Source organism: Xanthomonas bonasiae, from assembly GCF_017163705.1.
GTDB classification, from domain to species: domain Bacteria; phylum Pseudomonadota; class Gammaproteobacteria; order Xanthomonadales; family Xanthomonadaceae; genus Xanthomonas_A; species Xanthomonas_A bonasiae.
In genome coordinates this window covers 57672-107446 of record NZ_JAFIWB010000018.1, presented here as the reverse complement: position 1 = coordinate 107446, position 49775 = coordinate 57672, and the positions used below count along the sequence as shown (strand labels likewise).

The window sequence follows — 49775 nt, the reverse complement described above, 5'->3', positions numbered from 1 at the left end:
CGCGGCTGAAGCCGCTCCTACAGGAGAGGCTTGCGGCGAGCCGGCCGGGTGCACTGTGGGGGGACTTCAGTCCCGGCTGCTTCCGAGATCGGATAGCCAGCCCGCTCCGTTCGTCGCGGCTGAAGCCGCTCCTACAGGAGAGGCTTGCGGCGAGCCGGCCGGGTGCACTGTGGGGGGACTTCAGTCCCGGCCGCTTCCGAGATCGGATAGCCAGCCCACTCCGTTTGTCGCGGCTGAAGCCGCTCCTACAGGAGAGGCTTGCGGCGCGCCGGCCGGGTGCACTGTGGGGGGACTTCAGTCCTGGCCGCTTCCGAGATCGGATAGCCGGCCCACGCCGTTTGTCGCGGCTGAAGCCGCTCCTACAGGAGAGGCTTGCGGCGCGCCGGCCGGATGCACTGTGGGAGGGACTTCAGTCTCGACTGCTTCCGAGCGCGGATAGCCGGCCCACGCCGCTTGTCGCGGCTGAAGCCGCTCCTACAACGGCACGCAGCCGGGAAAGCGCCACCGCTACGGCGCGCACGCCGCCAGTTTCTGGTCGGCATACCACAGCGCGCGCCGCGCCAGGTCGTAGGCGCTGTCGGCGGCGCGCGGCAGGGTCTGCTGCGCCAGGATCGGGTCGGCGCCGTGGGCCATGGCCTTTTCCACGCGCTGCAGTTCGTCCAGATTGTCCAGCACCGGCTGCAGCAGGCGGCTGCGCTGCGCCGCCGGGCAGGCCGCGCGGCGCTGCTCCAGTTCGCCGATCGCCTTGCGGATGCGGCGGCTGGCTTCGCCGTCCAGGCCCGGCGCCTTTTCCAACGCGATCGGCGCGGCCTTGTAGGCATCGCCGGTGGCCTCGCTGCCGAGGTCGCCCGGGCGCTCGTGCAGCGCCGGGTTGAAGCGCACGTCCGGCGGCGGCCGCGCCACCGCCGACTGGTGGGTGCTCTTGGGCAGCATCTTCTTCATCGCATCGCCGATGCCCTGCATCGCCACGTCGCCCAGGGTGCCGCTGGTGGCCCAATCCTTGTCGAAGCGGGTGGGCCGGTAGTCGATCGGGTTCGGACGCTCGAGCAGGCGCTTGGCCTTGGCCAGGTCGCGCGGATTGGTGGTGCCCGGCGGGGTGCCTTGCGCCTCGGCGAACGGATCCACCGCCACGCCGTCCGGCAACCGCGCGCTGCCGTCGCGGGTGTACAGCGTGGCGCTCATCGGCGCGGCCTGCGTGGCCACAGGGGCGGCCGTGCGGGTCGGGGGCGGCAGCGGCGCTTGCGCCGCGCGCGCGGCGGCCGGCGCGCGCCGTGCCGCGGCATGCGGCGCGGACTGGGCGGCCTGCGGTGACGGCGGCGGCGCGGCGACCGGTTCCGGGCGCGGCACGAACACCAGCCGCATCGCGTCGTGGACGCGCGGCGGCGGCGCCGCCGGCGCGATCAACAGCAGGCGGCCGAGCAACAGCAGGATCAGCAAGGTGGTGGCGGCCGCGCCCAGGTGCAGCAGCCGGTCTTCCGCAGGCGCAGACGTCACGACGATCGAGATTCCATAGCGAGGTATGCGTCCACCGGAGGATTGTCTCCGGACTCCGCTATGGTGCCGTGAGTTCCTGTGCCGCAACGTGTCAATCGGCGTCCAACGCCGTCATGCGCTGCCACCCGCCGCCGGACTGCGGGTGCAAAACCCCCGCCACGCTTGACGCTGCGCCGTGTCGCGAGGAAACCGGCTAAGGTGGCCGGCGCCGCTGCAGCGACAGCCGGCGTACAGCCAACACGCGTCGCCCCCCTGGTTTGGAGAACGCCCCGTCGTGAAAACCCGTCTGCCATGAAGCACGCAACGATCCGATGGCTGGGCGCCTGCCTGCTGAGCGCCGCCGCGGCGCTCCCGGCCACTGCCGCGCCGTCGCACCTGGACAGCATCGCGCAGCGCGGCACGCTGCGCGTGTGCACCACCGGCGACTACCTGCCCTACAGCCTGCTGCGTGCGGACGGCGGCTACGAAGGCATCGACATCGCCCTGGCGCAATCGCTCGCGGCCAGCCTGGAGGTGCCGGTGACCTGGGTCCCCACGCGCTGGGCGACGCTGCTGCCGGACCTGCTCGCCGATCGCTGCGACATCGCCGTCGGCGGCATCTCGGTGTCGCTGCAGCGGCAGCGCCACGCCTGGTTCAGCGCCGTGCTCGACGTGGACGGCAAGATCCCGCTGGTGCGCTGCGCCGACCAGCAGCGCTATCGCGACATCGCGCAGATCGATCGCGCCGAGGTGCGGGTGATCGAACCGCGCGGCGGCACCAATGAAGCCTTCGCCCGCCGCGAACTGCCGCAGGCGCGGCTGACCCTGTCCGACGACAACACCGCGATCTTCCGCGAGCTGCTCGAAGGCCGCGCCGACGTGATGATCACCGATGCTTCCGAAGCGCGCTTTCAGCAGCGCCGCATGCCCGGCCTGTGCGCGGTGAATCCGCAACAGCCGCTGCAGTACAGCGAAAAGGCGTTCCTGCTGCCGCGCGACGACATGGCCTGGAAGGCCTACGTGGACCAGTGGCTGCACCTGAGCAAGGCCAGCGGCGAGTACCGCAAGGCACAGGCGCCGTGGTTGGGAGATGCGGCGGACTAGCGCCCGCATCGCAGGCAGCCAGTCGCCAGTCGCCGCAGTGCATGGCGCCGGCGGTGCATGCGGAGAGCGCCCGGCGGCCCTTCGCGATCCCGCCGGCAAGGCGCTATGCTGCCGACGCCGGCGGCGATCGCTCCGGCAGAAAGGGACATCGACAAGGGGACACTCATGAAGAACGGATGGAGCGCGCTCGCGCTGGCGAGCGTGATGCTGGTGGCCGGGTGCTCGACCAATAGCGTGGTGCGCCAGAGCTACAAGGCCGCGGCGCCGGAAACCTACTGGTACCAGGTCAAAGGCAACGAAGACACCGATGCCGAAAGCCTGGGCATGTTCCAGCGCCAGCTCGACGAAAAACTGGACGCGGCGCATCTGCGCGGTGCCGAGGGCAGTGCCGACGCGCGCAAGATGACGATCACCATCGACCATTACTACATGCGCAGCAACGGTGCGCGTTTCTGGGCCGGCATCATGGCCGGGCGCGACAAGATCAAGAGCAAGGTCGAGGTCGCGGGCGCAGATGGCAAGACCGCTGCGCGTTTCGATGTCGAGTCGACCAATACCAGCGCCTGGGGCACGTCCGAAGGCCTGGTCGGCCGCCACGCCGAAGAAATCGTCGAACGGCTCAAGCAGCTGCAGTAGGCAGGTGCGCTGGCGATCGCCGTTGTGCGGAGGACGCAACTGGCGTTCTCCGCGCGCGATGACTGTGCCAGAACACGCCCCACACGGGTATTCGAAGGTGACGCAGCGTTGTGGGAGCGACTTCAGTCGCGACGGGCTTTATCGGTAACGCCCGTCGCGACGGAAGTCGCTCCCACAAAAAGGGCGCATGCCTGCAGATCGACAAGAGCATCGGCTCCGGAACGCGCCTCTGCAGATGGCTCAACGTGTCGCGCGCGCATCTCGCCGCGGTGCCCTGCGCCTACTCCAGCGTCACCCGCAGGTCGCGATTCGCAATGGCCTGGTTGCCGCTGTAGTCGCTTGCGGTGATGCGGATCAGATAGTCGCCCGCGGGCAGTGCGCTCGGCTGCCATCGCCCTTCGGCAATGCGGCCGTCGCGCACGGTGTTGGTCACCACGTAGCGGAAGCGGGTCGTGGCGCTGCCGTGCACGGTGATGCCGCTGTCGGCCGCGTACGCCACCTTCACCGCATCGGCATCGGCGGGCATGCGGTCGAACCGGATGCCCGGCTGCGCCGGCGCGGCACCGGGCAGCGGCCGGCCTTGCGCATCCAGCACCTCGTAGCCCAGCGCATACAGGCCAAGGCGCCGGCGCGGCAGGTTGCGATCCACCTGGTCCCAGGCCTCCACCACGATCTGCACGCCGCCGTTGCCGCGCGCCACCCGTACCCGTCCTTGCGTCGCCGGCAGCGCCTGGCCGTTGCCGTCGAACAGCTCGATGCGCTGGATCTGCGGCGGGTAGTGATCGGCGTAGTCGCGGAAACCGAGCAGCACCGCATTGCGTTCGAAGCCGCTGGCGCCCACGCTCAGATGCACATGCGCCATCGCGTTGATCGTGCCCAGCGCGTCGCCGGCGGCGAAGCGGGTGCCGCGCAGCACGCGCACCCGTTCCGGCGCGCCGCTGTCGTCGGCGAGCAGATGGAAGCGCTGCGGATCCAGCAACGCGCCCTGCGCGGTGCGGCCGACGCGCATGTGGATGTAGCCGAGCTGGTCCAGCGCCATGCCTTCGCCGAGCTTGCCCAGCGCCCAGGTCGCGCTGGCGCTGGCGACCTTGGCATCGGCGATGGCGTAGACCGTCTGCCCGACGTCGCCACGGATATCCAGGCCCGCATGCAGATGGTCGCGACTCTCGCCCTGGTAGTTGCCGCGCACCTCGCCGAGCGTGCCGACCACCTCGTGCCAGCCGTCCTGCGGACGCAACGGCCAGCGGCCGTGGGTGATTGGCAGCGGCTGTGCGGCGGCGGGTCCGATCACCACGGGCGCGGCGGCGGCAGCGGCCTGCGGCGTGGTCGGCAGCAACCGGTGCACCCGCGCGCTGCCCGCATCGGTGACATAGACCGCGCCGTCCGCGGCCACGGTCACGCCGGCCGGACGCGCCAGGCGGGTGTCGCTGCGCTCGCCGGACAGCACCAGCACGTGTCCGGTCGAGGTGACCTGCAACACGCGGCCGTCGTCGCTGCCGACGTAGCCGTGGCCATCGAAGGTCAGCCCCAGGCTCAGCGGCCGAGATAGCGGCGACGCCTCGCTGGCGCCGGCCAGGGTGACCACCCGCCCGTCCGGCAGCAGCTGGCGGATCGCGTCGTTGCGCAGGTCGGCGATCCACAGCACGCCGGCGCGATCCACTTTCAGATCGGTCGGCGTATCGAAGCGCGCTTCGGCGCCCATGCCATCGGCATAGCCGGGGCGATCACCGCCGGCGAGCGTGCGCACCTGGCCGTCGCGCTCGATCACGCGGATGCGATCGTTGTAGGTGTCGGCGACGTAGACGCGTCCCTGCGCATCCACCGCCACGCCCATCGGGCCGTTGAAGCGCGCCTGCGCGGCCGGACCGTCGCGGAAGCCGGCCGTGCCGTCGCCGGCCAGCGTCGTCACCACGCCCTGCGCGCTGAGCTTGCGGATCGCATGGTTGCCGGTATCGGCGATGTACAGCGTGCCCGCCGCATCCACGGCGATGCCCGATGGCGTGGCGAAGCGCGCCGCACTGGCGATGCCGTCGGCGAAGCCTTCGGCGCCGCCGGCAACGGTGGCGACCGTGCCGTCGCGGGCGATGCGGCGAATGCGGTTGTTGTCGCCGGCATCGGCCACGTACAGCACGCCGTGCGCATCGACCACGATGCCGTAGGGATCGGCGAAGCGTGCGCGTCCCGCGGCGCCATCGGCCAGGCCGCGCACGCCGTCGCCGGCCACCCACTGCAGCTGCGCCAGCCAACCCAACAACGTCGGCGCCGGTGCGCTGGTGCGCGCCGCGCTGTGCGGACGTTCGCTTCGCCACCAAGCGAACAACGCGAGCGATACCAGCGCCAGCAACAGCAGCCACACCCCGGTCTTTCTCATATCCTGCCCGCGCGACGAATGGTCAGGCACCTTAGACAAAGCGCGCGGCGCAGGGAAGCGCGCGTGCTGGCGGCCTCCCTAAGCGAGCGCGCCTGCGAAATCGATGAACGCCACCGGCACCTGCGCGGTCAGCCAGACGCCGTTGTCGGCGCGATGGAACGCATGCCCGGCCTCGGCCATGGCCTGCGCGCGCACCGTCAGCAACACCGCCCGTCCATAGCGCTGCCCGACCTGCAACGCCGTGTCCGCCGACACCGACAGGTGCACGTGCTGGCGCTGGCCCGGCAGCAGCCCATCGCGGCGGATCGCGTCCAAAAAGCGGGTCGCCGTGCCGTGGTACAGCTGCGGCGGCGGCTCCACGGATGCAAGACCCAGGTCCACCGGCAGCGAATGCCCCTGGTTGGCGCGGATGCGCAGGCCATCGGCGCTGATCGCGAAACGCTGCTTGTCGCTGTCCGCCACCACCCGCTGCAGTTGCGCGGGGGTCAACGGATGCGTGGGCTGCGCCAGCCGCAGCAGTGCGTCGATCGATGCCCAGCCCTGCGCATCGAGCTGCAGTCCGATCGCCTGCGGCTGGTGCCGCAGCACCCAGCTCAGGAACTTGCTCGCGGTCTCGTCGGAACCTTCCATCGCAGCGGCCTCGGCCTGCACTCGGGCCGGGCACGATAGACCACGTCGGCGCGATCAGCCACTCAGGCCGAGCTGTTCGGCCAGGTCATTGCGCGGCGAACGGCCGTACAGGCGGCTGTATTCGCGGCTGAACTGCGACGGGCTCTGGTAGCCGACGCGATAGCCGGCCGAACCCACGTCCATCCGCTCCACCACCATCAGCCGCCGCGCCTCGCGCAGGCGCAGCTGCTTCTGGTATTGCAGCGGGGTCATCGAGGTCACCGCGTTGAAATGGTGATGCAGCGAAGACGCGCTCATGTTCACCTGCCGCGCCAGGTCTTCGATCCGTATCGGTTCGGCGTAGTGCTGGCGCAACCACGCGATCGCCTTGGCGATACGGTTGCTGGGGCTGTCCTCCTGCGCGATGCGCAGCAGGTTCGGGCCGCACGGTCCGGTCAGCAGGCGATACAGGATTTCCTGCTCGATCAGCGGCGCCATCGCGGCGATGTCGTCGGGCTGTTCCAGCAACCGGAGCATGCGCAGCGTCGCATCCAGCAACGCCGCGCTGGCGGTGTTGACCGACACACCGCGCACGCAATCGGCGCTGGCCTGCGCCGGCAGCGGAATGCGTTCGAGCAGGTCGCGCAGCCGGTCCGGGCGGATCGCCATGGCCAAGCCCAGCAATGGCTGCTCCGGGCTGGCCTGGGTGATGCGCGATACCACCGGCAGGTCCAGCGCCACCAGCAGATAGGTGCCGGCCGCGTAGCGGTATTCCTCCGTGCCCAGGCTCAGGCACTTCTCGCCCTGCACCACCAGGGCGAAGCAGGGCCATTGCGCGGTGTGTGCCTTTGGCGAGGGCGCGGTGCGGTAGGAACAGAACAAGCCGTCGATGGCAGTCTCGCCGTCGCCGTCGGGGACGGCCAATCGGGCAATGAGTGCGGCGATTTCTTGATAGCGGTCGGCGAGCGCGGTCATCGGCGTCGGGCGCGGTGGCGGGCAATCCAGGGACATACAGCTTGCCTGATGCTGCGACGGCGCGTTCGCCGCCGCGGCACGGTTTGCAGGATCGGACAAGAATTCCGCGGGATCGCGATAACGCGGCACGGCGCCGCGCTCGCATTCTGTTCAGGCCGGATCCCCCGTCGCGTCTACCGGAGTGCTCCCATGCCCATCCTGCTCCCCTCCTCCCCCACCTGTGCGCCGATCGCCGCCGCCGTGCCGTGCCGCCCGCTTTCCCCACACTGCGCCGCGCCGCGCAAAGCGCAGGGCTGAGCCGATGCAAGCGCATAGCGAAGCCCTGGAAATCACCACCTTCCGCCTGCAGGACTGCACCTGGCGCACCTTCCTGCGCGCCAACGCCGAGGTCGATGCCTGGCTGCAACGCCAGCCCGGCTTCCGCTCGCGGCGCATCGCGCGGCGCCGCGACGGCACCGTGGTCGACATGCTGCTGTGGGACAGCGTGGCGCACGGCACCGCCTCGGCGCGGCGGCTGATGCGCGACCTGCAAGGCGCCGCGATCCATGCACTGATCGATCCGGACACGGTGTCCTGGGACATCGCGCCGGTGCAGCACGTCAGCGGCGAGGAGCGCGACGACAGCGAGGCGGAAACCGAGGCGGACAGCCTCGCCGCCTAGCAATCGCGAGCGCCTGCACCCGCCGCCGCGCTCACACCCAGCCGCGGCGGCGGAACCACGCCAGCGGCAGCACCACGCTCAGCGCGATCACGCCCAGCGCCCAGTAATAGGCGTCGTGCCACTTGAGTTCGGGCATGTGCGCGAAGTTCATGCCCCAGATGCCGACCAGCACCGTCGGCGGAATGCCCACCACCGACGCCACCGCCATCACCTTCATCACGTTGTTCTGGTCCATGTTGATCATGCCCAGCACGCTGTCGAGCAGGAACTCGACGCGGTCGTCCAGATGCTGCTCGAACTCGCCCAGGGTGACCAGGTCCTTGTGCAGCAGGCCGATCCGCTTGGCCGCATCGGCGCCGAACCAGTCCGGCGCGGCGCCGTCCAGGTAGGTGGCCAGGCGCAACAGGCCCTGCCCGGCGTTGTGCATGCCGCCGAGCCGCCGGCCCATGCCGCCGACCTGGCGCAGCATCCGCTCCATGTCGCGCGATTTGTAGGGTTCGTCGAAGACAGCGCGCGTGGTCTCGGTGATCTCCGCCTCCAACGCTTCCAGCCGGTCAGCCAGGCGGCCGACCACCTGACCGAGCAGGCGCAGCAGCAGATCGTCGCTGGTCCGGCACGGGTTCTTTTCCAGTTGCGCAGCCACCGCTTCCAGCGAGTCCATGCGCTGCTCGCGCTGGGTCACCAGCATCCGCGGCGACAGCGCGAAGCCCAGCGGCGCGGTCGGGCCGTCGTCGTCCTGGAAGCGCGGCACGTTGAGGAACAGCACATCGCCCTCGATGCGCACCCGGCTGCTGAACTCGATCTCGCCGATCGCCGCCCGCGTGGGCAAGGCGAACCCCACCTGCCGGTCGGCTTCGGCGAGTTCCTCGCGGCTGGGCTGGCACAGATCCACCCAGCAGAACGGTTGCGCGGAGGTTCCGGCAATGCGGTGGATCGTGATCATCGGGATCGGCTTGATGGCGGGAGGGCGCGAGCATCCTCCGCCGCGGCTGAAGCGAACGTCAACGGCGCAGGCACGCGGCGCGGCGACCAACGCCGCGCCATCGCGCCGAACAGCGCCATCGCCGCGCTACGGCCGGCCCTCGCCACGCTGCCGCCGCTCAGGCACGCGCGCCACCGCGGCGCTTCAACGCATAGCCGATGCCCAGCAGCAGGAACCAGGCCGGGCTGGCCAGCAACGCCTGCCGGGTGTCGTCCTGCAGCGTCAGCAACGCCAGCACGAAGGCGAAGAACGCCAGGCACACGTAGCACATGACCACGCCGCCGGGCATCTTGAACGCCGAGGCCGCATGCAGCTGCGGGCGCTTGCGCCGGTAGGCGATGTACGCGCACAGGATCAGCGACCAGACGAACATGAACAGCACCGCGGCCAGCGTGGTGACCAGGGTGAAGGCGGTGACCAGGTTCGGGATCAGGTACACCAGCAGCGTGCCGCCGAGCAGGCACGCGCAGGAGAACAGCAGGCCGCGCGCCGGCACCGCCGCGCGCGACAGCCGGGCGAAACCGCGCGGCGCATGCCGCTCCTCGGCCAGGCCGTAGAGCATGCGGCTGGTGGAGAAGATGCCGCTGTTGGCCGACGAAGTGGCGGAGGTCAGCACCACGAAGTTGATCAGGCTGGCCGCGGCCGGCACCCCGGCCAGCACGAACAGCTCCACGAACGGGCTCTTGCCCGGCACCACCTCGCGCCACGGCGTCACCGCCATGATCGCGATCAGCGCCAGCACGTAGAACACCAGGATCCGCACCGGGATCGAATTGATCGCCTTGGGCAGGTTGCGCTGCGGGTCGGCGGTCTCGGCGGCGGTGGTGCCGACCAGCTCGATGCCGACGAAGGCGAACACCGCGATCTGAAAACCGGCGAAGAAGCCGCCGACGCCCATCGGGAACATGCCGCCGTCGTTCCACAGATTGGCCAGCGCCGCCACATGCCCCGACGGCGACTGGAAGCCCCAGGCCACCAGCCCGGCGCCGGTGAGAATCAACGCGCAGATGGCCACGATCTTGATCAGCGCGAACCAGAATTCCATTTCGCCGAACAGCTTCACCGTCACCAGGTTCAGGCTCAGCAGCAACAGCACGCACAGCATCGCCGGAATCCACGGCGCCAGGCCGGGGAACCAGAACTGGGCATAGGCGGCGATCGCGATCACGTCGGCGATGGCGGTGATGATCCAGCAGAACCAGTAGGTCCAGCCGCAGAAGAACCCGGCCCAGGGGCCGAGCAGGTCGGTGGAGAAGTCGATGAACGACTTGTACTCCAGGTTCGACAGCAGCAGTTCGCCCATCGCGCGCATCACGAAGAACAGCATCGCGCCGATGATCAGGTACACGAACAGGATCGACGGCCCGGCCAGGCTGATGGTCTTGCCCGAGCCCATGAACAGGCCGGTGCCGATGGCGCCGCCGATCGCGATCAGCTGCAGGTGGCGGTTGGACAGACTGCGCTTGAGATGGTCGGGCTGGGCGGACGGGTCGGACATGGGCGCGGCCATCGGCGGGGACGATCCGACAACATAGAAGATGCGACGCGCACGCGCCAGAGCGCTGCGCACGCGTTGCGCGCGGAAATCGGCACAAGGCGCGCCACACCCGGGCGCCGGCGCGTCAGACGATCTTGGTGCGGCGCCACCACTGCGTGACTTTTTCCTCGCGCACCAGGGTGAACAGCCCTGCGCCCAGGATCAGCGCGATGCCGACCAGCATCGGCCAGTCCAGGTGGTCGTGGAACAGCCAGTAGCCGAAGCCGATCGCCCACAGCATCTGGCTGTACTGGGTCGGCGCGACCGCGCTGACCGGGGCCAGCCGCGACGCGTACATCAGGAAGATCGCCGCCAGCCCCGCGAGCAGGCCATAGCCGGCGAGCAGCACCCATTGCTGCCAGGTCGGCCACACGAAGGTCGGCAGCATCAGCAGCGCCCCCATCAGCAGCGGGCCGAGCACGCCGGCGCCGTACAGGGTCAGGCGCTTCTCGCCCGGCCCGGCCATGCGCAGGCTGATCACCGAGATCGCCCCGACCAGGCCGCAGACGATGGCCGCGACATGGCCCTCGCCCAGGTGCCGGAAGCCGGGCCGCAACACGATCAGCACGCCGATGAAGCCGACGATCACCGCCAGCCAGCGCCGCCAGCGCACCTCCTCCTTGAGCAGCAGCACCGACAGCACGGTGACGAAGATCGGCATCAGGAAGATCAGCGCGAACGCCTCGGCCATCGGCAACAGCGTGAACGCAGTGACCGCCGACAGATTGCCGACCGCGCCGGTGAACGCGCGCAGCAGCCAGATGCTGGGGCGCTGCGCCACCACCACCTCGCGCCAGCGGTCGCCGCGCTTCTTCAGGAAGGGCAGCGCGGCGAGCATCAGCAACGCGCCGAAGAACACCACCTCGTACGCCGGCAGCGTGCCCTCCAGGCCCTTCACGAACGCATCGCTGATCGAATAGGCGGCATAGCAGGCGAAACCGAGCAGCACACCTTTGAGCATCGCGGATCCTGGGCGCTGGCGCCGCGAGCGGCGTCGGCCATTGAGGGGAGAGGACGGCGTCATTATGCGTCGCCATCGCCACGGCCACCATGACGGTTCGCCGCAACCAGCACACGCGAGCCGCGTGCCGCTGTGCGGACTGCTCCGCCGTCGCCGACGATTGCCGTGCGACGCATGCCGACGACCGCAGGCCTGGCACGCCGCGGCCGCGCCAGCGCAGGACTTCGCACCGGGCCTCGGTTACGATGCCCTCCCCCATCTCGACGACCCGGCCTCGCGCAGCGCGCGCTGGCGCATCGCCTCCCTCCACGTGACCCAGTCCTCCGGCCCCCTGCTGACCCGCCCGCTCGCCGACGCGCTGCTTGCCGCACGCGATGGCGGCGCCGCCACCTGGACCGGGTCGCTGGACCTGCAGCGCAGCGAGGGCCAGGCCCTGCTCGCCGCGGACAGCTGGCAGTGGCGCGGGCAGGCGTACCCGTATCCGTCCAGGCTCAAGGACCGCACGATCTACCACTGGGACGGCGAAGACTTCGCGCCGGTGTCGCGCTTCGGCGGCGCGCTGATCAAGCTGGTGCCGACCGAATGGGGCGCGCCGACCTTCGAGATCGACGGCATCAAGATGCTGCCCAGCGCGCAGCTGTCCCCGTTCGAGGACGCGCGGCGCAAGGTCGCGCTGATCGAACCGCGCGGCAAGCGGGTGCTCGACACCTGCGGCGGGCTGGGCTATTTCGCCGCCTGCGCGCTGGAGGCCGGCGTGGCGCAGCTGCACTCGTTCGAGAAGAACGCCGACGTGCTGTGGCTGCGCACGCTCAATCCGTGGTCGCCGGATCCGGCCGCCAGCGAGGGGCGCCTGCAGCTGGCGCACGCCGACGTCGGCCAGGCCATCGGCGCCATCGCCAGCGATTCGATGGATGCGCTGCTGCACGACCCGCCGCGCTTCGGCATCGCCGGCGAGCTGTACTCGCAGGCGTTCTACGACCAGCTCGCGCGGGTGCTGCGTCGCGGCGGGCGGCTGTTCCACTACACCGGCAGCCCGAACAAACTGACCAGCGGCCGCGACGTGCCGCGCGAGGTGGCCAAGCGCTTGGAGAAGGCCGGCTTCCGCGCAGACCTGGCGCTGGACGGGGTATTGGCGACGCGTCGTTAGGCTGTCTCGACTCGATCGTAGTCCTTGCAGGAGCCGCGCCGGGTCGCCTCGGGCCACCGGCAACGGTGGGCCTGACGACATCGGGAAAAAAGCGTCGGGGCTGAAGCCCCTCCTACAGTGGATTCAACCAGCTTGCCATGCCCTTGCTGGCTTGCCGCACGCCCTTGTAGGAGCGGCTTCAGCCGCGACAGACAGCCCATCGCGACCGCTGACCCAACGCTATCCGCAGCCGCTTCCGCACCATGTAAAACACTGGAAAAGGCTGTAGCGCTGCCTTCACACCGAAGCGGCAATCTGCTCGCGCAACCAGCGATGCGCCGGATCGCGATGCACGCGCTCGTGCCAGAGCATGGCCATCTCGTAACCGTCTACGGGCACCGGCGGCGCGCAGACCTTCAGCCCGGGATGCGCGCGCACCAACCGCTCCGGCAGCATCGCCACCAGATCGGTCCGCAGCAACGCGTCGATGACGAACAGGAAATGCGGCACCGACAGCACCACCCGGCGCTGCAGCCCGCGCGCGTGCAGCGCCGCGTCGGTGACGCCGCTGAACCCGCCGCCGTCCGGCGACACGATCACGTGTTCGAGCTTGCAGAACTGCGCCAGCGTCGGGCGCCGCTGCAGCCGCGGATGCCCGGCGCGGCCGGCCAGCACATAGCGCTCGGCGAACAGCGTGCGCTGGCGCAGGTTCGGCGGCGCGCCGTCGCGGGTGTGCAGGGCCAGGTCGATCTCGCCCTGCTCGGCCTGGCGCGCGATCTGCAACGGCGCCATTTCCAGCACCGCCAGCCGCGTGCCCGGCGCCGCGCTGCGCAGCGCCGCCAGCGCCGGTCGCAGGATGGTCGATTCGCCGTAGTCGGTCGCGGCCACGCGCCAACTATTGCCCGCCTGCGCGGGATCGAACGACGCATCCGCCGCCACCGCACGCTGCAGCGCCTCCAGCGCCTGCCGCAGCGGCGCGCGCAAGGCCTCGGCACGCGCGGTCGGGCGCATGCCGCGCGGCCCGGGCAGCAGCAGCGGATCGTCCAGCGCCTCGCGCAATTTCGCCAGGTGCACGCTGACCGAGGGCTGCGACAGGTGCAGGCGCGCGGCGGCGCGGGTCACGTTGTGCTCGGCGAGCAGCGCGTCCAGGGTCAGCAGCAGGTTCAGGTCCAGGCGTCCGAAATTAATCATGGCTATAGCTGGAATTCCCGTAATTCATTTCCACTATAGCGGGCCGCGACCTACCTTGGCGCATCCCAATCGCCGAGATCGCCCATGAACGTCCTGCTGGTCTACGCCCATCCCGAACCCACATCGCTCAACGGCGCGCTCAAGGACGTCGCCGTGCAACGCCTGCAGGCCGCCGGACACCAGGTGCAGGTGTCGGATCTGTATGCGATGCGGTGGAAGCCGACGCTCGATGCGCAGGACAGCCTGGACGGCGCGGCCGGCGATCGCTTCGATCCGTCGCTGGACTCCAAACGCGCGTTCGCCAACGGCCGCCAGAGCGCGGACATCGCCGCCGAGCAGGCCAAGCTGCGCTGGGCCGACGCCGTGCTGCTGCAGTTCCCGCTGTGGTGGTTCTCGATGCCGGCGATCCTGAAGGGCTGGGTGGACCGCGTCTATGCCTACGGCTTCGCCTACGGCGTCGGCGAACATTCCGACGCGCGCTGGGGCGACCGCTATGGCGAGGGCACGCTGGCCGGCAAGCGCGCGATGCTGATCGTCACCACCGGCGGCTGGGAATCGCACTACGCGCCGCGCGGCATCAACGGCCCGATCGACGACGTGCTGTTCCCGATCCAGCACGGCATCCTGCACTACCCCGGCTTCGACGTGCTGCCGCCGTTCGTGGTCTATCGCAGCAGCCGCATGGACGCGGATCGGTTCGCACAGATCCGCGACACGCTCGGCCAGCGCCTGGACACCCTGTGGAGCGCCGCGCCGATCGCGTTCCGCAAGCAGAACGGCGGCGACTACGCCATCCCGGAGCTGACGCTGCGGCCGCAGGTCGCCCAGGACCAGGTCGGGTTCGCCGCGCATGTGATGGGGTGCGAGGAAGCGCGCGCCGCAGCGGCATCGCCCGCGCACGACCAGCCGATCCCTCAGACATGAAGCGCCGCGCTGGACGGTAGGATGGCGCGTGCGGCGACTGCGCCGCGCCTGCCATCGGAGTCCAGCCGCACGTGATCGCCCCCACATTCGCCCGCCTGTTCGTCCTGTGCGCCACCCTGCTGCTCGGCGCCTGCGCCACACAGGCACCGCGCGCGCCCGAGCGCACGCCGACCGAGATCAAGGCCGACATCGCACGGCGCATCCCGGCCGCGATCCCCGACCGCAGCGGCTGGGCCAACGACGTGTACGTGGCGCTGTCCTCGCAGGAACTGGCTACCAGCGCCGACAACATCTGCGCGGTGCTGGCGGTGATCGAACAGGAATCCACCTACCAGGCCAATCCGCCAGTACCCGGCCTGGGCAGGATCTCGCGCGCCGAACTCGGCCGCCGCGCGGCCGCGCTGCATGTTCCCGCGTTCATGCTCGACGCGGCGCTGGCAGTGAATTCGCCCAATGGCCGCAGCTACGGCGAGCGCATCGCCAGCGCGCGCACCGAGCAGGAACTGAGCGCCATCTTCGAGGACTTCGCCGACAGCGTGCCGCTGGGCCAGCGCCTGTTCGGCGGACTGAACCCGGTGCATACCGGCGGGCCGATGCAGGTGAGCATCGCCTTCGCCGAAGCGCATACCGATGGATATCCGTATGCGCAGCAGGACACGGTGCGCCACGAAGTGTTCAGCCGCCGCGGCGGCGTGTGGTTCGGCACCCGCCACCTGCTCGGCTACCCGAGTGACTACGACGCCCTGCTGTACCGCTTCGCCGACTTCAACGCCGGCTGGTACGCCAGCCGCAATGCGGCGTTCCAGGCCGCACTGGCGAAGGCCAGCGGCACCACCCTGGCGCTGGACGGCGATCTGCTGATCCCCGGCAGCGACATCGACCAGCCCGGCGCCACCGAGCGCGCCGCGCGCGGTCTGGGTTCGCGCCTGGCGCTGGACGACAAGGAGATCCGCCGCGCCCTGCAGCGCGGCAACGCCGCCGATTTCGGCGACACCGCGCTCTACCGCAAGGTGTTCGCATTGGCCGAACGCAGCGCCGGCAAGCCGCTGCCGCGCGCGATCCTGCCCGGCATCACCCTGGAAAGTCCGAAGATCACCCGCACCCTCACCACCGCCTGGTTCGCGCAGCGCGTCGCCGACCGCTGGCGCCGCTGCATGAGCAGGTGATCGCAGCGGCATGTCCCGCCGACAGCGCGCTACTTCGGCTTGTCCAACACCAGAAACACCCACGCGATGGCCACCGCCAGCAGCAGCAACAGCAGGGTGACAACCCCGTCCCATGCCATCCAGAACCAATAGCGCCCCGGATCGGCGTCCAGCAGATACACCTGAGGCGAGCCGAAGCGCGATCCGCTCGTGTACACGCCGCTCAGCACTGCCTTCACCAGCCCGTAGAGCTTCAAAAAGGCGCTCGCCGCCGCCAGCGCGACGACCAGCAGCGATACCGGCCAACGCAACCTGCCGGCCAGGCGGCGGCCGAATCCGCGCGTAGCTGCGTTCTCATGCTGCCGTCGTTGACGCTTTCCCATCGCCTGCACTGCCTGCGTTTATGGCCTGCATTCTAAAGCCGCCGCAGCGGCGGGCGCGCGCGGCCACCGCGCCGGCGCAGCGTTGCCGCTATACTTGCCGCGCATCGCCTGCGCAGAACGCGTTACCGGCCCGGACTGCCGCCATTGCACCCATCAAGGATGATCGCGCCAGCCGCGCCCCGGCATGCCGCATGCGTCGATTTCCTTGCCTTTCGCTCCCGCGCCGGTCGCCCGGCGGATAGCGCGTTCCCACCAAGGAAACTCCTCTTGAAACATCTCCTCACCCTCGTCCTGCTGGCCCTGTGCGCGACCGCGCTGTCCGCCTGCGACCCCACCACCGGCAAAAAGAACATGTCGCCGGAGGACTACCTGACCTACAACGTCTCGGCCTGGAACGGCGTCACCTCGGTGACCGCGCCGTGGATCGGCGGCGAGCGCGGCGAGCAGCTGCTGGCCGATGCGAGCGAACTGAAGTCGATGCAGCCGCACCGCAACGCGCTGAACAATCCGCGCAAGCAGATCGCCAGCGCCAACCGGGGCTACGAAGGTTTCGGCATTCCCGAAGACGCGCAGGACATGGACGCCAAGCTGAAGTCGTACTACAAGAACACCGACACGGTGCTGGCGACGCTGCAGGAAATCACCGCGCTGCCCGACGGCTACACCCAGGCGCAGGTGCAGCCGCTGCTGGAACGGCTGAACACCGAATCGGACGCCCTCGACAAGGACGCGACGGCGCTCGACGCCGCGCAGAATGCCTACGCCAAGAAGCACCGCATCCACCTGGTGACCAGCGGCTGAGCGGCGGCGGCAATGGACAAGAAAAAGCGGCCCAGGGGCCGCTTTTTTTATGCCTTACGCCGAGCAGAAAAGCCGAGCGGCGCGTGATTGGCCCTACTGCCCCTATCGCCGCACGCCCTGCCGCGGCAAGCCGAGCAGCCCGATGCGGCGGAACCACATTTCCAGCGGCACCGTGACCAGCGGCGGCAACGCCGCCAGCAGACTCAACAGCCACGCCCACCACGGCCAGCGCAGGCGCACCGCAGCGATCACGCTCGCGACCAGGTAGACCAGGAACGCCACGCCGTGCAGGCGGCCGAACAGCCACACACCCAGTTCGGTGGTCTGGGTACCGTATTTGAGCAGCATGCCGAGCAGCAGGCCGGCCCAGGTCAGGCCCTCGAAGAAGGCGGCGGCGGCGAACAGCCGCCCGACAGGCGACATCGGATGGGAAGGCACAGGCAACTCCAGTGGGAAGAAAGACGCCGCGACGCGATGGCGGCGGCGACGCCCGCTGGCACCATCATTCTACAGACACGGCGCCGGCCGTCGGCACCTGGTCGCGGCCAACACGGCGTCAATCGCCGCCGAGCAACGTATCGAGCATGCGCTGCGGTTGCTCCAGGAACGCGCGCGTCAACCGGTAGTGCTCGGTGTCGCGGTACGCCACGCGCTGCAAGCCATCCTCGCCGATCTGCAGGATGTCCGCATGCGGGTACGCCATCAGGATCGGCGAATGCGTGGCGATCACGAACTGCGAGCGCTGCTGCACCAGCTGATGCAGCCGGGTCAGCATCGCCATCTGCCGCGACGGCGACAATGCCGCCTCCGGCTCGTCCAGCACGTAGAAGCCGTTGCCGCCGAAGCGGTGCAGCATCAGCGCGAAGAACGCCTCGCCGTGCGACTGCGCGTGCAGCGACACGCCGCCGTAGCTGTCGATGACGGGAGCGCTGAACGATGGCGCCCGATCCAGACGCTCGATCTCGCTGGCCACATTGTAGAAACTCTCCGCGCGCAGGAAAAACCCATCGCGCGCACGGCGGCCACTGCGACCCAGGCGCAAGGCCTCGTGCAGATTGGAATGCGACGCTAGCGTGCTGAAGTTGAAATTCCGGGTCCCGCCCTCGGCATTGAAACCCCAGGCCACCGCGATCGCTTCCAGCAGGGTCGACTTGCCGCTGCCGTTCTCGCCGACGATGAAGGTCACCTTGGGATGGAAGCGCAGCACGCCCAGGTTGCGCACCGCCGGCAGCGAATACGGCCAGGCCTGCATCGAGGCCACGCGGTCCTGCTTCAGCGTGACATCCATCAGATAGTGCTCGGCATCGATCGCGCGCACGGGTTCCCTCCCGGCCGGCGGGACGCCGGCGCCACGACGTCAAGTGTCGCGGCGATGCGCACTGCGCGCAATGCGCGCGCAGTGCGGGGCATGCGCCATGGCCGTTCCTGCGCCGATCCGCGCATGCCGCGGGTACGGATTGGCCGCACGGCGTCAGCCGCGCATCGCGATCGCGCTCAGCGACGGTCGTCCAGCACCGCCACGTCCTCCGGCGCCAGCTGCACCATGTCGCTGGCGGCGCCCGTCCCCAGCAGCGAGCGCATCGGCGTCGGTAGACGCACCTGCTGCGCATCGCTGCCATGGTTGATCAGCACCAGCACGCGGCGACGGCCGTCGCTGCGCACGCCGACCTCCACGTCCGCCGGCACGTCCGCCAGCGGCGCGCGCACCTGCGCAGCGCGCAGCCAGTCGCCGGTGAGGCGATCCAGGGTGGCGTCGTCGAGCCAGGCGCCGACGTAGCTGATGCGGCCCTTGCCGACCCGCCGGGTCAGTACCGCCGGCTCGCCGTCCAGCCAGCCGTTGGCCTGGCCGTAGCGCAACGGCACCTCGGTCTGCGCCGCATGCGCCTGCAGTTGCTCGGCCCAGATCTTCGCGCTGCCCTCGCCGGCCGCACCGGCGACCGGGACCGGCTTGTCCAGCGCATAGAACTGCTGCACGCGGCCACCCAGCAACGCGCCCAGCGGACCGGGCTGGCGCTGCGGCTGCAGGCCGTTGTCGGCGTTCTTCATCGCGCTGCGCGGGCCCAGCACCAGATGCCCGCCGCGTTCGACATAGGCCTTCAGCCGCTGCGCCTGCGCTTCGCTGAGCACGTTGAGCGACGGCGCGACCACCAGCTTGTAGCCATCCAGCGGCGCCAGCGCCGAAACCACGTCGACCACCTGCGCCTGCTGCCGCAGCGGGCGGTAGAACGACTTCATCTGCACCACCGGATCGAAGTCGGCCGAGTGCTTCTGGAAACCCAGCGCCCAGCGGCTGTCGAAATCGTTGATCAGCGCCACGTCCGCGTGCGGCGTGGTCCCCGCCAGCGCCGCGCCGGCCTTGGCGAACTCCGCGCCGACCTGCTGGATCTCCGCATACACCGGCACCGGCTCGCCATCGGCGCCGACCAGCGTGCCGTGGTATTCCTCCTGCCCGTTCGGCGCCGCGCGCCACTGCCAGTACGCGACCGCATCGGCGCCGTGCGCAACGGCCTGCCAGGCCATCGCCCGCACCTGGCCCTTGCGCAGCGCCACGTTGGTCGCACGCCAGTTGACGAAGCCCGGCTGCGTTTCCATCACCCAGTAGTTGCGCTGCTTATAGCCGCGAGTGAGATCGTGGCGCGCCGCGTTGTCCACCCAGTCGTAGCGCTCGCCGGCGACATAGTCGTCCCACGCGGCGATGTCGAGCACCTCGTGCACCTTGTAGGCGTCGAAACCGGCGAACCAGCCCATGGTGTTGGTGGTGATGAACTGGCGCGGATCGGCATGTGGGCGGATCGCGTCGATCTGGTTGCGCGAATAGTCGGTCCAGGTGTCGCTGACGAAGCGTTTCCACTCCAGCAGCAGGGCCGGATTCTGCCCGTCCTCGTGCACCGGGATCTGCGCGAAGTCGTTGTAGGTCTGGCTCCAGTACGCGGTCGCCCAGCGCCGGTTCAATTCCTCGATGCTGCCGTACTTGCGTTGCAGCCAGGCATGGAACTGCGCCTTGGCCTCCGGATCGAACGAGGCCTGCGCGTACTCGTTGTCCAGTTGCCAGCCGACCACGTGCGGATTGCGGCCATAGCGCTGCGCCATCTGCTCGGCGATGGCATGGGCGAAACGGCGATAGCGCGCGCTGGCGAAGGAGAACTGCTGGCGGTTGCCGTGTTCGTCGCGCACGCCGTCCTCGCCGACGCGCAGCGTGTCCGGATACGCCTGGGTCAACCACGCCGGCGGCGCCGCGGTCGGCGTGCCGAGCACCACCACCATCTGGTGCCGCGCCGCCGCGGCGATGGCGCGGTCCATCCACCCGAAGTCGTACTGGCCCTCGCGCGGCTCCATGCGGCTCCAGGCGAACTCGCCGATCCGCACCACGCGCACGTGCGCCGCCTCCATCAGCGCCAGGTCGTGTTCCCACTGCGCCTCCGGCCATTGCTCCGGATACCAGGCCACGCCCAGCAGCAACGGCGCGGCATCGGCATAGCGCGTGGCCTGCGCACGGGCATCGGGCGATGCCGCCGCCATTGCGAACAGCGTGCCGAACAACAGCGCGATCGCGCGCTGCGGGAACCAGGAAGGCGATGGCATAGGCGAACTCGTCGATAGTGGGAAAGGCGGCGAGCAACCCCGAGCCGTCGCCACCGCCCATTGTGCGCGCACGCGGGGGACGCCACTTGTGCAACTTGTCGAACTTGGGTGCGCAACTGTGCACAAAACGGGCAATCGCACCGTTGCCTGCGCAGGGTCGCCTGCTGCAGTACTGGGCGGCGTGCGCTGTCCTGGCAGCGTGCGCCGACGCCCGCACGACCCGCCTGGACGGGCATGCAAGACGCTGACGAAAGCAGTACGCAGCGCATCCGCCTGCGCCGGGCGCGTGTCCCAAGACAGCCTCGCGACTGTCCCATGCGCCTGCAACGCGCTTCGCGGAAACGATCCCTGGCTGCCTGCGCGCTGCATCTCAGTTGCCGCAGTTGGCGCATGCACCGATTGTCTATGTCATGTCGACGGCGTAGCGTCACGCCCTGCCACAAACCCCTGTTCCATTCCCCCGGAGCCACCCATGAGAACACCACGGATCCTCGCCACCCTGCTGGCGATGGCCACGGCCGCGTTTTCCGCCGCGCCCGCCCTGGCGCAGAACGTCACCGTCACGCCCAGCGAAACCTACCAGACCATCCAGGGATTCGGCGGCATGAGCGGCGCCGGCTGGATCGCCGACCTCACGCCGGCGCAGGTCGATCTGGCCTTCGGCAGCGACAACGGCCAGATCGGCCTGTCGATCATGCGCATGCGCATCGACCCCTCCAGCTCGGGCTGGAGCCTGCAGGTTCCGGCCGCGGTGCGTGCGCGCTCGCATGGCGCGGTGTTGCTGGCCACGCCGTGGTCGCCGCCGGCGTACATGAAGTCCAACAACAGCCTCAACAACGGCGGCAAGCTGCTGCCGCAGTACTACGGCGCCTACGCCAAGCACCTGCTGGACTTCTCCACCTACATGTCCGGCAAGGGCGCGCCGCTGTACGCGCTGTCCGTGCAGAACGAGCCGGACTGGCACCCGGACTACGAGTCGGCGGAATGGAACGCCAGCGACTTCACCAACTTCCTCAGCGCCCAGGGCGCCAGCTTCGGCAACCTGAAAGTGCTCGCTGCCGAGTCGTTGAACTTCAATCCCAACCTGACCGATGCGTTGCTCAACAGCAGTGCCAGCCAGCACGTGGACATCATCGGCGGCCATCTGTACGGGGTGCAGCCAAAGGACTATCCGCTGGCGCGCAACAAGGGCAAGCAGCTGTGGATGACCGAGCACTACACCGACAACACCGACGGTAACGCCTGGCCGTCCGCGCTCGGCGTGGCCAGCGAGCTGCACAAGAGCATGGCCGCCAACTACAGCGCCTACATCTGGTGGTACATCCGCCGCAGCTACGGCCTGATCACCGAAGGCGGCGCGGTCAGCAAGCGCGGCTACGCGATGGCCCAGTACGCGCGCTTCGTGCGTCCCGGCGCCAAGCGGATCGGCGCGACCGCCGCGCCGTACAGCGATGTCGCGGTCACCGCCTACAAGCGCGCCGACAACAAGATCGTGCTGGTCGCGGTCAACACCGGCACCCAGTACCGCGAACTGAAGGTCAGCCTGCCCAGCGGCAGCGCCGCCAGCTTCACCAAGTACAGCACCTCGGCCAGCGTCAACGTCGGCTACGGCGGCGCGTACCAGGTCAGCAACGGCCAGACCGCGTTCTATGTCGACCCGCAGAGCGTGGCGACGTTCATCAGCAACTAGCGCAGCCGCGACGCATCGCCAGCGGCGATGCATCCACTGCCACTCGGCCGGCGGACGCTCAGTCGAGCCCGGCCAGGAACGCCAACAACGCGGCGTTGAACGCGTCGGCATGGCTGACATTGCAGCCATGCGGCGCATCCGGCAACACCACCAGCGTGCTGCCGGCGATGGCGCGATGGGTACGCTGCCCGGAGCCTTCGAACGGCACCGTCGCATCGGCGTCGCCATGCAGCACCAGGGTCGGCACATCGACCGCGCCCAGGTCGCGGCGGAAGTCGGTGGTGCCGAACGCCTGCATGCAGCCGAGCGCGGCGGTCTGGTCGCTCTGCTGGCACAGCGCGATCGCCTCCTGCCGCTGCGCCTCGCTGACCTTCAGCGCGCCGTTGGCGCTGAAGAACTGGCGGGTGAACTGGTCGAAGAACGTCTCGCGCGACGCGCTCAGTCCCTGTTTCATTTCCTCTGCCTTGTCCTTGCTCAGCGGGCCGTCCGGGTTGTCGTCGGTCTTGAGCATGTAGGGCGGTACCGCGGAAGCGAACACCACCCCGCCCAGGCGCGCACTGCCTTGCCTGGCCACATAGCGCGCGACCTCGCCACCGCCCATCGAGAAGCCCACCAGCACGGCGTCGTGCAGGTCCTTGTCCTCGATCACGCCTGCCAGGTCGTCGGCCAGCGTGTCGTAGTCGTAGCCGTCGGCTGGCTTGTCCGAGCGGCCGAAGCCGCGGCGATCGTAGGCCACCACGCGGTAACCGGCGTCCTGCAACGGTCCAACCTGCGCCTGCCATGCCGCGACCGACAACGGCCAACCGTGGATCAGCACCACGGGCCGACCGCTCCCGCCGGTGTCTTCAACGTGCAGGCGGACGCGCGATTGTGCTGCAGTCATGGTCGTGGCTCACGAACGGAAGGAACCGCAAGCTTCCATGCCGGCCTGTCCGGCGTACGTGAGCGCAATGTTGCCAAGGCGTCAATGGCGCCGCGTCACATCGATGTCAGCCGCTGCGCTGCATCGCTCGCGCGAGTTGCGCCAATGCGCTCGCCGCCAGACTGCGCAAGTCTGCAGAAATGGCTGCGGCCTGCACGACACGCTCCCAGAACTCCAGCGCCATCGTCGCGCGGCGCGCCAGTCGTCGCGGTATTCCGGTGTGGGCAAGGCCAGCGTGTAGTCGCGCTCGACCACTTCGCCGCTCGCCGCAGGACGCAACGCCATCGGCAGCATGTCGTAGGAAGGGGCCAGCGCCAGCGGGCGCGTATCGGCAAGCAAGGCGCCCGCATTGCCTAGGGGCATGTCGTTGTTGCCGATCAGCGCGCCGAACCTGCCGTACACGCCAAACCGCCGTACATCGTCGCGGTCGAGGCTCCCTGGCTGAGCGGCAGCGCGGTCGAGTCGCGGAGGCGGGAGTCACTCATGGGAGTGACTGAATAGAACATTGAATGGATAGCCAAGCCATGCCCGCTACCGATCCACTTATACATCAGTCACTTCCTTTCGTTGCGCAAACGCAAACAGGGGAAAATTTGAATAAATAAAGACTGGATGCATGACGGATCGCTGGTGCCAGGGTGGTGTTCGCCGCAGCGAAACCCACCCTGGCGCCGACCAAAAAGCAGCGCCCACCGGCCGACACTGCAGTGCGGATATGCGACAGCCACGTCTTAGGGAAGGAGCACGACTATCCCCGAGCGGAACTCGCAGGCGCCATGGCCGTGCAAGGCCCGCTCGGCAGCCTCATCGATGGGCCTGCCGAGCGGGAATGCCAAGATCCCTAGGTCCAGTTGTCGTCGCCCCCCAGGCTGCCATCGTCCGAAAAGTCCTGGTCGGCGTCCTGCAGCGGCGCATCGTCGTAGTAGTTGTTGGTGACGTTCTCGACCACGGTGGGCTGCGACGACCCACCGCCCAGGAAACCGCCATGGTGACTGCCAAGCAGGCTCTCCACGCCCTCGAACAGCAACATGCCGCCGGCCACGCCTGCGGCCGTGGTGGCGGCGGTGCCGAGAAAACTGGGACCGCGCGCGGCCGGCGCCGCGACCGGCGCCTGGTCCGGCACGCTGGCGCCGCCGCCGAACAAGCGCTCGCGCCAGCCCGGTGCGGCCTGCGGTGCGGGCGCGGGCGGCAACGGCGGCGGCCCCGCATTGAAGCCCTGGCCCAGGAAACTCGCAGCCGGCGGCGGTGGCGGCGCGGCCTGCTGCAGCTGCGCGATCTGCGCCTTGGCGTTCTCCAGCGCGTGTTCGAGCAGCAATGCCCGCTGCACCAGCAGATAGGCGGCATCGGGCTGGCCGGCCAGGCGCTCGCGGATCAACGCGTCCGCCTGCGGATCCATCGCCACGCCGCTGGCGCTGCGCACGCGGGCCAGGAAATCTTCGAGTAGCTGTTGTTCTTGCGGAGTCATACCAATACCTGGAAGAGGTGACCGGCTCGATGCCGGCAGGCACAGCATGGGCACGGACGCGCCGGCGCCAAGGGCGGCTGCGCGGCCTGGTGCGGCGACATTCATCAAAGCCCCGAGGCTGGCGCGCTCGCACCAGGATGCAATCGACGACATCCGCGTCGATTCCGGCATGACTTCCGGCATTTCCGACCCGATCGCCAGTGACTACACTTGTAGTCAAATACGACTACGCAGGGTGAACGGCGATGCAGTGGCGAAGAATGCAGTGGATACCCGCGCTGGCATTGATCGCCTCCGCGCCGGCATGGGGCGGCGAACAATGGATCGTGGCCACGGATCTGTGGGGCAACCGCAGCTATCAGACGCTCGAGCTGGACGCGGCCGGCACGCAGCTGCAGGGCCGGCTCGACAACGCTCCGGTTCGCGGCACCCGCCATGGCGATGCGCTCGCCTTCGTGGCCACCTCCGCCGATGGCAGCGTCTACCGCTTCGACGGCCGCGTGGAGGGCGAACGCATGCGCGGTCGCAGCGACCAGCCCGATCCCAATGCCGCCGACGTGCGCGCCTTCCATGCGTTCGACGCCTGGCGCGTGCCGGCCCGCGACACCGCCGCACCGCGCACGCACGACTTCGTGCCCAGCGACTACGCCAATACCTTCAGTGCCGATCGCCCGCCGGTGCTGGTGCTCTGGCCGGGCGACACGCTGCGCACGCAGACGCTGGATTCCGGCGGCGTGGATGCAGGCGGCGTCACCCGCGCGTTGTTCGGCAATCCGCAGGTCGGGCCGTTCTTCGTCGTCGGCGCCGAGGCGGGCGATACGCTCGCCATCCACGTGGTCTCGCTGCGGCTTAACCGTGACTCCGCCGACAGCCTCGACGGCCTGGTCGGGCGCCTGCAGACCCCGCGGGTGGCCGCGCAGGCCGCCGCACTCGGCAAGCACGTGCGCTGGCGCCTGGACCGCGATGCGGCACTTGCGCGCCCCGTCGACGGCGAAGGGCCGATGCAGCACTTCGCGATCCCGCTGCGACCGATGCTCGGCGGCCTGGCGCTGGCGCCCGGCTTCGGCAGCGCCGCCCTGTCCACCGGCGATACCGGCGCCAGCGGCGGCAACATGGATTTCAATGCCGTGATCCAAGGCAATACCGTGTATCTGCCGGTGCAACAGCCCGGCGCGTTGCTCTATCTCGGCGACGGCCACGCACTGCAGGGCGATGGTGAGACCACGCAGTGGGCGCTGGAAACGTCGCTGGACGTGGAACTGCGGGTAGAACTGATCAAACACCGCGCGATCGCGATGCCGCGGGTCGAATCGCCCGAGCAGATCATGACCCTGGGCCAGGCCGGCTCCAGCGACGACGCGCTGCGCGTGGCCACCTCCGGCATGCTGCAGTGGCTGCAGCAGGACTACGGCCTGTCGCTGGCGCAGGCCACCCAGGTGCTGGGCGTGGCGGTGCAGTACCGGGTGGCCAATCTCGCCGGGCGCAGCATCGGCGTAGCCGCCAGCATCGACAAGACGGTGTTGCGCACGCTGGAGGCGCCGGCGCACTGAAGCGCGTTCGCCTACGCAGCTACCGCCAGCACCATCGTGGTGGGAGCGACTTCAGTCGCGACGCGCGTTACCGGCAATGCCTGTCGCGCGCGATGGCCCAGGAGCGAACGGCACTGCCACGAAGTCCCACACCGCGCCTCGCCCCACACCCTGCAACCGCATGCCCAGCTCGACGCCTATTCCTCCACGGCATCGTCCACAACAGCCTCATCTGCCGCGATTTCGCCGCGCGGCAGACGCACCGCCCACATGTTGTCGATCAGGTTCGGATACGGACGGCCGTTCTCCTCCGCGCGCTGCTGCGCCGCGGCCTTCTGCGCAGGCGACAGCGGTTGCGAACGCTGGCCGCGCGGCTTGGGTTTCTTCCAGGGCGGTGTTTTGGAGGTGGGCATGGGCATTGGCGGGAAGCGCGAAGTGGGCAGCGTGAAGCACGGCGGCTCGCGGGAAAGTGAACGCTGCACGCGCGCCCAGGCAGACCCGACCCGACTGCCCTATTCCGAATCGATCCCGGCCAGCGCGAACACCCAACCCGGCACCGCCGGCTCGCCGGCATAGAAGTCCTTGGGCTTGTGCTCGGCCATGGCCCAACGGTGCAACCAGCTGATGCCACCGCCGCCGGTATAGCCCTCCGCGTGCCGGTAGGCCGGGTCGCGCAGCGCTTCGTCCAGGGTAACGAACGCATAGCCGCGGCGGCGCGTGGCGGCGATCAGCTCCGGGAACGCGACCGCGTTCAACTCGTTGGCATGCATCAGCCATACCTGCGCGATGCGGTGGCCGAACAAGCGCTGCGATTGCGCCTCGAAATAATCCAGCTTGTTGAGCATGTACGGCACGTAGCCCTTGCGCAGCCGCAGCAGCGTGGCCTCGCGCGCCGCACCATCCGGCTCGGTCTCCAGCACCCGCGCATAGGCGAAGGCCCACACCCAATCGCCGTTGTCCACGGTGACCGGCGCGATGCGGTAGCCGCGCGCGGCGACGAAGGCGACCACCGCCTCGCGATCGGCATCGCTGCGGCCGGTCGCCAGGTAAGGATGGCGGAACCAGCGCAGCGGCTGCCCGTACTCGGCCAGCAGCGGTCGCAGCGTGCGCTCGCCGCGTACGATCGCGTCCTCGTAGGCCGGCAACCCCACCTCGTGCAGATTCACGTGGCCGTAGGTGTGATTGCCCAGTTCGTAGCCCGCATCCAGCCAATCGCGCAGCATCGCCACCCGCTGCGGTTGCAGCTGGCCGTCCTGTTCGAGCTTGTCCTCGTTGACGAAGCCGACGATCGGCACGTTCGCCTGCTTCAACGACGCCATCAGCTGCGCGTGAAACGCCGGCACCTGCGCGGCCGGCGTCTTGCCCATGCGCTGCCACGGCAGATCGTCGATGGTCACTGCGATACGGCGATCGTCTTGCGCCTGCGCGACGCCGAATACGGCCAGCAAGGCCAGCAACACGAAGCGGTAGCGGTTCATCGGCCTCACCAGATCCCGGAGAACGCAAGTCTAGCGGCTGCGGCCGCTTCCATGCCCACAACGCGCGCGCACCAGCGCCGATCGCTGACACAGCTTCCGCGTCGTCGGCGGCTTGCCTAGCTCCTTGATCAAAAACAACGGAGCAGCGTTGCGGCATGGCATGATCCGGCCCTGTCCATGCGTTGGACCAATCGAGCCAATGCGGCCAGGAGATCGAGATTGAGCAAATCGTTGTCGGTGGGATTGCTTGCAGTGCTTCTGGTCGCCTGTACCGATACGTCGCAGGCACCGGCGCCGACGTCCGCGCAACACGCGGCGAAACAAACGCCGGCCGCGCGCACCATGGCGTCGGTCGCCGGCGCGCAACGCGGCGAAGGAAAGCCTTACGAAATCGCGGACAGCCAGGTCTGGAACGTGCCCGATCCAATTTCAGGCCGCGACTATCAAGTATTCGTCGCGCTGCCGCGCTCCTATTCCGACGACCCCAGCCGCCGCTATCCGGTGCTCTACGTTACCGACGCCGACTACTCCTTTCCTCTGGTCCGGCAGATCGCACGGCGCTTGAACGGCGAAGGGCCGGCCATCGACGATTTCATTCTGGTCGGCCTTTCCTACGCGATCGGCGACGAGCCCATGCCCAGCCGACGACGCGACTACACGCCCACGCCGGAAGGCGGAGCGAACGCAGCGCCGAACGCAACGCATGGCAAGGCGGACGCCTACATCGCCTATCTGCGCGACCAGGCGTTGCCGTTCGTGGCGCAGCGCTATCGCACCGACGAACACCGGCGCCTGTTCCTCGGCCACTCCTACGGCGGCCTGCTCGGCGCGCAGATCCTGCTGACCGCGCCGGAGATGTTCTCCGGCTACATCCTCGGCAGCCCGTCCTACTGGTACGGCGAGCACGCCATGCAGGCCCAGGAAAAGGCCTTCGCCGCCAGCCACAAGGACTTGCCGGCGCAGGTCTACATGTACGTCGGCGAATACGAGCAGCGGCGTTATGGACAGAACTACGACATGGTGTCGGATGCGCAGGAGATGACGCGGACGCTGCGAGCGCGGGGCTATCCGTCGTTGCAGCTGCAGTTGGACGTGCTCAACGACGAAGACCACCTGAGCGTGGCGCCGCGCGGGCTCACCCATGGATTGAAATACCTGCTGGGCACCAAGGAACCCCGATGACACGACCCCCACGCCGATCGGCGAACCGGTACGCACGCGCAGCGTTGGTTGCCCTGGCCGCCGCATCGGCTGCCGCGGGCGCGGCGGAGCCGCCAATGGCGCCGGCGCCGGGGACGGGTTTCGAGGTCGAACGCTACGCGGTGACCCTGCATCCCGATCTGGTCACCACCGCCGTCGCCGGGACACAGAGCATCACCCTGCGCGGCACGCAGCGGGTGTCGCAGCTGGTGTTCTCGCCCAACGCGTTGCAGCTGCACGCAGCGACGCTGAACGGGCGCGCGGTGACGGTGGTCAGGCGCGCCGACGGCATTGTCTTCGACCTGCCCGTGCCGCTACAGAAGGGCGCGACCGCCACGCTCCGCTTCGCGCTGGAAGGCGTGCCGGCGCGCGGCCTGATCCGCGCCGGCGATGGCATCTACAGCAGCTATTTCGCCTGCGACTGGATGGTCTGCCTGCAGGACGCGCCCGGCGACAAGGCCGAATTCGCGCTCGACCTGCTGCTGCCGGCAGGCGCGTCCTCGCTGGGCGTCGGCAAGGCGTTACCGCTGCGTGCACGCCGCGACGACTTGGTCCTGCATCGCTGGCGCTCCACACGGCCCTACTCGGCCTACCTGTTCGGCTTCGCCGCGGGAACCTTCGCCAAGGCCACGGTCAAGACCGACGTGGGCGAGCTGGTGTACATGGACGCCACCGGGCAAGGGACCGACCTGGCGGCGGCGTTCGCACAGGCGCCGGGCATCGCACGCTTCCTGGCCGACAAGGCCGGCATCGCACTGCCCGACCGGCGCTACACCCAATTGCGAGTGCCGGGACAGGAAGCACAGGAAGCCGCGACGTTTTCACTGATCGGCCAGGAGGCACTGGAGGAGGACAACCAGGCACCGTCAGAGGCGTGGATCGTGGCCCACGAGATGGCCCACCAGTGGTGGGGAAATCTGGTCACCTGCGCGTCGTGGCAGGACTTCTGGTTGAACGAAGGGATCACCACCTTCATGACCGCAGCCTGGAAGGAACAGGCGGTCGGAGCTGACGCCTACCGGCAGGAGCTGGAACAGGCGCAGCGTCGGCTCGAGCGCGCCCGCGCCGCGGGATTCGACAAGCCGCTCGCCTGGTCGGGCAGCTATCCCTCCCTCGGCATGCGCCGCGCGGTCCAATACAGCAAGGGTGCGCTGTTCCTCGCACATTTGCGCGAGCGCCTGGGCGAACAGGCCTTCTGGAACGGCATCCGTGGATTCACCCGCGGCCATGCGGGAAAGACCGTCACCAGCCGCGATTTCCAGGCCGCGATGGAGCGCGCCAGCGGCCAGGACCTGTCGGCCATCTTCGCCGAATGGGTCTACGGCGCCACGGAGCCGGCGCCAGCCGCGATGCCGCCCGCGACGGCAACTGCTGCGCCGACCCGATGAGCGAAGCGTGGCAGATCGACGACCTGCCACGCCCTGCGCTCACATCGCCTTCTTGATTGCTTCCGCTTTCGCCAGATGCTGCTCGACGTGGGTCTTGGTCTCGGTCAGGTGCGCCTTGACCGGCTCCGTCGAGGCTGCCGCCATCATCTGTGTGTCGATCAACTGCAAAGCCTCCTTGTGCCCGGCGATCATCGCGTCGATGTAGGCCGCGGCGTAGTCCTTGCCGGACTTCTGGCCCAGCGTCGTCAGCTCCTGCTCGCCCTTGGTCTCGAGTTGCTTGACGTCGGGCGTCTCGGCCAGCGTGCCGAGCGCCTTGGTCTTCTCCAGGTTCTCGGAGTGCTCTTTCTCCATCATCTTCGCGTACTCGAGCACCGCGCCTGTCACCTTCTTTTCCTGCGCCTGCTTCGCCGCGGCGATTTCGTTCTTGTCGACCGCTCCCAGCAAACCCAAGGCGATGTCATCGCCGGAACTCGCGCGCGCAGCGCCCTCCGGCGCCGGACTCGCCTCGCCGACCGGCGGCGTGGTGGGGGTGGCAGCGCCGCCCACCGGCGTCGGCTCGGTGCTTGCGGCGGCCGGCGTGTCGGCCGTCGGTGCCGGCGCGTCGTTGTCCTTGTTCGGCTTGCAGCCCGCGATGGCCAGCGCAGCCGCGACGGACAGGACCAACAGTGAATGTTTCATGTGCGATTCCCTCTTGGATGGGAGCATCAGCATCGCGCCATGCAGGTGAAGAAGGCTCATGCAATTTTCCTGAATTCTTCAGTTAGCCACTTCACGGAATGCGCACTCGGCGGATTGCACGTCGGCGTATCGCCACCTCCGGATGGACGGCGGCGAGCGGCGATATCGCGCTCCCGACACCGCAGCTCTTCGTGATGCGCTGCACGTCGATCGTCAGGATCGATCGCATGCCTGCGCGTGCATCACTCAGTACTTGAGCGCATCCGCCGCAGGCGCAAGCGGCGCGAACCGCGCGCCGGTGAAATCGTGCAACAAACGGAAAACCGCTTCGCCTTCTTGTGCATAGCGCCGGAAATCGCTTTTGACGAGGCGGTACAGGCAACCGTTGCGGGCGAACACCAGATCGCCGCCATCCCAATCGGCCCAGTCGGTGCCGGGCAGGTCCAGCAGCACGGCGCCCTCGCGGTCCAGCACACGATGATCCAAGCTGTACCACGCTTCGTTTTCGCGGCCGATCGCATGCAGCAGCGATTGCAGCCGGCGTCCGCTGGCGCCAGCCTTCTCCCATACACGCGGCCAGTTGAAGCGATAGAGCGTGGTGGAACTCATGCCGCCGGTTTCGCCCGCACCCGCATCGATCGCCTGCCAGCCATCGCGCTGCCGCAGCACGCCATCGATCGGCTGGTCTTCGCCGCCGCCCGAGCCACGGCCGAACGGCCGGACCTGCATGTCGTGCGGCACCTGGAAGCCGGTCGGCAGCGGAAAGGGATCTCGGCCTTGCTGCGGGCGATGGTTCAACAGCAGCGTGCGCTCGTCCTCGAACATGCCGCCGCCGCCCCAGCAGTCGCCCTTCGGCCACAATGCCAGCGCGGTGAAGAACGGCGGACGCGACAGCGCCGTCCACGTGACGAAATCGCCATGCTGCTTGGACGCGAAATACACCAGCAACCGGCCCGACGGCGACAGATCGCAACGCCGCTCGTAGATGCGGCCCTTGAACCACTGCCCGTGTTCGAAGCTGTCGTCGCGCAGGTCCCAGCGGATCAGCTGCACCTGCTTGCTGGGCCCGCGGCGGAAGATCACCCCGCTGCGCGCATCGCGCGCAAGCAATGCGTAGAGCCGCGTGGCGGGTGCACGGTGTCCGTCGTCGTGCCGAGTCGGTTGCAAGCGATCGTCTCCATGAAACCACAGGCTGCCCGAACCCGCTGCGTACGTCCGGATGGACCGACACTCGGTTCTGCGCAGTTGCCAATCCTACCCGCATGCGCCGCGACAAGCAGGCCACCCAACTGCACGAAGCGGTGAGTTTCCTGGCAATGCCTCGGCTGCAGCACACGCAGCGACACCCTTCGAAGACGCCACCGCCGAGACGCATGGAACGATCGCCGGGACCATGCGCCATCCTGCATTCGCATGCGTCTGCGCATGCATGACACGCGTAAAAAAGGCGCGGTAAGCTGCGGGCACTCCGCCATGTCCCCATGCCCTCTCATGCGCCATGTCCAGACCGATGCCCTCTCCATCGACCTGCCCGATCGCTTCAGCACCGTGCGGCAGATCGGCCAGTGCATCAAGGCCGCCTATCCCGTCGCCGACGACGAGGTCTCGCTCGGCATCGTGATCGCGCGCCACAAGACGGCGCACGACACAGCCGCCGATCCGTGGGCGCACTTCCGCGCCGAGTGCCGCACACGGCGCGGCGACGTGGAGCTGCTGTCGGAGCAGGCGCTGGACATCGACGGCCATGCCGCGCTACGGATCGCTTCGCAGGGCAACGGCTATGCCTACCTGTTCGTCATGGTCCAATTGGACGACGCGTTGTACCTGGACATCGCGGGCGATTGCCCGGCGGGGACCGAGGCCGAGCACTTTCCGGTACTGGACGCCGCCCTGCGCAGCCTGCGCGTGACCGGCGATCCCGCCGCCGCCCTCGCGGCGCACGAAACCTGGATGCAGGACATGTTCGGCGGCGATGAGGACGAAGAAGACGCCGACGATGCGCATCCCGCGCCGGTGGCCGCGCCGGCGGAACCGTTCCGCATTCCCGAGGACGGCGTGGAGGTGTTCCAGATCGACGACCTGGCATTCGACGTCCCGCGCGAGACCGCGCCCAGCATCGGCACCGCGAGCAGCACCGGCGGCGAGCTGAGCATCGACCTGCAGGCCCGCGCGCGCAAGGCGGACGCCGCCGCGCGGCCGCACCTGGTGGACGAGGCCAAGGTCTATTTCCGCTTCTCGGTGAAGGGCATCCACCACGCCGGGATTCCGACTGGTCGGATCCGCTTCGAGGACGATCGCGCGCCGGACCAGCAGGCCTATCTCTGGTCTGGCGGACTGCGTTACGACCTCAAGCTCTGGGGCGAACTGGTGCTGGAACAGGGCTGGGTCGGCTTCAGCGGCTATCTGCAGGCCGATGGCGCGGGCCCTCGCTATCCGGTGCGCATCGCGCGCAAGCTGGCGATGCATGCGCTGGATTGGTCGCACTACCGTTTCACCTCGATGGACGAGCTGGCGAGCGCGCCGCCCGGCGTGCCGCGCCACGTGCACCTGACCAACCTGGCCGGGCCGACGCTGCCGCACGCGCTGTACGCCTATCCGGCGCTGCGCTCGCTCAGCCTCTACTACGACGACGACGCCATCGCCGCCAATGGCGTGTGGGAATTGCCGGACGCAGTGGCCGGCCTATCCAATCTGGAAGACCTGACGATCGTGAGGGCCAGCGCGCTCGAACAGCTGCCCGCCGCACTCGGGGCGCTACGCGGATTGCAGCGCCTGCATATCACCGGCACCGGCATCCGCACGCTGCCGCCGCAACTGCTGTCGTTGCCGCTGGTGTATTGCGTGCTGGACAACAACGCCCTCGCGCAGCTGCCCGAGGCACCGTTCCCCGCCACGCTCAAGACCCTCTCGCTCGCACGCAACCAACTGCAGACCGTGCCCGCCAGCGTGGCCGCGTTGCCGGCGCTGCAACGGCTGGATCTCACCCACAACCCGTTGACCGCGCTGCCGGCCGGCCTGGAACGCATCGAGCGATTGGAACTGGAACTGCCAAAGAAGCACGCGCTGTTGGACTACCGCTACAAGGGCGCCGACGGTCAAGGCACCATCGCCTTCGACGACGCCGCCTTTTTCGCGCGCAACGACGCGACACTGGCCGGACAGTTGGAGGAGGCGCTGGCCAGCGATGCGCAGTGGACGCCGTACCGCTCCGGGATGCAGGCGCTGGCCTGGCATGCGGTGGCACTGGCCACGGACGCGCCGGACGACTACCGCGCACGCGGCAATACCCGCTTCGGCGGACTGCCCGACCTGCCGCCGGACATGCCCTACCCGCGCCACACCGACGCCGACGGCAGCACCAGGCCCATGCAGTTCATCGCCCAACTGGACTGCGCGCAGCTGGCGCCGCTGCAGCGCTACCTGCCGCGGACCGGCGTGCTGTACTTCTTCATCTCCGACCAGGAAGACCTCGCGCCACGGGTCTTCCATTACGACGGCCCGGACGACGCCCTGCAGACGGCGGCGGACCTGACGCGCGATGCCGCGCAGATCGATGGCATGGAGGACGACTCCCTCCCTTACCGCGCAAGCGCCGCCGCTTGGATCAGCGTGCCGCACTTCTATTCCGACGAAGCGTATTACCAGGGAGCGGCCGAGGGCCTGGACGGCCTGGAGGACGCGTACGAACTGGTCGAAGCGCTGCGCGACCGCCTGGCGGCGCAATCCACCGTCCAGCCGGTGCACGGCGTGAACAGCCATGTGTTCAAGCAGCACGACACCCCGCTCAGCGAAGCCGCCAACCGCCTGCGCGGGCGCGCCGAGGACTTCATGGTGCTGCTGCGCGTCGCCTCGGACCCGCACCCCGGCTTCTGCTTCTGGGACGCGGGCGAACTGTATTTCGTGATCCACAAGAGCGACCTCGCCAAGCGCGATTTCTCCAACGTGTATTGCGGACTGGAGAGCAGCTAGGCGCGCGCATCTTTGCGCGTTGGCGCCGGGATGCGGTGACATCCTGAGTGCCGAACCGACACCGCGGCATCGGCGGCAAGGAACGCAGCCAGCGCCGCACCGAATCGGCAAGCGCTCGGCATCCGCCGCGACATGCCGGCGGCGGCAACCGCGCCCCACGCAAACTCGATAAGATCGCCGCCGGACTTCAGCGCAATCGGACCGGGGGCAACGTGGCATCGAACCAGCGGACTTGGCTGCGCGACGCGGGCCTGTGCATCGGATTCGTCTTCGGCATGGCGGCGTCCAGCGGCGTGCAGGCCCACTCGGTGTCGGTCTCCAGTCCCGATCGCAGGATCGTGGCGGTGCTCAGCGACGACGACGGCGCGCTGCGCTACACGATCGAGGCCGACGGTCAGGCGCTGCTCGCGCCTTCGCCGCTGGGGATCCGCGTGGACGGCCTGGAACTCGGCGCGCACAGCACGATCGGCAACGTACGCCGCGGTGCCACCGATGCACGCTATCGGCTCAACGGCGGCAAGGCCGTGGCGCGCGACCGTGCCACGACCGCGACGGTGTCGCTGACCGCGCACGGCCGCGCCTTCGAAGCGGACCTGCATGTCGCCGACGACGGCGTCGCGGTACGTTTGCGTCTGCCCGCGCGCAAGGACAGCAACGTCGAGGCCGACCGCTCCGGATGGACCTTGGCCGAGGACGATCCGCCGGTCTGGGCCACCGCGCTCCTGCCCGATTACGAGAACAGCTACACCGGCCTGTCGCTGCGCAGCCTGGGGGCGGGACGCTACGGCCTGCCGCTCACCGCGCACAGCAAGGGATTCTGGATCACCCTGAGCGAAGCGGCGGTGGTCGACTACGGCGACCTGGCCATCGAGCGCGCGGCGGACGGCAGCCTGGCCGGCGTGCTCTATGCCGATCCGCAGGGCTGGCGAACGGACGCCGCCATCGTGCAACCGTGGCGCGTGACCATCATCGCCCGCACGCTGACCGACCTGGTCAACTCCACCCTGGTGCAGAACCTCAACCCGCCGCCCGCGCCCGCCCTGGCCGACGCGAACTGGATCAAGCCGGGGCGCTCGGCATGGCAATGGCTGGCAGTCGGCGAGCCACGCGAGGACGAGCAGCGGCAATGGGTCGACTGGACCCACCAGCTGGGCTTCGAGTACTACCTGGTGGACGACGGCTGGAGCACATGGAAACAGCCGTGGGAGACGCTGGCCGATACGGCGCGCTATGCACGCGCACAAGGCGTCGGCCTGTGGCTGTGGGTGCACAGCCGCGAGGTGCAGCATGCGTCCGAGCGCAAGGCGCTGCTGCGCAAGATCGCCGCCACCGGCATCGTCGGGGTCAAGGTCGATTTCCCGGCGCCGGCCAGCCGCGACTGGTCCAACTGGTATACGGACGTGGCGCGCGACGCGGCGGCCGAACACCTGATGGTGGATTTCCACGGCGCCATGAAACCCACCGGCACCGAGCGCACCTGGCCCAACGTCCTCACCCGCGAGGGCGTGCGCGGGCACGAATGGCACATCACCCGCTACAAGCGCGTACTGGCCGCCGACCACGACACCATCCTGCCCTTCACCCGCTACGTCGTCGGCCCCGGCGACTACACGCCCACCGTGTTCGAACCGAAGGAACTGATGGGCAACAGCTGGGCGCACGAACTGGCGCAGATGGTCCTGTTCACCTCGCCGTTCCTGGCGATGGGCGGCCATCCGCAGACCTATCTCGCCAATCCCGCCCTGGACGTGCTCAAAGCGGTGCCCGCCACATGGGACGAAACCCTCGTGCTGCCCGGCAGCGAGCCGGGCAAGGTGGCGGCTATGGCCCGCCGCCATGGCAGCGACTGGTTCATCGCGGTGATCAACGGCGGTGCTGCCACGCGCATGACGCTGAAGCTGGATTTCCTGAAGAAGGGCAACTGGAAACTCACCGAATTGCGCGATGCACACGCGCGGCCGGATGCGTGGGAGCGCAAGGAACGAGACGTGACGCGGGATGAAGCGATCGCGTTGGAGTTGGCGCCGCGTGGCGGATTCGTCGGTTATCTGAAAGCGCAGTAGGCACTGCACCTCGACAACGCTTTCCGACGGCGCATGGCCGCGATCGTACCGGGCCCTGCGACTACCACAGGCCCGGATGTCACGTGCAAACGAACAGCTTGGCAGCGAGGCCAGGCAAGCTACTTGGCGATGACCGAGGTTCCGGACGGCACCATGTAGCACGCCTGCGCCTTGGCGCAGGCCTCGGCGTTGATCTCGGCGATCTGGCTGGCCAGGTACTGCTCCGGGGTCAGCCCCATGCGATTGCGGTAGGCGTTGTCGGCGTCGGCCTTGGCCACCTGTTCCTGCTCGCGCTGGCGCTCGGCGGTGGTGGCCTCGACCAGGGTCTTGACCCGCTGCTGCTGCGCGGCGGTGAGGTTCATCTGCTGCAGCACATCCGCATTGGGCCGCGCACGGCCTAGGGTGATGTTCTGGATCTGGATCGGCAGGCCCTGCTCCTTGACCAACGCGCGCACGCTCTCGGTGACCGCATCGTCGATCTTCCGCGCGGTGTCCGGGTCGCTCATCATCCGCGTCATGTCGTAGCGCTTCACCTGGTCGCGCACGATCGCCGCGTACTGGCTGGCCACGTTGTTCTTGAACCAGTCCTGCCCGAAACCCGACAGCAGCAACGCCGGCGCGGTGATCCGGTATTGGATCTGAGTGGAGAAGTCCAACAGGATGTTGTCGCTGGACGAGAAATCGTCGAACGCCACCTGCACCGTCTGCGGCGTGACATCCACGTACACCGCCGACGTGGTCCACCAGGCATAGGTCCGGCCGGGCTCGCGCACGTCGTCCAGGCGGATGCCGCCCTTGCTCCAGAAAATGGGTTTGTCGACCAGCACGGCCTGCTGCCCCGGATCAGGCGAGACCACGGTACACGCGCAGAGCAGGCTCGCCATCGCGGCGGCCAACGGAAGGTGTTTCATCGATGCCCCCTGATCGGCCGGCGCGGCCCGCGGCCCGTTGTGCCATAAATGCTAGCCGATCACCGCGAACCTGCACCAGAGGTTGCCGGCCCCAGCACCGGACATGGTGCGCGCGAGGCGTTCGGATCGATCTCAGCGTCCGAGCCTCCACGCCCGCAACCCCGACACCGCCTGTTCGAGCCCCCGTCCCTAACGCACATCGGCAATGCTGCCGTTGCTCACCAGGTCCGGCATGCCCCCGGAGCCGACGACGTCGCTCTCTGCCCACGCTCGACTTCCAGCGTTCATGCCGTCCCAGCGGACGCCCGGCTAAGCTCCGATCGACGCCAAGGACTCCAGGGAGGACACGCACGATGTCACAGCACGCCATCGAGGATCTGGTCGAGAACACGATCCACCTGGTGGACCGCAGCACGCTGGACGGCGCGCGCCAGGCCGAGATGATCCACGGGCTGCTCGATCTGCAGGCGCGCTACGACACCAGCCTGACCTGGTTCCGACTGCCCGACGTACTGCTGCGGCGCGGCGTGCTGGTACGGACGCCGGCGCAGGCGCTGACCGATACCGCACTGCGTGCCCAGGCGTTGGCAGCCGATGCGCCGGGCTGGCTCGGGCACGAGGACGACGCGGCCTACCTCGAATGGGAGGGCCAGGCGCGCGTGCTCTACCGGCAGGCCAAGGCCGGCACCTCGCTGCCAGTGTCGAAGCTCTTCCGTGACGTGCTTGCGCTCGCCGACGAGGCCGACGACACCGACCTGTTCACCGACTGGTACGCGCTGTTGGCGAATGGCTGGCTGGACGACACCTTCACCGCCGAGGACGGCATCGCCGCCACGCTCGATGGCCTGCTCGCTTCGGACGATCTTCAGGCGATCCGCGCGCTCGCGGCGCGTCGTGGACTCAAGCGCCGGCGTGGCGTGCCCGAGGCGCTTGCGCTGCCGCGGCCGAACGACAGCATCGAGCAAGGCGACGTCGAACGCAGCGCCGGCCTGCGCTTCTTCCTGGAACCCAAGCGCAAGCCGGCCGCCTTGCTGACCGCGCGCGACAAGGCGCGGGCCCAGCAAGCCCGCGTGCGCGAAGTGATTCCCGCGTTGATCGAGCAGCATTTGGGCAGCGCGCTGCACGCCGCCGGCTGGTCGCCTGTGCCCACCGATACCGCCTTCCAATGGCGATGGACCCGGGAGCGCGACGATAGCCGCCAGTTCCTCTGGGCGACCCACGACGCCACGTTGGGCGTGCTGATGGTCCAGGCGGGCCTGCAGCATGCGCAACTGCTCGCGTGGCAGCAGCGTGCCGCCACCACCCAGCTGCACGACCTGCATTTCCAGGACATTGCCGCGGGATTCCTTGGGCAGCACATTCTCCACAGCAAGGACATCGGCGCGTTCGGCGGCTGGGTGCTGAATCCGGCCGACAGCGATGCGCAGCTGCGCGCCACCCTCGATCGCCTGGCGGCCGCACTTCCCGCGCTGGACACCAACTACTTCGATTTCATCACCCGGCAGTTCTCAGAATCGCTGTTCGCACGCGACGTCGACACCCTGCTGCATCTGCTGGAAGAGGGCGACGACGACGGCGCGGTTCCGCCCTACGTGCTGTTCGACAGCCCCGACAGCCTGCTGCTGGCCTTCGTCTTCCACCATCTCCAGCGAGGCGACGAGGCCGCGGCGATGGCGATCGTCGAGCGCCTGCAGGCACGCCAGGCGGCGCGCGGGCGCCTCAGCCCCTGGCACCGCGACCATCTGGCGCCGTTCCTGCAGCAGTGGGACGAAGGCCGGCGCGATCTGCCGATGCCGCCGGTGCTGCATGCGCTGCTGGTCAGTCATTTGCGTGCGCAGGAAACGGGGTGAGCGCCGTCCTCAGATTCCACCTCGCTGGTGGCGTACCGCTTCGTGCCCGTCATTCGCGGCGGGCGGTGACGCACGCGGTGGGGGCATGACAGCGTGGGCAGCTCATGGCGCTGCGCATCGCGATACAGCGCACGCCTGTCCATCCATCGCTGGCGTTTCCGCCAGCACTAGCCGCACAAGGAAACGGCCCGCTTCGCATCAGCGGATGTGCGCACCCGCACCAGATTGACCGCCCTGCGCGTGCAGGGCTGGCCGACCGGGACCTATTGTCCAGCAGGTGCTCGATCGGCAGCCGACCGGCTTGGTCTGGACATCGAGCCCAGCTTCATCGGCCTGCTTCCGGCAATCCCCAACGTCGCCACCGCTTGTTCGAGCACCGAGTCCCTCCCCTCGCGCACATCGGCGATGGTGCGGCTGGCCACGACGTCGGGGAAGACACCGACGCCGACGAAATCGCTGCCATCCGGATAGCTATCGCGCTTCACGCAAATCCGCGCCGAACCGCCGCCCGGCAAGTCCAGCGTGAGCGGCTGCCCCGTGCTGCCGCCGGTCGCCTGTCCCACCAAGGGGCCGCGCCGCATCAGATGAAACACCGCCGCCGTGTCTTCGCCGGCCGAGAAGGTCGCAGCATCCACCAGCATCGCCACCGGTCCCTTGTAGGTACGCGGCTCCGGCATCAACACGTCATCGCGTACCGGCAGCCATTCGATCAAGCGGCCACTGCGCGCTTGTTGCAGCGACGATCCGTTATCGCGCATGACGGATCGCACCTGCGGCAAGGAACCTTCAGCCACGAAGCGCAGGATCGACAATCCGAACCGGGTGTTCCCACCGCCATTGCCGCGCAGATCCAGGATCAAGCCCGGCGCGGCGAGCACCCTGTCCAGATCCTGCCTGAGCGCCTTGACGCTGGCGTCGTCCTCGAGCTGCGCCACGCGCAGCACGGCGACACCGTCCTTGCGGAAGGTCAACAGCGGCGCGGCCGCCACCGCCTGCGCTTTGTAGCCACTGCGCGCCGCCCGCATCTCGCGGCGGCGCCCATCGCGGTGTACGACCGTCAGCACCACCGGCTTGGCCGCATCGCCGGACAGCAACGCATAGGTGTACGTTCGCACCTCGAGGTCTTGCGGCGTCGAACTGCTGAGATAGGGCCGCACCGCGCGCTCGGCGTAGCGCTCCACCGGCTCGCCGTCGATCGCCTCGACGGTATCGCCGGGCTGCACGCCCTGCCGAAGCAATGCCGCGTCGGTGACCGACGTGACCACCACCTTCCCTTCCAGCCGCGCGGTGCGCAGCCCCGGGCGCGCATACCAGCGCGCCTCCAGCGCCGTGGGAGGGAACACGCCGCTATGCCCGTCCTGCAACTTCGCCATGAAACGCGTCAGCACGCGATAGTAGGCATCGGTATCCTGCGCCTGCTGCACCAGCGGCACGGTGTCCAGATACAGGCGATCCCAATCGAGCTCAGGCACATGATCGAACCAGACGAAGCGGTCGCGTGCGGTCATCCACAGTTGCGAGAGCCCGGCAATGCGCTGTGCCTCCGTCAGCTGCGCAGTGTAAGGAACCACCAGCGCAGGTGCCGTCGCGTCGCGCTTCGCCAGCGCCTCATGCCGCCGGAGATCGGCCAGGCGCGGATCGTCCAGCAAGGCCAGCGTCGCGGGATCCTTGTTCACCACGAAATCGATCAGGCCCTCCTGCCAGGCCATGGCGTCCAGCGCTCGCCAGGCCGCGACGGCCGCGTCCCGATCGCCGAGCCACACCTGCACGCGCACCAGATCGCCCAGCAGATTCAAGCGGCGAAAACGCAGCGTCATGCTGCCGTCGGCCAAGGCCAGCACCTGCGGATCGTCCAAATAGCGCAGACCGTCGAGCAATGCGTCGCGCGCACGCCGCAGATCTTCAGGCGAACTCGTTGCACCGTGTTCGGCAAGCTGACTGGCACGGTCGCGGAACTCGGTCACGTGCGCGTAGGCCTGCATGGCCGGATCTTCGGCGGCACTGGCCAACTGGGCCAACTGGGCCAACGACAGACAAACCCCCAAACCAAGCCATCCTGGAAATTTCATCGCAGCTCCTGTGCACGACGCGAAGCGTCCAAAAGCGCCATGCCGGCGCGCCGCAGCTCAAGGTTTAGAGCTAGAAGGCCTGAAGGAGCGACATTGCGAAAGCAGCCACTCTCCGGCTGAGGTGTCGGACGCAATCGCCTCTCCCTTGGATATCTGCAGGACCTCCGAGCGAACGAGTTCGGCACTTTCCGAAGAGTCAAAAACATCCTCGTCGGTGGAGTCGACGGCAAAGCCCGGAAGTGCCGAATTCTCGAGCTTCCCCGACGCCACAAGCTGGCCACATAAGCCATAGTAGTAAGCAGCACGCTCGTTCGCGGACAGACCAATATCACCAGCCACGAACATGCTGACGTGGAACGTTTCGTGCGCAACAAGATCTGCGATATTGGCCAACGTCTCTTCCAAGTTCCGCATCTGGGGCGCAATTAGAGTCAATTTCGGCCCTCTGCCGAATCTAAAGAAGCTCCGGTGATAATCAACGCGCGCCGGAACAATCCGGATTTCAACCGAGACATGATCGACGGCTGCTTGTTCAAGTACGAAGCGAAGCGCCCTGGACGCAACAAGGCAGACATCTTTTACGGGGACATTCGTTCCGCTTGCGACAGCCACTTTCACGTATCGATCTTCACACCGCACCGAACTAGCGAAACGAATATTTTCTCGCGCACCCTGCGTAAGGACTTCAGACTGAGTGATAAATAGACCGAATCCCGAGCGAATGGTGTGCTTGTTCATTCCCTCCACAGAAAAATGCGGCAAAGCAGAACCATCACTCTGTCCGGCAAAGAGTATGGCCAGGACGAAGACAAGCAAAGCCCTTCCCAATTTCAATTCTTCGCAACCCGAACTACCGCACCCAAAATAGCCACCAAAGCGTTCAACATTCAACTCCTCAAAGGCAACAGACCGATCTTCAGATAAAAACCATCCAAAACACATTTAATCGACTAACATCAAGAGGGCCGAGGCCCTCTTGACGGAGCAGCTTACTGCTGTTGGCACAGGTTCGGTGATGGGTAAGTAGTACAAGGTGGGTTGCCGTAGACCGTAGCGGTGAACGAAGCAAGCGACTGACCTTCATACTTTGTAGCGACCGCCATCGTTTTCTGGCCTTGGAACGCGGAAGTGAATGATGCTGTTTCATAACGAATGCTATCAGCGTCACCAGCATTGGCGTACGCCCAGGAGTTGACAGCATCAGGGTCGGCGAGGCGAATAATAGTTCCAGATTTCACATATGCAAAAGACTGCGCCGCAACAACAACGTTATCACTGGACCGGACGAGCATCACGCTGACAGCGCCAGTCGAGGGATAGGGAATAGTAGAGCCAGAAGTGTCGATCTGAAATTGAGCCGCATCTGCGGTGAGATCCAGAGCAGCTCTGGCCAGGGCATTTATTATGTTCTCTTTTCCACCGCCGCCACCGCCACCACCACCACCACCTGCCTTCTTTTCCCATTTAACTTCGGCACCGGCTTTACACTCTCCGCCTCCGCCCGCCTTTGCGCTGCACTCTCCATAGGCACGCACAGAAGTGTTGTACGTAGCACAGCCCGCCGTGCCAATAGAAATTAACGACAATCCAATACTGGGGAACAATGCTGTTTTATTCACAGGAACCTCCGTTTCGCTGGGATTCAGCGTGAGCGATACTATCGGCACGACTCGAACGGAACCATCGAATCCATCACATTTCACTCACTCACCTGGCACACGAAATATTTTAAAAGCTGTCCAAGTTGCAATGTGAGAAGAAAGAAAGGTAGCCGCGACAATTCCGCTGGGCATATCACGGAGCATCAGCAATGCCAAAGAAATTTGCAAAGCGGTGACAATTGCTTCAAGCATCGGCAGTGAAAAAAACTTGCTTCTGCGCCCTTTCTTCCAGTCACAACATCCAATCCGATGACAACCCAATTTCGCAGATATGTATATTACCCCGGTTAAAATAGAGGAAATATCAATTAACGGAAGAACGAGAGATGGCGAAAATACGACAGACCCAACAGCACAGACCCAAAGTACCGAACTCAGTAGCGCGCCTGTCCAGCTTACTGATCCGTCGCGCCTGACTAGACCACGCAACTGAACCCCATAAAGCATTGCCAATCCCCAGCCGCCGCCGAACGCTAAAGCGAGAATCAAATTCTGACCGTGTCTATCCCACACCAGATAGCCAAAGATTGCTGACGCCACAATTCCGGTAAATGCACGCAAGTTCACGATAACCAGATCAGCAAATATCGCCCAACAGCTTGGAGAAAGTGCTTGATTATCCGTCATCTACTCTTCCTTGATTTTTCAGCATCAAGTCAACAAGCGACTTTTTCGACTGGAAACCTCATAGCAATGTGCTAACTGTGGGTCCACCAGCGCCGGCCGCCCGTCGCGCCAGGCGTTGCCCAGACAATATCATCACTACCAAGGCGGCAAACGCAAGTGACCGGCGGAGCCTACCTCCGAACCTGGATCAACAATCGACACTACTAGATCCCGGCCCGGGCGGTAATCTGCGGCTTGTTGCCAATGGCGAAGCCCCGTTGTTCCAGCCAGGCCGCTCAGGCTCAGCGGCGGTCGCCTGTGTAGCGGTCAACGCGGGATAGGCCGGGGCGCAATGGATGGGCTGGCTGGTCGTATGACGGCCGCTTATTCCCTCACGCGCCTCACTCCCTTTGCTCGCGCACTGACGCTCGCGGCATCCCAGGGCCGGCCCCGCACCACGAGGCCAGCCCTCGCCGGCGACGCATCCCTGCCTCATCCCACCCATGCCGCGATCAATGCAGCCGCCCGCCTCCCGCAGGCGGCGTCTCCCACTCCACCGCATAGACCGCCCGTTCCTCGCGTACGCCGTTGGGCGTGGGTTCGCGCAGCGGCTGGCGCTCGATCTGCTGCAGCAGCGCCCGCATCGCGTTCGCTGCATCGCAGATGCGTGTCGCCCACCTCGGTTCGAAACCGCAGAGAGCCGGCGGGCGTATTTTCCCAAGGGGTGTTGTATTAGCCGCCCTCCCAACGCAGGCATCGCGTCGGCGGAGCGCGGCATCGAGAGCACGTCAACCAGTGCGGCAGCAGCGCTCCAACTTGACGCAGGATCGAATAACAAGCTAAAGAGCAGCAGGGAAGACAGCATTGATGAAGGGACATGGCGAAAACACCTCGTCTAAAGATCGCATGGCTAGCCTGCTCGGCAATCGCGGCGCTTTCCACGACAGCATGTTCGGCGCAGCCGTCGTCCCCTGCTCCCAACCATGCCAATAGCAGCGAACGGCCGTCAGTGGCCGCAGCACAAGCCGCAGCCGGCAACGCTCTGCAACCGGGCGAATACATCACCGAAAAGGGATGGGGGCGCCTGCTGCTCAAGGGTCAGAACGGGGCGTTGACGTTTTCCTTGGAAAGCACCACCGGGGAAGACGTTTGTGCACTGGATGGAGCGATCGACGGAGATCGGGGCGTCGCCAAGGGCGACAACGGCCAACCCTCCTGCAGTGTGAAGTTCACCAGCACCCAGCAAGGCATTGACGTGACCGCGGCCACGCCCAATGAATGCAAGACACTCTGCGGCTACAACGGCGATTTCGAAGCGCCCTACCTGCGGGTGAAGGATGGCTGCGGCCGAGACGACCTCGATCGCACACGGACTGCGTTCAAGCACTTTTACGACGGCAAAAACTACAAGGCGGCGCTAACCACCTTGTCTCCCGCACTGACGAATTGCTTGCCGACGCTGGAATGGGAAGAAGAAGGCGCCATTCGCAACGACCTGGCCATCACCCAATACAAGAACGGGCTGTATGCACAGTGCCTGGCCACGCTCGACAAGTATGCCGAGGACGCCGGCAAGGACGACGATGCGGCCGTGGACGGCTGGACGCCGGTGCTGGCGGATCGCTACCTGGCGATCGTGCGCGCGGGGAGAACCAACATCGGCTTGTGCCGTAAAGGCGCAATGAAGCAGTAGGCCCCAAAAGGGATGGAGTGATGAGGACAACGCATTCGCCAGCGGCACTGGCGGATGCGGAGTTGCGGACCCTCACCTAGCTAGTGTCATCCTGGCGACAACCGGGCAACACGAAGGAACCCGCTGCCTCGATAACGTCACCCCAACGACTGCCCTTGATTTCTAGACAAGTCGCGTTGCTGGGTCATCGCTTGTTCCTGAGCAATTGCCTGGTTCGCCACCATAAGTTTGGCGTCTGACTGCTCTACCGGTGTCTGCGTCGCTTGCTGTACGAGGACATGGGCACGCAGGTGCGCGGGATCGTTCAACTCACCTTGAACCGCGAACAGACGCTCGGGACCAGCGACGACATGATCCACCCTGGTCAATGCATTGCCGGATAGCGAGGCGCTGGAAGCATTCGGATACTGGTCTCGATTGTCCTTGCAGGCGGCGAGAAGGCTCCTGCACACGCGCTCGCTGCTCTCATCGAATGGCACGCCGGCCTGGCTGCCGAGCCGCTGCACTCCCTCCCTGATTTGCAGGAGCATTGCGTGATCGGGGTGCGCAGGATTGTCGGGTCCGGTCCTGCCACCGTGCTGTTGCGGAGCGGGCCGAAGTTCCGGTGCATGAGGATCCACATGTAGCAGCCGTTGCGTCTGGCCTCCCTGCTGCACATTGAGATCGGTAGTGCCATCTTGGTTTCGAGCGCGCGTCAGATTCTCGCGCGCGACAGAGCTCCATTCACCGTTCAAGAAGGCATGGCCCTGCCCATGCTTGTTCCAGTTGACCAGATCATTCCCTGCGGCATAGAAGCCCGGCCCATTGAAGCGCTCTGGGTGCGCGCGATCCGTAGGCCCGTACCGATGCGTCCCACCTCTATCCAGAGCTCCGATGAACTGCCTTGCGTTATCGTCATGCATGAACAGGTTCTTGATGACCGGGTACTCGTGCGGCAAGTTCCGATGCGCCCTGTCCGCATTGAGGGTAGTTGGATTGACAAGCGGATCAGCCAAGACACTTGCCCATGCCGTCGAGAGAGGGCTTTCTCGATTCGCGTTGCGCAGTGTGTTGACGACATCGGCTCCTCTCAAGGCGCCGTCGCGGCCCGATTCCAAGTAGTCCTTTGGTCCCGAACGTCCTGGGCTCAGGCCATCGATGGCAACACTGACATCTGCGACAGAGTGGTATTGATTTCCTTCGATGTTACGAATCATAGGCGCCGCGAGCGCCTCGTTTTGATTGAATGCCTTTCCAACCATGGCTGCCAATTTCACCTGGTCGTCCAACGAAGCATTCTGATAAAGTTCGCTGCGCTGCAAAGGTGCAATCGCATGATTCATGATCTTGTTGATCTGCGCAACATCTTGCTCATGCACCCAACTGATACCCGCATCGGAAGAAAGGAATCCATCCAATCGCGACTTGACCTCCGCGTCCAGCGGCCGCCCCAACTCGCTCTTGATCGTCCTGCCGTTGCGACCTAGATCCGCGATGGTCTGCGACACCTGATCTTCGCTGAGCGCCAGTTGCGGCTGACTGGTGGCTGCCCATCCCTGATAGGCATTGACCAAGTCCCTGGGAACGTTCTCGCCATTAGGGTTGCCAGGTTGATAGTGCTGACCCAAGTCGACCTGAATGGTGCCGATGGTGTATCCACTATTGTCAGCTGGTTCTAGCCTCGGCGTTCTAGTGTTATCACCGGCAACCTCAAGGCGGTATGCATCGTACCCGCTTTCAGACGTGACCCCGACGGCAAAGTAGAGCGTTGCGCGTAATTCCTGATCCGTCAGCTTGCTCATTGCTCATCCTCCATGCAATTTGTATCAAAAGTTATTTCTTGTCCTTTGTTACTGGGATGTAAAACAACATCACGCTCATAGCGGGAGCCATATTTCTGATAGCGAACCAACATCCCTTTTTCCAAAATGAAATAATCTTCGTTTCCGGAAAAATCAGGGCAGGCCGAGTATCCGGCCTCTCCGTCGTCGCTACAGTAGCGAACGTATAGCTTTGCCTCGCGTACGTCTCCCTCGAGTTTCCCATCGCCCCCCCGAGAGTTTGTGCCTTCGCTCCAGTCACCCGTTACGTGGTTACCGCGTTGCTCCAACGTGATGCCCAAAAAGTGCCCGGAATCACACTTCTTTGCGTATCCCCATGTACCGGAAAAGGTGGGAGCCCTGGCCGCGGGCGCAGCGCTCGAGCATGAAGTGGCCAGCACCATCGCTACAAAAAGCAACGTGTGCAACGGTCGGATTCGATACTTTTCCGTGCAAAACATCGGCAACTCCTCTGATCCGCCCTTAGTGGCCTTGAAACGATAGTAAGACGATAACAACAACATGATCCGCATACCAAGAAGACCAATAGACGCGCGACTAGATCGTCAACCTTTGGAACGATGGCCTGGGACGCATGCTTCCATCACCGACACGACCAACGCGCCAGCGCAGGCCGTGATCTTCACCTTGCTGCCGATGGCGAAACCAAGCTGTTCCAGCCACAGGCTGCTCAGGCGCAGCGACGGTCGCCAGTGTGGCGGTACTACACGGGATAGACCAGGGCGCAATGGATGGGATGGTTGGTCGCGTGACCGCCGCTTATTGCCTCAGGCGCCTCACTCCCTTTGCTCGCGCACCGACGCTCGCAGCATCCCAGGGCCGGCCCCGCACCACGAGGCCAGCCCGCTCCGGCGACGCATCCCTGCCGCATCCCACCCATGCCGCGATCAATGCAGCCGCCCGCCTCCCGCAGGCGGCGCGCTCCACTCCACCGCGTAGACCGCCCGCTCCTCGCGTACGCCGTTGGGCGTTGGGTCGCGCAGCGGCTGGCGCTCGATCTGCAGCAGCAGCGCCCGCATCGCGTTCGCTGCATCGCGGAGCGTGTCGCCCACCTCTGGCAATGCCTGGCCGGCGCGCGCGGTGGCATCGCCGGCCGCCACCGCCCGGGCATGGGCCGAGACGGTCTCGGCCAGCAGGGTGAGCTGGTCGAGTTGCGCCAGCGTGACGCGGAAGGCGCCGCCGCCCATGTCCGGCGCCACGGCGACGGTGGCAGCGGGCCGGGCGCCGTGCGTCGTGTCGGTCCGCTGCGCAGGATAGGACAGCGCGTCCAGCACCAGCTCCACCTGGTCGGCCAACAGCTCCAGACAGACCGCCAGCTCGCCCATGCGCACCTTGGGCTCGGCGGCACGCTCCTCGTCCGGCGTGCGCGGCTGCGCCAGCCGGACCAGGAACCTTACGTGATCGCGCAGCTTCGCCAGCCGGAACTGGCTCTCCTCCGGCAGGAAATAGCCGGGCATGTCTTCATCGTCCAAACGGTCGTACGACATCGTTGCCTCCTCGTTCCATGAAGGGTCCGCCCGCCACGCAGGGCGGACGGGAAGTCGGGAGGTTCGAAACCGCTAAGAGCCGGCGGGCGTATTTCCCCGAAGGGTGTTGTATTAGCCGCCCTCCCGACACAGGCATCGCGTCGGCTTGCGCCCGAGCATCGGGCACAAAAAACCCACCGGTTTGTCGGAGGTGGGTACCGCTCTTAGAGGAGTTTCGACGCTCCTTGAGGTAGAGAGTGCTACCGCGATACATAGCTGTCAATAGCAATTTGTAGAATCTTGCATTGGGAAATCGACTTGCTCTAGCGCCGTGTCAGTGGCTACGGAATACTCGCCAGTGCCATTGCGGGCCAGATTAGCTACCGCGTCGGGCTCGCTGCGCAGTCAGGTCCCGGAAGGTCAAACTGACAAAATGACAAAAGAGAAAGTGCACTCTGACCCTGAGGTTTCCCCACATTTTTCACGTCATGAACCGCATGTTCTGGCTGGCCTCCGGTGACAGGTGGCACAGTACGTCCAGCATGGCGTGGAGCGGCCGTTCCAACCATCCTCGTCTCAGGGCTTCCTGGCCTAGCCGCACCAAGCAATACAGCCTGCGCGAATTGGCTCGCGCGCATGGTCTGCGATCCTCATTGGTGTGGTAACCGCGAAGATCGCCATGCGCGCGCTTTTGCAAACCTAAAGTCACTGCAAATTGTTGATTGCTAAGAACTAAAGTCGGGGGAACCTCAGACTCTGACCCCAGTTTCCGCTTAATTACCTCCGCCCCTCTTCGTTCGCCCCCCTCAATTCGCCCGCTTTGTTCCCGGTTATAAGAGGCATCTTATTGCCCAGA

At 67.0% G+C, this 49775-nt stretch carries 43 protein-coding genes and 2 pseudogenes; 16 read left to right on the top strand and 29 right to left on the bottom strand.

The window, feature by feature from the left end:
• Window positions 1–507 precede the first annotated feature (507 nt).
• Window positions 508–1494 (bottom strand): hypothetical protein, encoded by a 987-nt coding sequence (locus JR064_RS15295; RefSeq protein ID WP_191826860.1) that lies wholly within the window; start codon window positions 1492–1494, stop codon window positions 508–510.
• 291 nt (window positions 1495–1785) lie between these two features.
• On the opposite strand from JR064_RS15295, the gene JR064_RS15290 reads away from it, so the two are divergent.
• Together JR064_RS15290 and JR064_RS15285 are read left to right on the top strand one after the other, a co-directional pair.
• On the top strand, window positions 1786–2577 hold the full coding sequence (locus JR064_RS15290; RefSeq protein WP_206230287.1) for a transporter substrate-binding domain-containing protein: 792 nt from the start codon (window positions 1786–1788) through the stop codon (window positions 2575–2577).
• 165 nt (window positions 2578–2742) lie between these two features.
• Window positions 2743–3213 carry a DUF4410 domain-containing protein gene (locus tag JR064_RS15285; protein ID WP_191826876.1) on the top strand — a complete coding sequence of 157 codons (471 nt, stop codon included), beginning with the start codon at window positions 2743–2745 and terminating at the stop codon, window positions 3211–3213.
• A 280-nt stretch (window positions 3214–3493) separates the two neighbouring features.
• Here the strand turns inward: JR064_RS15285 and JR064_RS15280 are convergent, their stop codons facing one another.
• The 3 genes from JR064_RS15280 to JR064_RS15270 all read right to left on the bottom strand — a co-directional run bounded on the left by JR064_RS15280 (window position 3494) and on the right by JR064_RS15270 (window position 7168).
• Window positions 3494–5584 carry an NHL repeat-containing protein gene (locus JR064_RS15280; RefSeq protein WP_206230286.1) on the bottom strand — a complete coding sequence of 697 codons (2091 nt, stop codon included), beginning with the start codon at window positions 5582–5584 and terminating at the stop codon, window positions 3494–3496.
• A 78-nt stretch (window positions 5585–5662) separates the two neighbouring features.
• On the bottom strand, window positions 5663–6214 hold the full coding sequence (locus JR064_RS15275; protein WP_206230285.1) for an RNA 2'-phosphotransferase: 552 nt from the start codon (window positions 6212–6214) through the stop codon (window positions 5663–5665).
• 54 nt (window positions 6215–6268) lie between these two features.
• Entirely contained in the window at window positions 6269–7168 is a 900-nt protein-coding gene (locus JR064_RS15270; RefSeq protein ID WP_206230300.1) for an AraC family transcriptional regulator, read from the bottom strand.
• A gap of 301 nt (window positions 7169–7469) precedes the next feature.
• Here JR064_RS15270 and JR064_RS15265 point away from each other — a divergent pair, with 301 nt between their 5' ends.
• On the top strand, window positions 7470–7829 hold the full coding sequence (locus JR064_RS15265) for a hypothetical protein (protein WP_206230284.1): 360 nt from the start codon (window positions 7470–7472) through the stop codon (window positions 7827–7829).
• 31 nt (window positions 7830–7860) lie between these two features.
• Here JR064_RS15265 and JR064_RS15260 read toward each other — a convergent pair whose 3' ends face one another.
• From JR064_RS15260 to JR064_RS15250, 3 genes are all read right to left on the bottom strand, one after another.
• On the bottom strand, window positions 7861–8772 hold the full coding sequence (locus JR064_RS15260) for a CorA family divalent cation transporter (protein ID WP_206230283.1): 912 nt from the start codon (window positions 8770–8772) through the stop codon (window positions 7861–7863).
• Between the two features lie 157 nt (window positions 8773–8929).
• Window positions 8930–10309: a D-serine/D-alanine/glycine transporter gene (gene cycA / locus JR064_RS15255; RefSeq protein ID WP_206230282.1), complete on the bottom strand. Its 1380-nt coding sequence runs from the start codon at window positions 10307–10309 to the stop codon at window positions 8930–8932.
• Between the two features lie 124 nt (window positions 10310–10433).
• Window positions 10434–11309, bottom strand: coding sequence for a DMT family transporter (locus JR064_RS15250; protein WP_191826855.1), 876 nt, complete (start codon window positions 11307–11309; stop codon window positions 10434–10436).
• 310 nt (window positions 11310–11619) lie between these two features.
• On the opposite strand from JR064_RS15250, the gene JR064_RS15245 reads away from it, so the two are divergent.
• Window positions 11620–12456 carry an SAM-dependent methyltransferase gene (locus JR064_RS15245; RefSeq protein WP_206230281.1) on the top strand — a complete coding sequence of 279 codons (837 nt, stop codon included), beginning with the start codon at window positions 11620–11622 and terminating at the stop codon, window positions 12454–12456.
• Window positions 12457–12732: 276 nt separating this feature from the next.
• Here JR064_RS15245 and JR064_RS15240 read toward each other — a convergent pair whose 3' ends face one another.
• Window positions 12733–13626 carry a LysR family transcriptional regulator gene (locus JR064_RS15240; RefSeq protein ID WP_206230280.1) on the bottom strand — a complete coding sequence of 298 codons (894 nt, stop codon included), beginning with the start codon at window positions 13624–13626 and terminating at the stop codon, window positions 12733–12735.
• 84 nt (window positions 13627–13710) lie between these two features.
• Between JR064_RS15240 and JR064_RS15235 the strand changes: the two genes are divergently transcribed.
• Window positions 13711–14550, top strand: a complete 840-nt coding sequence (locus JR064_RS15235; RefSeq protein WP_206230279.1) for an NAD(P)H-dependent oxidoreductase — start codon at window positions 13711–13713, stop codon at window positions 14548–14550.
• Window positions 14551–14624: 74 nt separating this feature from the next.
• Window positions 14625–15716: a DUF1615 family protein gene (locus JR064_RS15230; protein WP_206230299.1), complete on the top strand. Its 1092-nt coding sequence runs from the start codon at window positions 14625–14627 to the stop codon at window positions 15714–15716.
• A 29-nt stretch (window positions 15717–15745) separates the two neighbouring features.
• Here JR064_RS15230 and JR064_RS15225 read toward each other — a convergent pair whose 3' ends face one another.
• On the bottom strand, window positions 15746–16078 hold the full coding sequence (locus tag JR064_RS15225; RefSeq protein ID WP_241093094.1) for a hypothetical protein: 333 nt from the start codon (window positions 16076–16078) through the stop codon (window positions 15746–15748).
• Window positions 16079–16345: 267 nt separating this feature from the next.
• Between JR064_RS15225 and JR064_RS15220 the strand changes: the two genes are divergently transcribed.
• Window positions 16346–16879 (top strand): hypothetical protein, encoded by a 534-nt coding sequence (locus tag JR064_RS15220; RefSeq protein WP_206230278.1) that lies wholly within the window; start codon window positions 16346–16348, stop codon window positions 16877–16879.
• 102 nt (window positions 16880–16981) lie between these two features.
• Here JR064_RS15220 and JR064_RS15215 read toward each other — a convergent pair whose 3' ends face one another.
• From JR064_RS15215 to JR064_RS15205, 3 genes are all read right to left on the bottom strand, one after another.
• Window positions 16982–17302: a DUF3817 domain-containing protein gene (locus JR064_RS15215; protein WP_206230297.1), complete on the bottom strand. Its 321-nt coding sequence runs from the start codon at window positions 17300–17302 to the stop codon at window positions 16982–16984.
• 133 nt (window positions 17303–17435) lie between these two features.
• On the bottom strand, window positions 17436–18197 hold the full coding sequence (locus JR064_RS15210; RefSeq protein WP_206230277.1) for an AAA family ATPase: 762 nt from the start codon (window positions 18195–18197) through the stop codon (window positions 17436–17438).
• A 176-nt stretch (window positions 18198–18373) separates the two neighbouring features.
• On the bottom strand, window positions 18374–20461 hold the full coding sequence (locus JR064_RS15205) for a beta-galactosidase (protein ID WP_206230276.1): 2088 nt from the start codon (window positions 20459–20461) through the stop codon (window positions 18374–18376).
• 472 nt (window positions 20462–20933) lie between these two features.
• Between JR064_RS15205 and JR064_RS15200 the strand changes: the two genes are divergently transcribed.
• Window positions 20934–22151 carry a glycoside hydrolase family 30 protein gene (locus JR064_RS15200; RefSeq protein ID WP_425510303.1) on the top strand — a complete coding sequence of 406 codons (1218 nt, stop codon included), beginning with the start codon at window positions 20934–20936 and terminating at the stop codon, window positions 22149–22151.
• A 58-nt stretch (window positions 22152–22209) separates the two neighbouring features.
• On the opposite strand, the gene JR064_RS15195 is transcribed toward JR064_RS15200, so the two are convergent.
• From JR064_RS15195 to JR064_RS15185, 3 genes are all read right to left on the bottom strand, one after another.
• The gene (locus JR064_RS15195; RefSeq protein WP_206230275.1) at window positions 22210–23034 is read right to left on the bottom strand and encodes an alpha/beta fold hydrolase; all 825 of its coding nucleotides are present in this window, start codon (window positions 23032–23034) and stop codon (window positions 22210–22212) included.
• Window positions 23035–23115: 81 nt separating this feature from the next.
• Window positions 23116–23475, bottom strand: a complete 360-nt coding sequence (locus JR064_RS15190) for a hypothetical protein (RefSeq protein ID WP_206230274.1) — start codon at window positions 23473–23475, stop codon at window positions 23116–23118.
• A gap of 439 nt (window positions 23476–23914) precedes the next feature.
• Window positions 23915–24538, bottom strand: a complete 624-nt coding sequence (locus JR064_RS15185; RefSeq protein ID WP_206230273.1) for a DUF2076 domain-containing protein — start codon at window positions 24536–24538, stop codon at window positions 23915–23917.
• Window positions 24539–24798: 260 nt separating this feature from the next.
• On the opposite strand from JR064_RS15185, the gene JR064_RS15180 reads away from it, so the two are divergent.
• Window positions 24799–26088, top strand: coding sequence for an acetamidase/formamidase family protein (locus JR064_RS15180; protein WP_206230272.1), 1290 nt, complete (start codon window positions 24799–24801; stop codon window positions 26086–26088).
• A 176-nt stretch (window positions 26089–26264) separates the two neighbouring features.
• On the opposite strand, the gene JR064_RS15175 is transcribed toward JR064_RS15180, so the two are convergent.
• Both JR064_RS15175 and JR064_RS15170 read right to left on the bottom strand, forming a co-directional pair.
• The gene (locus tag JR064_RS15175; RefSeq protein ID WP_206230295.1) at window positions 26265–26480 is read right to left on the bottom strand and encodes a hypothetical protein; all 216 of its coding nucleotides are present in this window, start codon (window positions 26478–26480) and stop codon (window positions 26265–26267) included.
• Window positions 26481–26579: 99 nt separating this feature from the next.
• Complete coding sequence (locus JR064_RS15170) at window positions 26580–27545, bottom strand: polysaccharide deacetylase family protein (protein WP_206230271.1); 966 nt, start codon at window positions 27543–27545, stop codon at window positions 26580–26582.
• Between the two features lie 219 nt (window positions 27546–27764).
• On the opposite strand from JR064_RS15170, the gene JR064_RS15165 reads away from it, so the two are divergent.
• Both JR064_RS15165 and JR064_RS15160 read left to right on the top strand, forming a co-directional pair.
• Entirely contained in the window at window positions 27765–28727 is a 963-nt protein-coding gene (locus JR064_RS15165) for an alpha/beta hydrolase (RefSeq protein ID WP_241093093.1), read from the top strand.
• A 95-nt stretch (window positions 28728–28822) separates the two neighbouring features.
• Window positions 28823–30133, top strand: coding sequence for a M1 family aminopeptidase (locus tag JR064_RS15160; protein WP_241093092.1), 1311 nt, complete (start codon window positions 28823–28825; stop codon window positions 30131–30133).
• A 39-nt stretch (window positions 30134–30172) separates the two neighbouring features.
• Here the strand turns inward: JR064_RS15160 and JR064_RS15155 are convergent, their stop codons facing one another.
• Together JR064_RS15155 and JR064_RS15150 are read right to left on the bottom strand one after the other, a co-directional pair.
• On the bottom strand, window positions 30173–30871 hold the full coding sequence (locus tag JR064_RS15155; RefSeq protein WP_241093091.1) for a DUF4142 domain-containing protein: 699 nt from the start codon (window positions 30869–30871) through the stop codon (window positions 30173–30175).
• Between the two features lie 186 nt (window positions 30872–31057).
• Entirely contained in the window at window positions 31058–31978 is a 921-nt protein-coding gene (locus tag JR064_RS15150) for a hypothetical protein (RefSeq protein WP_206230268.1), read from the bottom strand.
• Window positions 31979–32302: 324 nt separating this feature from the next.
• On the opposite strand from JR064_RS15150, the gene JR064_RS15145 reads away from it, so the two are divergent.
• Both JR064_RS15145 and JR064_RS15140 read left to right on the top strand, forming a co-directional pair.
• The gene (locus JR064_RS15145; RefSeq protein ID WP_206230267.1) at window positions 32303–34780 is read left to right on the top strand and encodes a YwqG family protein; all 2478 of its coding nucleotides are present in this window, start codon (window positions 32303–32305) and stop codon (window positions 34778–34780) included.
• Between the two features lie 275 nt (window positions 34781–35055).
• On the top strand, window positions 35056–36843 hold the full coding sequence (locus JR064_RS15140) for a glycoside hydrolase family 97 protein (RefSeq protein ID WP_206230266.1): 1788 nt from the start codon (window positions 35056–35058) through the stop codon (window positions 36841–36843).
• Window positions 36844–36962: 119 nt separating this feature from the next.
• Here JR064_RS15140 and JR064_RS15135 read toward each other — a convergent pair whose 3' ends face one another.
• Window positions 36963–37754, bottom strand: coding sequence for an SPFH domain-containing protein (locus JR064_RS15135; protein ID WP_179568987.1), 792 nt, complete (start codon window positions 37752–37754; stop codon window positions 36963–36965).
• A gap of 353 nt (window positions 37755–38107) precedes the next feature.
• Between JR064_RS15135 and JR064_RS15130 the strand changes: the two are divergent.
• Window positions 38108–39217, top strand: a pseudogene (locus JR064_RS15130) (hypothetical protein); the annotation flags it as partial.
• A 54-nt stretch (window positions 39218–39271) separates the two neighbouring features.
• A complete protein-coding gene (locus JR064_RS23325) occupies window positions 39272–39604 on the top strand; it encodes a hypothetical protein (RefSeq protein ID WP_338123901.1) in 333 nt (110 codons plus the stop codon).
• Between the two features lie 263 nt (window positions 39605–39867).
• Here JR064_RS23325 and JR064_RS15125 read toward each other — a convergent pair whose 3' ends face one another.
• The 5 genes from JR064_RS15125 to JR064_RS23245 form a co-directional block, all read right to left on the bottom strand.
• Window positions 39868–41673, bottom strand: a complete 1806-nt coding sequence (locus JR064_RS15125) for a S41 family peptidase (RefSeq protein WP_206230264.1) — start codon at window positions 41671–41673, stop codon at window positions 39868–39870.
• Window positions 41674–41730: 57 nt separating this feature from the next.
• Entirely contained in the window at window positions 41731–42615 is an 885-nt protein-coding gene (locus tag JR064_RS15120; RefSeq protein WP_179568993.1) for a hypothetical protein, read from the bottom strand.
• Between the two features lie 47 nt (window positions 42616–42662).
• The gene (locus tag JR064_RS15115) at window positions 42663–43292 is read right to left on the bottom strand and encodes a hypothetical protein (protein ID WP_191826835.1); all 630 of its coding nucleotides are present in this window, start codon (window positions 43290–43292) and stop codon (window positions 42663–42665) included.
• Window positions 43293–43376: 84 nt separating this feature from the next.
• Window positions 43377–43961 (bottom strand): hypothetical protein, encoded by a 585-nt coding sequence (locus tag JR064_RS15110; RefSeq protein WP_206230263.1) that lies wholly within the window; start codon window positions 43959–43961, stop codon window positions 43377–43379.
• A 491-nt stretch (window positions 43962–44452) separates the two neighbouring features.
• Window positions 44453–44584, bottom strand: a complete 132-nt coding sequence (locus JR064_RS23245) for a hypothetical protein (RefSeq protein WP_277420386.1) — start codon at window positions 44582–44584, stop codon at window positions 44453–44455.
• 233 nt (window positions 44585–44817) lie between these two features.
• On the opposite strand from JR064_RS23245, the gene JR064_RS15105 reads away from it, so the two are divergent.
• Window positions 44818–45633: a hypothetical protein gene (locus JR064_RS15105; RefSeq protein WP_241093090.1), complete on the top strand. Its 816-nt coding sequence runs from the start codon at window positions 44818–44820 to the stop codon at window positions 45631–45633.
• A gap of 137 nt (window positions 45634–45770) precedes the next feature.
• Here JR064_RS15105 and JR064_RS15100 read toward each other — a convergent pair whose 3' ends face one another.
• From JR064_RS15100 to JR064_RS15085, 4 genes and pseudogenes are all read right to left on the bottom strand, one after another.
• Window positions 45771–47414, bottom strand: coding sequence for an XVIPCD domain-containing protein (locus JR064_RS15100; RefSeq protein ID WP_206230262.1), 1644 nt, complete (start codon window positions 47412–47414; stop codon window positions 45771–45773).
• On the bottom strand, window positions 47411–47956 hold the full coding sequence (locus tag JR064_RS15095) for a hypothetical protein (protein WP_241093089.1): 546 nt from the start codon (window positions 47954–47956) through the stop codon (window positions 47411–47413). Before JR064_RS15095 ends, JR064_RS15100 begins: the two co-directional genes overlap by 4 nt.
• Before the next feature lie 42 nt (window positions 47957–47998).
• A pseudogene (locus JR064_RS15090) lies at window positions 47999–48190 on the bottom strand (SymE family type I addiction module toxin); the annotation flags it as partial.
• 150 nt (window positions 48191–48340) lie between these two features.
• Window positions 48341–48940 carry an XAC0095 family protein gene (locus JR064_RS15085; protein WP_206230260.1) on the bottom strand — a complete coding sequence of 200 codons (600 nt, stop codon included), beginning with the start codon at window positions 48938–48940 and terminating at the stop codon, window positions 48341–48343.
• Window positions 48941–49775 lie beyond the last annotated feature (835 nt).

Excerpts from the sequence above, each read along its gene's own strand:
- JR064_RS15290 (WP_206230287.1), top strand. The coding sequence starts at position 1,786 with ATGAAGCACGCAACGATCCGATGGCTGGGCGCCTGCCTGCTGAGCGCC.
- JR064_RS15285 (WP_191826876.1), top strand. The coding sequence starts at position 2,743 with ATGAAGAACGGATGGAGCGCGCTCGCGCTGGCGAGCGTGATGCTGGTG.
- JR064_RS15280 (WP_206230286.1), bottom strand. The coding sequence starts at position 5,584 with ATGAGAAAGACCGGGGTGTGGCTGCTGTTGCTGGCGCTGGTATCGCTC.
- JR064_RS15275 (WP_206230285.1), bottom strand. The coding sequence starts at position 6,214 with ATGGAAGGTTCCGACGAGACCGCGAGCAAGTTCCTGAGCTGGGTGCTG.
- JR064_RS15270 (WP_206230300.1), bottom strand. The coding sequence starts at position 7,168 with ATGACCGCGCTCGCCGACCGCTATCAAGAAATCGCCGCACTCATTGCC.
- JR064_RS15265 (WP_206230284.1), top strand. The coding sequence starts at position 7,470 with ATGCAAGCGCATAGCGAAGCCCTGGAAATCACCACCTTCCGCCTGCAG.
- JR064_RS15260 (WP_206230283.1), bottom strand. The coding sequence starts at position 8,772 with ATGATCACGATCCACCGCATTGCCGGAACCTCCGCGCAACCGTTCTGC.
- cycA (WP_206230282.1), bottom strand. The coding sequence starts at position 10,309 with ATGTCCGACCCGTCCGCCCAGCCCGACCATCTCAAGCGCAGTCTGTCC.
- JR064_RS15250 (WP_191826855.1), bottom strand. The coding sequence starts at position 11,309 with ATGCTCAAAGGTGTGCTGCTCGGTTTCGCCTGCTATGCCGCCTATTCG.
- JR064_RS15240 (WP_206230280.1), bottom strand. The coding sequence starts at position 13,626 with ATGATTAATTTCGGACGCCTGGACCTGAACCTGCTGCTGACCCTGGAC.
- JR064_RS15235 (WP_206230279.1), top strand. The coding sequence starts at position 13,711 with ATGAACGTCCTGCTGGTCTACGCCCATCCCGAACCCACATCGCTCAAC.
- JR064_RS15225 (WP_241093094.1), bottom strand. The coding sequence starts at position 16,078 with ATGGGAAAGCGTCAACGACGGCAGCATGAGAACGCAGCTACGCGCGGA.
- JR064_RS15215 (WP_206230297.1), bottom strand. The coding sequence starts at position 17,302 with ATGTCGCCTGTCGGGCGGCTGTTCGCCGCCGCCGCCTTCTTCGAGGGC.
- JR064_RS15205 (WP_206230276.1), bottom strand. The coding sequence starts at position 20,461 with ATGCCATCGCCTTCCTGGTTCCCGCAGCGCGCGATCGCGCTGTTGTTC.
- JR064_RS15200 (WP_425510303.1), top strand. The coding sequence starts at position 20,934 with ATGAGAACACCACGGATCCTCGCCACCCTGCTGGCGATGGCCACGGCC.
- JR064_RS15195 (WP_206230275.1), bottom strand. The coding sequence starts at position 23,034 with ATGACTGCAGCACAATCGCGCGTCCGCCTGCACGTTGAAGACACCGGC.
- JR064_RS15185 (WP_206230273.1), bottom strand. The coding sequence starts at position 24,538 with ATGACTCCGCAAGAACAACAGCTACTCGAAGATTTCCTGGCCCGCGTG.
- JR064_RS15180 (WP_206230272.1), top strand. The coding sequence starts at position 24,799 with ATGCAGTGGATACCCGCGCTGGCATTGATCGCCTCCGCGCCGGCATGG.
- JR064_RS15175 (WP_206230295.1), bottom strand. The coding sequence starts at position 26,480 with ATGCCCACCTCCAAAACACCGCCCTGGAAGAAACCCAAGCCGCGCGGC.
- JR064_RS15170 (WP_206230271.1), bottom strand. The coding sequence starts at position 27,545 with ATGAACCGCTACCGCTTCGTGTTGCTGGCCTTGCTGGCCGTATTCGGC.
- JR064_RS15160 (WP_241093092.1), top strand. The coding sequence starts at position 28,823 with ATGGCGCCGGCGCCGGGGACGGGTTTCGAGGTCGAACGCTACGCGGTG.
- JR064_RS15155 (WP_241093091.1), bottom strand. The coding sequence starts at position 30,871 with ATGAGCCTTCTTCACCTGCATGGCGCGATGCTGATGCTCCCATCCAAG.
- JR064_RS15145 (WP_206230267.1), top strand. The coding sequence starts at position 32,303 with ATGCGCCATGTCCAGACCGATGCCCTCTCCATCGACCTGCCCGATCGC.
- JR064_RS15140 (WP_206230266.1), top strand. The coding sequence starts at position 35,056 with ATGGCGGCGTCCAGCGGCGTGCAGGCCCACTCGGTGTCGGTCTCCAGT.
- JR064_RS15135 (WP_179568987.1), bottom strand. The coding sequence starts at position 37,754 with ATGAAACACCTTCCGTTGGCCGCCGCGATGGCGAGCCTGCTCTGCGCG.
- JR064_RS15125 (WP_206230264.1), bottom strand. The coding sequence starts at position 41,673 with ATGAAATTTCCAGGATGGCTTGGTTTGGGGGTTTGTCTGTCGTTGGCC.
- JR064_RS15120 (WP_179568993.1), bottom strand. The coding sequence starts at position 42,615 with ATGTGTTTTGGATGGTTTTTATCTGAAGATCGGTCTGTTGCCTTTGAG.
- JR064_RS15110 (WP_206230263.1), bottom strand. The coding sequence starts at position 43,961 with ATGACGGATAATCAAGCACTTTCTCCAAGCTGTTGGGCGATATTTGCT.
- JR064_RS23245 (WP_277420386.1), bottom strand. The coding sequence starts at position 44,584 with ATGCGGGCGCTGCTGCAGCAGATCGAGCGCCAGCCGCTGCGCGAACCC.
- JR064_RS15105 (WP_241093090.1), top strand. The coding sequence starts at position 44,818 with ATGGCGAAAACACCTCGTCTAAAGATCGCATGGCTAGCCTGCTCGGCA.
- JR064_RS15100 (WP_206230262.1), bottom strand. The coding sequence starts at position 47,414 with ATGAGCAAGCTGACGGATCAGGAATTACGCGCAACGCTCTACTTTGCC.
- JR064_RS15095 (WP_241093089.1), bottom strand. The coding sequence starts at position 47,956 with ATGTTGTTGTTATCGTCTTACTATCGTTTCAAGGCCACTAAGGGCGGA.
- JR064_RS15085 (WP_206230260.1), bottom strand. The coding sequence starts at position 48,940 with ATGTCGTACGACCGTTTGGACGATGAAGACATGCCCGGCTATTTCCTG.